The 55,507-nt window shown below is 59.2% G+C and carries 52 protein-coding genes, 4 tRNA genes and 3 pseudogenes (1 of these 59 only partly in view); 34 read left to right on the forward strand and 25 right to left on the reverse strand.

Going from position 1 to position 55,507, the window contains the following annotated elements; all coding sequences use genetic code 11:
* Positions 1-236 precede the first annotated feature (236 nt).
* Entirely contained in the window at positions 237-1,322 is a 1,086-nt protein-coding gene (locus tag ACIPL2_RS29745) for a DUF1615 domain-containing protein (protein ID WP_401362819.1), read from the forward strand.
* Positions 1,323-1,404: 82 nt separating this feature from the next.
* Here the strand turns inward: ACIPL2_RS29745 and ACIPL2_RS29750 are convergent.
* A pseudogene (locus tag ACIPL2_RS29750) lies at positions 1,405-1,723 on the reverse strand (phage infection protein); the annotation flags it as partial.
* Between ACIPL2_RS29750 and ACIPL2_RS29755 the strand changes: the two are divergent.
* Together ACIPL2_RS29755 and ACIPL2_RS29760 are read left to right on the forward strand one after the other, a co-directional pair.
* Positions 1,712-1,915 carry a hypothetical protein gene (locus tag ACIPL2_RS29755; protein ID WP_401362821.1) on the forward strand — a complete coding sequence of 68 codons (204 nt, stop codon included), beginning with the start codon at positions 1,712-1,714 and terminating at the stop codon, positions 1,913-1,915. The pseudogene ACIPL2_RS29750 and the gene ACIPL2_RS29755 overlap by 12 nt on opposite strands.
* Positions 1,916-1,982: 67 nt before the next feature.
* Positions 1,983-2,606: a glutathione S-transferase gene (locus ACIPL2_RS29760; protein WP_401362824.1), complete on the forward strand. Its 624-nt coding sequence runs from the start codon at positions 1,983-1,985 to the stop codon at positions 2,604-2,606.
* Between the two features lie 40 nt (positions 2,607-2,646).
* Here ACIPL2_RS29760 and ACIPL2_RS29765 read toward each other — a convergent pair whose 3' ends face one another.
* Positions 2,647-3,087 (reverse strand): CBS domain-containing protein, encoded by a 441-nt coding sequence (locus ACIPL2_RS29765; protein WP_401362827.1) that lies wholly within the window; start codon positions 3,085-3,087, stop codon positions 2,647-2,649.
* Positions 3,088-3,442: 355 nt separating this feature from the next.
* Here ACIPL2_RS29765 and ACIPL2_RS29770 point away from each other — a divergent pair, with 355 nt between their 5' ends.
* Positions 3,443-5,803, forward strand: a complete 2,361-nt coding sequence (locus ACIPL2_RS29770) for a DNA polymerase II (RefSeq protein ID WP_401362830.1) — start codon at positions 3,443-3,445, stop codon at positions 5,801-5,803.
* Here the strand turns inward: ACIPL2_RS29770 and ACIPL2_RS29775 are convergent.
* Positions 5,768-6,238 carry a DUF1810 domain-containing protein gene (locus ACIPL2_RS29775; protein WP_401362833.1) on the reverse strand — a complete coding sequence of 157 codons (471 nt, stop codon included), beginning with the start codon at positions 6,236-6,238 and terminating at the stop codon, positions 5,768-5,770. The two genes, ACIPL2_RS29770 and ACIPL2_RS29775, sit on opposite strands and share 36 nt — an antisense overlap.
* A 28-nt stretch (positions 6,239-6,266) precedes the next feature.
* Positions 6,267-7,088 carry an aldo/keto reductase gene (locus ACIPL2_RS29780; RefSeq protein WP_401362836.1) on the reverse strand — a complete coding sequence of 274 codons (822 nt, stop codon included), beginning with the start codon at positions 7,086-7,088 and terminating at the stop codon, positions 6,267-6,269.
* A gap of 345 nt (positions 7,089-7,433) precedes the next feature.
* Between ACIPL2_RS29780 and ACIPL2_RS29785 the strand changes: the two genes are divergently transcribed.
* The 3 genes from ACIPL2_RS29785 (at position 7,434) to ACIPL2_RS29795 (ending at position 9,385) form a co-directional block, all read left to right on the forward strand.
* The gene (locus ACIPL2_RS29785) at positions 7,434-8,183 is read left to right on the forward strand and encodes a hypothetical protein (protein ID WP_401362839.1); all 750 of its coding nucleotides are present in this window, start codon (positions 7,434-7,436) and stop codon (positions 8,181-8,183) included.
* Positions 8,184-8,496: 313 nt separating this feature from the next.
* Entirely contained in the window at positions 8,497-9,282 is a 786-nt protein-coding gene (locus tag ACIPL2_RS29790; RefSeq protein WP_401362842.1) for a sulfite exporter TauE/SafE family protein, read from the forward strand.
* Between the two features lie 4 nt (positions 9,283-9,286).
* Complete coding sequence (locus ACIPL2_RS29795) at positions 9,287-9,385, forward strand: ATP-binding protein (RefSeq protein WP_401362845.1); 99 nt, start codon at positions 9,287-9,289, stop codon at positions 9,383-9,385.
* Here ACIPL2_RS29795 and ACIPL2_RS29800 read toward each other — a convergent pair.
* The gene (locus ACIPL2_RS29800) at positions 9,382-9,750 is read right to left on the reverse strand and encodes a VOC family protein (RefSeq protein ID WP_401362848.1); all 369 of its coding nucleotides are present in this window, start codon (positions 9,748-9,750) and stop codon (positions 9,382-9,384) included. The genes ACIPL2_RS29795 and ACIPL2_RS29800 overlap by 4 nt on opposite strands.
* A gap of 195 nt (positions 9,751-9,945) precedes the next feature.
* Here ACIPL2_RS29800 and ACIPL2_RS29805 point away from each other — a divergent pair, with 195 nt between their 5' ends.
* Positions 9,946-10,494 (forward strand): DUF4174 domain-containing protein, encoded by a 549-nt coding sequence (locus tag ACIPL2_RS29805; protein WP_401362851.1) that lies wholly within the window; start codon positions 9,946-9,948, stop codon positions 10,492-10,494.
* A gap of 49 nt (positions 10,495-10,543) precedes the next feature.
* Here the strand turns inward: ACIPL2_RS29805 and ampC are convergent, their stop codons facing one another.
* The 3 genes from ampC to ACIPL2_RS29820 all read right to left on the reverse strand — a co-directional run bounded on the left by ampC (position 10,544) and on the right by ACIPL2_RS29820 (position 14,779).
* Entirely contained in the window at positions 10,544-11,701 is a 1,158-nt protein-coding gene (ampC, locus tag ACIPL2_RS29810) for a class C beta-lactamase (RefSeq protein ID WP_401362969.1), read from the reverse strand.
* 384 nt (positions 11,702-12,085) lie between these two features.
* Complete coding sequence (gudD, locus tag ACIPL2_RS29815; RefSeq protein WP_401362854.1) at positions 12,086-13,429, reverse strand: glucarate dehydratase; 1,344 nt, start codon at positions 13,427-13,429, stop codon at positions 12,086-12,088.
* A 24-nt stretch (positions 13,430-13,453) separates the two neighbouring features.
* Positions 13,454-14,779, reverse strand: coding sequence for an MFS transporter (locus ACIPL2_RS29820; RefSeq protein ID WP_401362972.1), 1,326 nt, complete (start codon positions 14,777-14,779; stop codon positions 13,454-13,456).
* A 302-nt stretch (positions 14,780-15,081) separates the two neighbouring features.
* Here ACIPL2_RS29820 and ACIPL2_RS29825 point away from each other — a divergent pair, with 302 nt between their 5' ends.
* A complete protein-coding gene (locus tag ACIPL2_RS29825) occupies positions 15,082-15,795 on the forward strand; it encodes a FadR/GntR family transcriptional regulator (protein WP_401362856.1) in 714 nt (237 codons plus the stop codon).
* Positions 15,796-16,282: 487 nt separating this feature from the next.
* On the opposite strand, the gene ACIPL2_RS29830 is transcribed toward ACIPL2_RS29825, so the two are convergent.
* Entirely contained in the window at positions 16,283-17,191 is a 909-nt protein-coding gene (locus tag ACIPL2_RS29830) for a DMT family transporter (RefSeq protein WP_401362859.1), read from the reverse strand.
* Positions 17,192-17,288: 97 nt separating this feature from the next.
* Here ACIPL2_RS29830 and ACIPL2_RS29835 point away from each other — a divergent pair, with 97 nt between their 5' ends.
* Both ACIPL2_RS29835 and ACIPL2_RS29840 read left to right on the forward strand, forming a co-directional pair.
* On the forward strand, positions 17,289-18,152 hold the full coding sequence (locus ACIPL2_RS29835; protein WP_401362862.1) for a LysR family transcriptional regulator: 864 nt from the start codon (positions 17,289-17,291) through the stop codon (positions 18,150-18,152).
* 340 nt (positions 18,153-18,492) lie between these two features.
* Positions 18,493-19,563, forward strand: coding sequence for an AI-2E family transporter (locus ACIPL2_RS29840; protein WP_401362865.1), 1,071 nt, complete (start codon positions 18,493-18,495; stop codon positions 19,561-19,563).
* Here the strand turns inward: ACIPL2_RS29840 and ACIPL2_RS29845 are convergent.
* From ACIPL2_RS29845 to ACIPL2_RS29855, 3 genes are all read right to left on the reverse strand, one after another.
* On the reverse strand, positions 19,560-19,742 hold the full coding sequence (locus ACIPL2_RS29845) for a hypothetical protein (RefSeq protein WP_401362868.1): 183 nt from the start codon (positions 19,740-19,742) through the stop codon (positions 19,560-19,562). The two genes, ACIPL2_RS29840 and ACIPL2_RS29845, sit on opposite strands and share 4 nt — an antisense overlap.
* 111 nt (positions 19,743-19,853) lie before the next feature.
* On the reverse strand, positions 19,854-20,048 hold the full coding sequence (locus tag ACIPL2_RS29850; RefSeq protein WP_003179723.1) for a hypothetical protein: 195 nt from the start codon (positions 20,046-20,048) through the stop codon (positions 19,854-19,856).
* Positions 20,049-20,284: 236 nt separating this feature from the next.
* Positions 20,285-20,665, reverse strand: a complete 381-nt coding sequence (locus tag ACIPL2_RS29855; RefSeq protein ID WP_401362872.1) for a hypothetical protein — start codon at positions 20,663-20,665, stop codon at positions 20,285-20,287.
* Positions 20,666-20,910: 245 nt separating this feature from the next.
* Between ACIPL2_RS29855 and ACIPL2_RS29860 the strand changes: the two genes are divergently transcribed.
* A complete protein-coding gene (locus ACIPL2_RS29860; protein ID WP_401362875.1) occupies positions 20,911-21,729 on the forward strand; it encodes a shikimate 5-dehydrogenase in 819 nt (272 codons plus the stop codon).
* A 190-nt stretch (positions 21,730-21,919) separates the two neighbouring features.
* A complete protein-coding gene (locus ACIPL2_RS29865; protein WP_401362878.1) occupies positions 21,920-22,438 on the forward strand; it encodes a cupin domain-containing protein in 519 nt (172 codons plus the stop codon).
* 172 nt (positions 22,439-22,610) lie between these two features.
* On the opposite strand, the gene ACIPL2_RS29870 is transcribed toward ACIPL2_RS29865, so the two are convergent.
* The 3 genes from ACIPL2_RS29870 to moaA form a co-directional block, all read right to left on the reverse strand.
* The gene (locus ACIPL2_RS29870) at positions 22,611-23,258 is read right to left on the reverse strand and encodes a YceH family protein (protein ID WP_401362881.1); all 648 of its coding nucleotides are present in this window, start codon (positions 23,256-23,258) and stop codon (positions 22,611-22,613) included.
* Between the two features lie 315 nt (positions 23,259-23,573).
* Positions 23,574-24,473 carry a bestrophin family protein gene (locus ACIPL2_RS29875; RefSeq protein ID WP_401362884.1) on the reverse strand — a complete coding sequence of 300 codons (900 nt, stop codon included), beginning with the start codon at positions 24,471-24,473 and terminating at the stop codon, positions 23,574-23,576.
* A 4-nt stretch (positions 24,474-24,477) separates the two neighbouring features.
* Positions 24,478-25,476 carry a GTP 3',8-cyclase MoaA gene (moaA, locus tag ACIPL2_RS29880; protein WP_401362886.1) on the reverse strand — a complete coding sequence of 333 codons (999 nt, stop codon included), beginning with the start codon at positions 25,474-25,476 and terminating at the stop codon, positions 24,478-24,480.
* Positions 25,477-25,703: 227 nt separating this feature from the next.
* Between moaA and ACIPL2_RS29885 the strand changes: the two genes are divergently transcribed.
* A complete protein-coding gene (locus ACIPL2_RS29885; protein WP_401362975.1) occupies positions 25,704-26,213 on the forward strand; it encodes a DUF1993 family protein in 510 nt (169 codons plus the stop codon).
* A gap of 142 nt (positions 26,214-26,355) precedes the next feature.
* Here ACIPL2_RS29885 and sstT read toward each other — a convergent pair whose 3' ends face one another.
* Complete coding sequence (sstT, locus tag ACIPL2_RS29890; protein ID WP_401362889.1) at positions 26,356-27,588, reverse strand: serine/threonine transporter SstT; 1,233 nt, start codon at positions 27,586-27,588, stop codon at positions 26,356-26,358.
* Between the two features lie 282 nt (positions 27,589-27,870).
* On the opposite strand from sstT, the gene ACIPL2_RS29895 reads away from it, so the two are divergent.
* The gene (locus ACIPL2_RS29895; protein WP_401362892.1) at positions 27,871-29,025 is read left to right on the forward strand and encodes an MFS transporter; all 1,155 of its coding nucleotides are present in this window, start codon (positions 27,871-27,873) and stop codon (positions 29,023-29,025) included.
* Positions 29,026-29,029: 4 nt separating this feature from the next.
* Here the strand turns inward: ACIPL2_RS29895 and nhaR are convergent, their stop codons facing one another.
* On the reverse strand, positions 29,030-29,929 hold the full coding sequence (nhaR, locus tag ACIPL2_RS29900) for a transcriptional activator NhaR (RefSeq protein WP_401362895.1): 900 nt from the start codon (positions 29,927-29,929) through the stop codon (positions 29,030-29,032).
* Between the two features lie 136 nt (positions 29,930-30,065).
* On the opposite strand from nhaR, the gene ACIPL2_RS29905 reads away from it, so the two are divergent.
* Positions 30,066-30,308, forward strand: coding sequence for a hypothetical protein (locus ACIPL2_RS29905; protein ID WP_059406525.1), 243 nt, complete (start codon positions 30,066-30,068; stop codon positions 30,306-30,308).
* 30 nt (positions 30,309-30,338) lie between these two features.
* A complete protein-coding gene (locus ACIPL2_RS29910; protein ID WP_401362899.1) occupies positions 30,339-31,088 on the forward strand; it encodes a TerC family protein in 750 nt (249 codons plus the stop codon).
* A 76-nt stretch (positions 31,089-31,164) separates the two neighbouring features.
* Here the strand turns inward: ACIPL2_RS29910 and ACIPL2_RS29915 are convergent, their stop codons facing one another.
* The gene (locus ACIPL2_RS29915) at positions 31,165-31,335 is read right to left on the reverse strand and encodes a hypothetical protein (protein ID WP_401362901.1); all 171 of its coding nucleotides are present in this window, start codon (positions 31,333-31,335) and stop codon (positions 31,165-31,167) included.
* A 167-nt stretch (positions 31,336-31,502) separates the two neighbouring features.
* Here ACIPL2_RS29915 and ACIPL2_RS29920 point away from each other — a divergent pair, with 167 nt between their 5' ends.
* From ACIPL2_RS29920 to ACIPL2_RS29930, 3 genes are all read left to right on the forward strand, one after another.
* Positions 31,503-32,231, forward strand: coding sequence for a peptidase C39 family protein (locus ACIPL2_RS29920; RefSeq protein WP_401362904.1), 729 nt, complete (start codon positions 31,503-31,505; stop codon positions 32,229-32,231).
* Positions 32,232-32,323: 92 nt separating this feature from the next.
* Positions 32,324-32,530, forward strand: a complete 207-nt coding sequence (locus ACIPL2_RS29925; protein WP_059406528.1) for a DUF6021 family protein — start codon at positions 32,324-32,326, stop codon at positions 32,528-32,530.
* Between the two features lie 16 nt (positions 32,531-32,546).
* Entirely contained in the window at positions 32,547-32,762 is a 216-nt protein-coding gene (locus tag ACIPL2_RS29930; protein ID WP_082377952.1) for a hypothetical protein, read from the forward strand.
* Between the two features lie 836 nt (positions 32,763-33,598).
* Here the strand turns inward: ACIPL2_RS29930 and pbpG are convergent.
* Together pbpG and folD are read right to left on the reverse strand one after the other, a co-directional pair.
* A complete protein-coding gene (gene pbpG, locus ACIPL2_RS29935; RefSeq protein WP_401362909.1) occupies positions 33,599-34,537 on the reverse strand; it encodes a D-alanyl-D-alanine endopeptidase in 939 nt (312 codons plus the stop codon).
* 238 nt (positions 34,538-34,775) lie between these two features.
* A complete protein-coding gene (gene folD / locus ACIPL2_RS29940; protein WP_401362912.1) occupies positions 34,776-35,630 on the reverse strand; it encodes a bifunctional methylenetetrahydrofolate dehydrogenase/methenyltetrahydrofolate cyclohydrolase FolD in 855 nt (284 codons plus the stop codon).
* A 274-nt stretch (positions 35,631-35,904) separates the two neighbouring features.
* Between folD and ACIPL2_RS29945 the strand changes: the two genes are divergently transcribed.
* From ACIPL2_RS29945 to ACIPL2_RS29995, 11 genes and pseudogenes are all read left to right on the forward strand, one after another.
* Positions 35,905-35,981 (forward strand) — tRNA-Arg (locus ACIPL2_RS29945).
* A 32-nt stretch (positions 35,982-36,013) separates the two neighbouring features.
* Positions 36,014-36,089: transfer RNA gene (locus ACIPL2_RS29950), tRNA-His, on the forward strand.
* A gap of 58 nt (positions 36,090-36,147) precedes the next feature.
* Positions 36,148-36,232: transfer RNA gene (locus ACIPL2_RS29955), tRNA-Leu, on the forward strand.
* A gap of 77 nt (positions 36,233-36,309) precedes the next feature.
* Positions 36,310-36,385: transfer RNA gene (locus ACIPL2_RS29960), tRNA-His, on the forward strand.
* Positions 36,386-36,786: 401 nt separating this feature from the next.
* Positions 36,787-38,097 (forward strand): trigger factor, encoded by a 1,311-nt coding sequence (gene tig / locus ACIPL2_RS29965; protein ID WP_401362914.1) that lies wholly within the window; start codon positions 36,787-36,789, stop codon positions 38,095-38,097.
* 92 nt (positions 38,098-38,189) lie between these two features.
* The gene (gene clpP / locus ACIPL2_RS29970) at positions 38,190-38,825 is read left to right on the forward strand and encodes an ATP-dependent Clp endopeptidase proteolytic subunit ClpP (RefSeq protein ID WP_010458706.1); all 636 of its coding nucleotides are present in this window, start codon (positions 38,190-38,192) and stop codon (positions 38,823-38,825) included.
* Positions 38,826-38,936: 111 nt separating this feature from the next.
* A pseudogene (gene clpX, locus ACIPL2_RS29975) lies at positions 38,937-40,220 on the forward strand (ATP-dependent Clp protease ATP-binding subunit ClpX).
* A 251-nt stretch (positions 40,221-40,471) separates the two neighbouring features.
* Positions 40,472-42,868, forward strand: a complete 2,397-nt coding sequence (lon, locus tag ACIPL2_RS29980; RefSeq protein ID WP_401362918.1) for an endopeptidase La — start codon at positions 40,472-40,474, stop codon at positions 42,866-42,868.
* Between the two features lie 192 nt (positions 42,869-43,060).
* A pseudogene (locus tag ACIPL2_RS29985) lies at positions 43,061-43,284 on the forward strand (HU family DNA-binding protein).
* Between the two features lie 233 nt (positions 43,285-43,517).
* Positions 43,518-45,389: a SurA N-terminal domain-containing protein gene (locus ACIPL2_RS29990; RefSeq protein WP_401362921.1), complete on the forward strand. Its 1,872-nt coding sequence runs from the start codon at positions 43,518-43,520 to the stop codon at positions 45,387-45,389.
* A 204-nt stretch (positions 45,390-45,593) separates the two neighbouring features.
* Entirely contained in the window at positions 45,594-46,430 is an 837-nt protein-coding gene (locus ACIPL2_RS29995; protein ID WP_401362924.1) for a DUF2242 domain-containing protein, read from the forward strand.
* Between the two features lie 349 nt (positions 46,431-46,779).
* Here ACIPL2_RS29995 and ACIPL2_RS30000 read toward each other — a convergent pair whose 3' ends face one another.
* Complete coding sequence (locus tag ACIPL2_RS30000) at positions 46,780-47,820, reverse strand: AraC family transcriptional regulator (RefSeq protein WP_401362927.1); 1,041 nt, start codon at positions 47,818-47,820, stop codon at positions 46,780-46,782.
* 3 nt (positions 47,821-47,823) lie between these two features.
* Positions 47,824-48,954, reverse strand: a complete 1,131-nt coding sequence (locus ACIPL2_RS30005) for a nitrilase-related carbon-nitrogen hydrolase (protein WP_401362930.1) — start codon at positions 48,952-48,954, stop codon at positions 47,824-47,826.
* A 204-nt stretch (positions 48,955-49,158) separates the two neighbouring features.
* Here ACIPL2_RS30005 and ACIPL2_RS30010 point away from each other — a divergent pair, with 204 nt between their 5' ends.
* Together ACIPL2_RS30010 and ACIPL2_RS30015 are read left to right on the forward strand one after the other, a co-directional pair.
* Positions 49,159-51,198: an FAD-dependent oxidoreductase gene (locus tag ACIPL2_RS30010; RefSeq protein WP_401362933.1), complete on the forward strand. Its 2,040-nt coding sequence runs from the start codon at positions 49,159-49,161 to the stop codon at positions 51,196-51,198.
* A 157-nt stretch (positions 51,199-51,355) separates the two neighbouring features.
* A complete protein-coding gene (locus tag ACIPL2_RS30015; protein WP_401362936.1) occupies positions 51,356-52,282 on the forward strand; it encodes a 1-aminocyclopropane-1-carboxylate deaminase/D-cysteine desulfhydrase in 927 nt (308 codons plus the stop codon).
* Between the two features lie 119 nt (positions 52,283-52,401).
* Here ACIPL2_RS30015 and ACIPL2_RS30020 read toward each other — a convergent pair whose 3' ends face one another.
* The 3 genes from ACIPL2_RS30020 to ACIPL2_RS30030 form a co-directional block, all read right to left on the reverse strand.
* The gene (locus tag ACIPL2_RS30020; protein WP_401362938.1) at positions 52,402-52,962 is read right to left on the reverse strand and encodes a cytochrome b; all 561 of its coding nucleotides are present in this window, start codon (positions 52,960-52,962) and stop codon (positions 52,402-52,404) included.
* 242 nt (positions 52,963-53,204) lie between these two features.
* On the reverse strand, positions 53,205-54,032 hold the full coding sequence (phnX, locus tag ACIPL2_RS30025; RefSeq protein ID WP_401362941.1) for a phosphonoacetaldehyde hydrolase: 828 nt from the start codon (positions 54,030-54,032) through the stop codon (positions 53,205-53,207).
* A gap of 141 nt (positions 54,033-54,173) precedes the next feature.
* On the reverse strand, positions 54,174-55,283 hold the full coding sequence (locus tag ACIPL2_RS30030; protein ID WP_401362944.1) for a 2-aminoethylphosphonate--pyruvate transaminase: 1,110 nt from the start codon (positions 55,281-55,283) through the stop codon (positions 54,174-54,176).
* A 109-nt stretch (positions 55,284-55,392) separates the two neighbouring features.
* Between ACIPL2_RS30030 and ACIPL2_RS30035 the strand changes: the two genes are divergently transcribed.
* Positions 55,393-55,507: the beginning of a LysR substrate-binding domain-containing protein gene (locus ACIPL2_RS30035; RefSeq protein ID WP_401362947.1), read on the forward strand. The gene runs 749 nt beyond the window's last position; only the first 115 of its 864 coding nucleotides appear in the window; its start codon is at positions 55,393-55,395; its stop codon lies beyond the right edge, outside the window.

The following is a 55,507-nucleotide window of genomic DNA, read 5'->3' on the forward strand; positions in this document are numbered from 1 at the left end:
CGTTCGGCTGCGCAGCAGTCGTAAAACCTGAATGCGCGGTCTGTCTGAAACACCGCATCGCCTGATTTCACGACTGCTGCGCAGCCGAACGCAGCCTCGCAAGCTCGACAGCTGCTACGGAGCCGAACGCAGGCCGATCGGGAGTGTGTGGAACAGTCGACGACGGCCGCAGTCATAGCCTGCGCCATGCCATTGGTCGTATGGTTAACCTGGCTCAACGGAATTGATGGAGCACCATGCAAGCCAATCGATTGATCATGAGTATCGCGGCGCTGCTGATTCTGGCGGGTTGCGGGACTCAGCGCACGCAACAACCTCCGGCGCGCAAGCCCGCCGAGGTCAAGGCCGAAATCGTGCGCCTGCTGCCGGCCAAAACTGTCGACCGCCAAGGCTGGGCCACGGACATCTACGCAGCTTTTGCCGCCCAAAATATTTACCCTTCTACGCAAAACCTGTGCTCGGTACTGGCAGTCGCCGAGCAGGAATCGACCTTCCAGGTGGACCCGCCAGTGCCGGGCCTGGGCAAGATCGCCCGTGAGGAGATCGACCGCCGCGCCGCCAAGGCGCATATTCCCGGCCTGCTGGTGAGCGGCGCGTTGCAAGTGAGTTCATCCAACGGCAAAAGCTACAGCGACCGCTTGAATGCCGCGCGCAGCGAAAAAGAGCTGAGCGCGATTTTCGATGACTTCATCGGCATGGTGCCCATGGGCCGGACCCTGTTCGGTGGTTTCAACCCGGTTCATACCGGTGGCCCGATGCAGGTCAGCATCGATTTCGCCGAGGAACAGGCAAAGCAGTATCCGTACCCGGTGCAGGGCTCGATCCGGCATGAGGTGTTCACGCGCCGTGGCGGGATGTATTTCGGCATTGCCCACTTGCTCGGTTACCCCGTGAGCTACCAGCAACCGCTTTACCGCTTCGCCGATTTCAATGCCGGTTGGTACGCCAGTCGCAACGCGGCGTTTCAGAACGCCGTGAGTCGTGCTTCCGGAATACCGCTGGCGCTGGACGGTGATTTGGTTCGCTACGATTCCATCATGCCCGGCACCACGGAACTGGCAGTGCGCACCCTCGGCAAGCAACTGGGCATGCGCAATCCGACCATCCGGGACCAACTGGAGGAGGGCAAAAGCCTCGCGTTCGAGGACACCCAACTGTATGAGCGGGTTTTCGCCCTGGCGGAAAAGGCCGAAGGCCGGTCACTGCCGCGTGCGGTGTTGCCGGGGATCGTGTTGGAGAGTCCGAAAATCACCCGAAAACTCACCACAGCATGGTTCGCCAAACGGGTTGATGAACGTTACAAGCGATGCATGGCGCGCTGAGTGAGCCGAAAAAAAACCACAAAAAAACCCGGCTGATCAGGCCGGGTTTTTCGTTATGTGCGGAGGCGAAGCCATTGACTCATGCGGCGCGGCTTTCGATCAGACGATCCGAGCCACCTTCGGCAACGCGGTTTTCGATCAGGCGGTCGGAACCACCTTCAGCGACGCGGCTTTCGATCAGACGATCCGAACCACCTTCAGCCACGCGTTTTTCGATCAGACGATCCGAACCACCTTCCGCCACGCGGTTCTCGATCAGACGATCCGAACCACCTTCAGCCACGACTTTCAATCAGTCGATCCGAGCCGCCTTCAGCGACAACCGGGTGAGTCGAGGTCGCGGCGAACGCGTTAACTGCAAAAACCGAGAAAGCGATGCTGAGGAGGGTTTGGCGTTTCATGATCGTGTGCTCCGGGGTGTAGTTGTTTGGTATGGAGCTGATGTTACGCCGTGGATTTTTTATGAGAACTTCATTGACGTGATGGTGAACATCGACAGCATTGATGAGGTGAGCGACATGCCTATCGCGGGCGTGATGGTGCGGTCGACGGGTGGCAGCGGTGCGGTCGATGGTGGCTTCTACACTCAATAGCCTGATGTCGCAGGTTGAGATCTGTTGATCGACCGCTCAAACAACACCGAATCTCGAGGACGAGTTTATGTACCAGCTCTACGGACACAAAAACTCCGGCGCCGCGGCCATTGAAGCGGCACTGGAGCTTTGCGAGATTCCTTATCGCTTCATTGATGTCGAGACCTCCCCGGAGGCGGCCAAGGCCCTGGAAAAGCTCAATCCACTCAAGCAGATTCCAACGCTGCAAAAGCCCGACGGAGGCGTTCTCACCGAAAGTGCGGCGATCCTGATTCACCTGGGACTGATGTTCCCCAAGTCGAACTTGCTGCCGGAAGACGTCGCCGAGCGCGATCAAGTCATCCGGGGAATGGTGTACATCGTCAGCAATTGCTATGCGGCCATCGGCATCATCGATTACCCCGAACGCTGGTTGGCCAAGGCGGATCAGTCGTCCAGGGAAAACCTCATGGCCGGTACCCGCCAGCGACTGCATTGGAGCTGGGAGGTGTTTGCCGATCAGTTTTCCGGGGATTTATACCTGGGCGATGAAACCCCGGGTGCGCTGGATGTGCTGGCGGCGGTGGTGACGCGCTGGGAAGGCAGTCGGGAGTACCTGCGCCATGCCCGACCCGGTTTTTTCGCCTGGCTGACACGAATCGACCGCCACCCGACATTGGCCCCGGTCTTCGCCCGGCATTGGCCCTCCTGAGCACCGCCGCTCCCACATTTTAATTTGTGGTGTTTCGCAATCACTCGCCGCGGATGTACTGCTCCAACTGCCGGATCAGCTCAGCCTGTTCGGCGATGGCTTCCTTGACCAGGTCGCCAATCGACAGCAAACCGATCAACTGGCCGTTTTCCACCACCGGCAGGTGGCGCAGGCGCTTGTCGGACATGATGCCCATGCAGGTTTCGACGGTTTGATGGGTGTCCACGGTAATCACCGGCGAGACCATGATGTCTTCCACCGGTGTGCCGACGGAAGAGCGGCCCTTGAGCACCAGTTTGCGCGCATAGTCACGCTCGCTGATGATGCCGACGACTTCGCCATTTTTCACGACCGGCAATGCTCCGACGTTTTTCGCGGCCATGACCATCAACGCTTCCAGCACCATTTGATGAGGCGCAATGATGTGGACTGCATGATTTTGTTCAGCCTTGAGCTTCAGCAATTGGGCGACGGTTTTCATGGTGGCTTCTCGGGTGTTGTCGTTATCCTTGAAGAATCGTAGACCTGAGCCCGAAGGGCAAGGTAGAAAGCGGCAGATAACGCGCAAAAAACGTCATTCGGCGGTTTTTCTTCGGAAACCTCGCCCATCCAGTCAACAAACACCTGCCCTCCGACGGGGGTACCGAACCCCTGTGGGAGCGAGCCTGCTCGCGATAGCTGTGTGTCATTCAATACAGGAGTCGACTGAGCCACCGCCTTCGCGAGCAGGCTCGCTTCCACAGGTTCTACCTCTGCCTGACATGCCTGAGCCAGGCGGGCTATCCCCCGCAATGACGGGTAGAATTGCAGCCAGAATCAAATTTGAGGTTGCAGTGGTGGATTTACAGCAGGGCTTCGTCCTGACCCGGCATTGGCGCGATACCCCGGCCGGTACGGAAGTCGAGTTTTGGCTGGCGACCGATAGCGGTCCCCGACGAATCCGCCTGCCTTATCAACCCTCGGTGGCGTTCATCCCGGCAGCGCAGCGCGAGCAGGCCGAGGTGCTGTTGCGGGGCGAGAAAAACGTCGAACTGAAACCGTTGGCCCTTGAGGATTTCGAGCACCGCCCGGTGCTCGGCCTGTATTGCCAGCAACACGGTCAGTTGATGCGCCTGGAAACCGCACTGCGCAGGGCCGGCGTCGATATGTTCGAAGCCGACGTGCGCCCGCCGGAACGCTACATGATGGAACGCTTCATCACCGCGCCGGTGATCTTTGGCGGCACGCTGAATGCCGAAGGCCTGCTGCTCGACGCGCAAATGAAACCCGATCCCGCCTACCGTCCCAAGCTCAGGCTGGTGTCGCTGGACATCGAAACCACCGCGCAGGGCGAGTTGTATTCCATCGCCCTGGAAGGCTGCGGCGAGCGTCAGGTCTACATGCTCGGCCCGCCCAATGGCGATGACCGCGAGGTGGATTTCCAGCTTGAATACTGCGACTCCCGAACCCTGCTGCTGAAAAAGCTCAACGAATGGTTCGCCCGGCACGACCCTGACGCGATCATTGGCTGGAACGTTGTGCAGTTCGACCTGCGCGTCCTTCACGAACACGCCCGGCGCCTCGGGGTGCCGCTGAAACTGGGGCGCGGCGGCGAAGAAATGCAGTGGCGCGAACACGGCAGCCGCAACCATTACTTTGCCGCCGCCGCGGGCCGGCTGATCATCGACGGCATCGAATCCCTGCGTTCGGCCACCTGGAGCTTCCCGTCATTCAGCCTGGAAAACGTCGCGCAAACCCTGCTCGGCGAAGGCAAGTCGATCGACAACCCGTACCAGCGCATGGACGAAATCAATCGCATGTTTGCCGAGGACAAACCGGCGCTGGCCAAATACAACCTCAAGGACTGCGAACTGGTCACGCGGATTTTCGCCAAGACCGAACTGCTGACCTTCCTGCTGGAGCGGGCCAGCGTTACCGGTTTGCCCGCGGACCGCAGCGGCGGCTCGGTGGCGGCGTTCACGCACCTCTACATGCCACTGATGCACCGCCAGGGTTTCGTCGCGCCCAATCTCGGCGGCAAGCCCGCTCAAGCCAGCCCCGGCGGGTTTGTCATGGACTCGCAACCGGGGCTGTACGAATCGGTGCTGGTGCTTGACTACAAAAGCCTTTATCCATCGATTATCCGCACCTTCCTCATCGACCCGGTGGGTCTGATCGAGGGACTCAAGCATCCCGATGACAGCGAATCGGTGCCCGGTTTTCGCGGCGCACGTTTTTCCAGAACCCGGCATTGCCTGCCGGCCATCGTCGCCCGAGTCGCCGAAGGCCGGGAAACCGCCAAACGCGAACATAACGCACCGCTGTCCCAGGCGCTGAAGATCATCATGAACGCCTTCTACGGCGTGCTCGGTTCCAGCGGTTGCCGCTTCTTCGATACGCGCCTGGCGTCGTCGATTACCTTGCGCGGCCACGAGATCATGCTGCGCACCCGACAGTTGATTGAAGCCCAGGGCCACACGGTGATTTACGGCGACACCGACTCGACCTTCGTCTGGCTGCGCCGTGCCCACGGTCAGGAAGAGGCGGCGAAGATCGGTCACGCGCTGGTGGATCACGTCAACCAGTGGTGGCGTGAGCATGTGCAGGAGGAATATGGCCTGGTGAGTGCGCTGGAGTTGCAGTTCGAAACCCACTACAAACGTTTCCTGATGCCGACCATTCGCGGCGCCGAGGAGGGCAGCAAGAAGCGTTATGCCGGGCTGGTCACCCGCGCCGATGGCAGCGACGAGATGGTCTACAAAGGTCTGGAAACCGTGCGCACCGACTGGTCGCCGCTGGCCCGGCAATTCCAGCAGGAGCTGTACCTGCGCATCTTCAATCGCCAGCCGTATCAGGATTACGTGCGTGACTACGTACGCAAAACCCTGGCCGGTGAGTTCGACGACCGGCTGATCTACCGCAAGCGCCTGCGCCGCACCCTCAATGACTATGAACGCAACGTGCCGCCTCATGTGCGGGCGGCGCGGATTGCTGACGAGTACAACGACCAGCAGGGCCGGCCGCGGCAATACCAGAACGGTGGCTGGATCAGTTACGTGATCACCGTCGCCGGGCCCGAGCCGCTGGAGATCCGCAGCGCGCCCATCGATTACGACCACTACGTGACACGGCAACTGCAACCAGTGGCGGACGCGATCCTGCCGTTCGTGGACGACGACTTTTCAACCTTGATTGGTGGGCAACTGGGCCTGTTTTGAGTCCAGCAGCGACAGCGTCCAGTCATCCAGAATGCCGTGGAAGTACTTGTTCAAGGCTTGATGAAAGAGACTGTCATCGCCCGCGACCTGGGCGAACAACGTCATCGAGGAATGAAATTTGAGGTTGTCGGGGTGGCCGAATATGGCGGCAATCGAGCTCTTTTCAATGTTCAGCACCAGCTGCGTGCAGGTGCGCAGTCGTGAGCCCAGGAGCGGATGATTCAGATACGCCGTGGCTTCCTCGGCGGAACGAATGGCAAAGTGGCGCGACATTTCGCTGCCCCCCAACCCTGCAAGCTGCGGAAAGATGAACCACATCCAGTGACTGCGCTTGTGACCTGCACCCAGTTCGTCCTGAACCCGTTTGAACACCGGGTCCTGCGCCTGGATAAAGCGTTGCAGATTGAATGAATCAAGCGGATCGGTGCTTCTCATGCCGAAGCCTCTGACAGACCGCGATGGCTCAGACCATGGCCAACCGCTGCTTTCGATGTGGCGCGTGAAAAGCCTGGTCCAGCGCCTCCAGATCCCCAGCGTCCAGATGCAACTGCGCCGCTTGCGCATTGAGCCTCACATGCTCGGGTCCGACCGCTTTGGGGATGGCGATCACTCCTTCCTGACGAAGAATCCATGCCAGCGATACCTGGGCAGGCGTCACGCCGTGACGGTTGGCCACCTGCTTAAGTGTTGAATTGACCAGCATATTCCCACCCTGGCCGATCGGACAGTAGGCCATCAAGGGCAACCGATGCTGTTGGCACCAGGGCAGCAGATCGAATTCGATGCCGCGCTCTTCCAGGTTGTAGAGCACCTGGTTGGTAGCGCAGGCTGGTGAGTCCAGTTCGTGCAAGTCGTCGAGGTCGAAATTGGACACGCCCCAACGGCCGATCTTGCCTTGTTCCCGCAGGCGCTCAAAGGCTTCGACCGTTTCCGCCAAGGGATACTGGCCGCGCCAATGCAACAGGTATAAATCAATGAAATCGCTGCCGAGCCGCCGCAGGCTGCGCTCGCAGGCCTGGGGGATGCCTTGGCGGCTGGCGTTATGCGGGTAGACCTTGCTGACCAGAAAGACCTGGTCGCGCAGGCCGGCGATGGCTTCACCCACCACTTCCTCGGCGCCGCCTTCGCCGTACATTTCGGCGGTGTCGATCAGGGTCATGCCCAACTCGATGCCCTGGCGCAGCGCTGCGACTTCCCGGGTTCGCAGGGAGGCATCCTCACCCATGCGCCAAGTGCCTTGTCCGATGACCGGTACGTCGACGCCGGCTAATTGAAGCGTGCGCATGCAAACCTCCTTTTTTGACATTCAATTAATACATCAGTTGGCAGCAAAATCGCCCAGTGGTTCCGTGGACCTGTAGCAGCTGTCGAGCCTGCGAGGCTGCGTTCGAGGACGATGTCCTCGCAAAACCTGCGTACCGGGTTTGCCTGACACACCGCGTTGCCTGAATTTACGACTGCTGCGCAGCCGAACGCAGCCTCGTACCTCGACAGCTGCTACGAGGATTGTGCGAAGCCAGGTTTTTGTTGAACGGACCGTCGGCACTGCACTTTTTCGGGATTGGCGGTTCTATCCTTGGCCAGCCTGCGGCGATCCCCACCGCAAGCCCATGCCCAAGTTCAAGAACCCATGGCTCGAGTTTTACCCTTTGTTACACTGAAAATCCGCCGCAACAGCCTGCTGTTGGCCTGCTTGTCGATGTGCTTCGCCACGGGGTGCAGCCAGCAGCAGGGCAGCGACATCGTCAATCAGTTTCGCGAGGGCAAACCCCAGGAATTCCTCCAGACCAGCGTCGACCGCATGGCGACCCTGACGATGCGCGATAACCTCGACAGCCTGTATTTGCTGATGAGCAAGCTCTACCTGCGCAACCCCGACGAGTTGAAAAAATCCGGGTTCCTCGACGCCCGCACTGCTGAAAAACAAGTGCGCATGACCATCGAACAGCAACAACCGCTGCCGACGCTCGGAGGCAAAAAAGACCTGGCGGCGCTCAGTTATGCCATGAGTCCGCAGTTCCTCGGCGACCGGGTCGGGGCCTTCATCTATGCCATCGGGAGCATGCTGGTCACCGCTCACGGCAACCGTCTGGAGTTCTACATGACGGATGCGATCAACCCAACCTTCGTCAGCAACGCCGCGCGCAACATCGAGAAAGCCACCTGGATCCTCAGCCAACGGCAAAGCAAAAGCGGCGAGCCGTTGTTGTTCTCCAACGAAATCTCGGAGGAGGGCAGCAACCTGAGTTTTGCCGTGGAGTTCGGCAAAATTGTGGCGCGCCTGGATTTGCTGACGCAGATGCTCGATGAGCGCTACCGCCGGATCGGCCTGAACTACGCGCAAAGCCTGCTGTTCCTGAATTTCCTGCCCGTGCAGTAATCCCCTGTACAACCGGTCCCGTAGCGCCTGTCGAGCCTGCGAGGCTGCATTCGGCTCTGTAGCAGCTGTCGAGCTTGCGAGGCTGCGTTCGGCTGCGCAGCAGTCGTAAAACCTGAGGACACGGTCTATCTGATGCACCACATCGCCTGATTTCGCGACTGCTGCGCAGCCGAACGCAGCCTCGCAGGCTCGACAGCTGCTACATGAGATAAGCGTTTACGGAATAACGATAGTTCGCATTGATATAAGTGGTTATAAGAAAAATCGCTATGCTGCGGGCCAGTTTTTTCATGCGTTTTTTGTGGGCGTGTTAATGGATTTCGTTAACTTCGGTTTGGTGGTTGCAGGTTTGGTGGTGGGTTTCATCGTCGGCATGACCGGCGTGGGCGGCGGCTCGCTGATGACGCCGATCCTCCTGTGGTTCGGCATCAACCCCGCGACGGCGGTGGGTACGGACTTGCTGTACGCGGCGATTACCAAATCCAGCGGCGTGCTGGTTCACAGAAAGAACAAGAACATCGATTGGGCGATTACCGGTTGGCTGACCCTCGGCAGCGTGCCGGCGGTTGCCATGACGCTGTGGTTCCTCAGCACATTGCACACGTCCCCTGATGCCATGAACGCCGTGATCAAACAGGCCCTGGGCTTCGTGCTGTTTGCCACGGCACTGGCGATTTTCTTCAAGAGACGCCTGCTCGATTTCGCCCACAAACGGGCCGGTGGCAGCTACAACCCCAGCGGCTCGCGACTCAATGCGCTCACGGTCATCACCGGCCTGGTGCTTGGCACGATGGTCGCGCTGACCTCCATCGGCGCTGGCGCCCTCGGCACCGTGGCGTTGTTCATCCTCTATCCGCTGCTGCCGACCCGGCGCCTGGTCGGCACGGAAATCGCCCACGCCGTACCGCTGACCCTGGTCGCCGGTCTCGGCCACGCCAGCATGGGCAACATGGACTGGCAGGTGCTGGGCTACTTGCTGGTCGGTTCGCTGCCGGGAATTTACCTGGGCAGTCATTTGACCGGCCGGATCTCCGATGAAGTACTGCGTCCTTGCCTGGCCACGATGCTGGTGCTGATCGGGTACAAACTGGCGTTCTGATTCCGTGGGCCTGGGGTTGTACATTTGCCGCAGCATCGTCCAGGCCCATGGCGGTGAACTCTGGGCCGAGAGCGAACCGGCGTTGGCCGTGGTCGCTGCTTAGGCTCGGGTCAGAATCTCCAGCAGGTGGCCGTCCGGGTCATCGAAGTAGACCCGTCGGCCACCGCCATAATCGTTGATCTCATTCGGTCGCTGCTTGCCGGGGTCGGCCCACCAGGGCTGCTGTCGCGCTTGCAGGCGGGCGAAGGCGGCATCGAAATCCTCGTCACCGATCAAAAACGCATAGTGTTGCGAGGCAATCGGCGGGTCGTTGTCGTAGAAATCCAGCGACACACCGTTGTCGAACTTGACGACCAGCATCGGGCCGAAGGGTTCGGGGCGGGGCAGGCCGAGGATGTCGGCCAGATAGTTGGCCGACGTCTGCTTGTCGCGGCACCAGACGATGGTGTGGTTCAGCTGAGCGCTCATGGCATGATCCTCATAGCGCGATCCTCACGGTGGATCAGGTGTCTCGTTTTCAGTGATGAGATTAGCCCAGCCTGTTGCGCAATGACCGCCCTGACCTAAGCTTGGGGCAAGGCGAGAGACAATTTGCGGTGCGTCACCCGGAACGAACGCCGCGATGCGCAATCATTAGAGCGTGGATATCAAAAGGAGATGCGCATGCTCATCAGGTCATTGACCCTGGCTACCCTGCTGACTGTCGCCGGCCCCTTGTTCGCCGCCGATGGCGACTCACCGCTGGACATGGACAAGGGCAGGGCCCGGCCGCTGATCGTCATCGCGCCGAGCACAGTCGATCCGACGTGGGTCAGCCTGAAAAAATCGCTGGATGAGCCGGCCAACCGCAAGGGTTTCACTGATCGCAACATGGTGCTGTACACGGTGCTCAATCTGATGGGGCAGCGCGAAGGCAAAGACCTCGGGCCACAAGACACGGCGGCGTTGATCCGCTCGCTCAAGTTGGGAGCCGGGGCGAAGAGCAAGGTGATTCTGGTTGGCAAGGACGGGGAGAAAAAGCTTGAAGAGTCGGGGGCGGTCGAGCTGAAGGCGATTTTCGATGCCGTCGACCAACTGCCGGCGTCCGAGAAAGAAGCTGCGGTGCCGACGCCGCCACCGGTTGAGGAAGCTGCACCGGCCAAGGGTGTCAAAGGCACAAAGCCGGGCAAACCCGCCAAGCCTGCCAAACCTCCAGAAATGCCGGATGATTGAACCCCCGCAGCTGCCGATGCCGTACGTTCGCCCGTAGCAGTTGTTTTGGCTATTGGGCCAGGGCGTTCAGTATTGTATGAGCGATTTTGACTCGGTCCGGGATTGGGTAGTTTTTGTTGGCCAGGATCACGATGCCGATGTCTTTCGAGGGCACGTACGCGATATACGCACCGAAGCCACCCGTCGAGCCGGTTTTGTTGATCAGCGCGTTTTCCGGTTGCGCTCGAGGCGGGTTCAGCCACTGGACGGTGTGCGCTTCCATGGCCATTGGCGTCGAGTTGCCAGCGAGTAATTTTTCGAGGGTGATCGGATAGTTGTAAAGCTCCCAACCCAGGCCCTGAGTCATGTCGCCGACCGTGTAATAGCCGGTGTGAGTCGTGGCGATGGCTTGCTGCAGAGGTTTTTCCAGTCCCTCGGGTTTCATGTTCGCCTCAACATACCGGATCAGGTCCGCCGCGCTGGTTTTCACCCCATATGCCTCTGAGTCCAGTGCTCCCGGCGTGACACGCACCGGTTGGTCTTGCTTGTTGTAGCCCTGCGCGTACAGCTCCATCTGGTCCTGCGGCACTTTGAGGTAGGTGTGCTTCAACCCGAGTTTCGGCAGCAGGGTGTTTGCCATCACGTCATCAAACGGAGCGCCCAGGGTGTGCGCCGCGAGGTATCCGAACAATCCAATGCTTGGGTTCGAATACAGCCGATGGCTGCCAGCGGCGTAGGTCGGTTTCCACTGTTTGAAATAGCCGAGCATCTTGTCCGGCGCGTCGGCTTCGCTGGGGAATTGCAGCGGCAGGCCGCCGGCGCTGTAGGTACCGAGTTGCAGCACGCTGATGGTGTCGAACGCGCTGCCACGAAATTCAGGAAGAATATGGCTGGCCTTGTCTGACAGGGAAATTTTGCCGCTGGCCTGGGCATAGGCGGCGAGGGTGGCAGTGAAGGTTTTGCTCACCGAGCCGATCTCGAACAGGGTGTTTTCGGTGACGGCGTTGCCGTATTCTTTCGAGGCCACGCCGTAGTTGAAGTAATGCGGCTTTCCGTCGACGGTCACGGCCACGGCGATACCGGGAACGGCCTGGGCTTGCATGACCGGTCGTACGGCGGCATTCACCACCGTCTCGATGTTATCCAGCGCAAAACAAGGGGCTGTGGCGAACAATGCCAAACCCATCGCCAGGATTTTTGGTCTGGCAACGCCGGGAAGGGTTTTCATCGATTTGTGAGAGTTCATTGCGTTGGCCGCTGATTTCAGAGCGGTTATTAAAACCCGTCCCTGGTGATCAGGCCAAATTTCTGTGGGAGCTAGCCTGCTAGCGATGGCTGTCTGTCAGTCACGAAGATGTTGACTGACACGACGCCATCGCCAGCAGGCTGGCTCCCACAGGGGACATGCGGTGTGGCTGGGTTATTCGATGAACATCAAATCACCTTCTGCTCACGGGCCTCAAAGCCACCACGCAGTAACGGCCCACCCCAAAACCCACTGTGGGAGCGGGCTTGCTCGCGAACGCGGCCTCTCAGTCACGTTGATGCAAGATGTGCCGCCGTCTTCGCGAGCAAGCTCTGCTCCTACAGGGTTGTGGTGTTTTTCGGAGTGTTAGCGCACCAGGCATGGCCGCTTGTTATCGAACGTCCACCCGGGAATCAAAAACTGCATCGCCACGCTGTCATCCCGTGCGCCCAATCCCATGCCTTTGTACAGCTCATGGGCCTTGGCCAGTTGATCCATGTCCAGTTCGACCCCCAGCCCGGGTTTCTTCGGCACCTGCACGCAGCCGCCGACGATTTGCAGTGGCGCCTTGGTCAGGCGCTGGCCGTCCTGCCAGATCCAGTGGGTGTCGATGGCGGTGATTTCACCCGGCGCGGCGGCCGCGACGTGGGTGAACATCGCCAGGGAAATATCGAAGTGGTTGTTGGAATGCGAGCCCCAGGTCAGGCCCCACTCGTGGCACATCTGCGCCACGCGGACCGAGCCCTGCATCGTCCAGAAATGCGGGTCGGCCAGCGGAATGTCGACTGATTGCAACTGGATTGCGTGGCCCATTTCCCGCCAGTCGGTGGCGATCATATTGGTCGCGGTTTTCAGGCCCGTGGCGCGGCGAAACTCGGCCATGACTTCGCGGCCCGAGTAACCGTTTTCTGCGCCACACGGGTCCTCGGCATAGGCCAGCACACGGTGTTGATCGCGGCACAAACGGATGGCTTCTTTCAGCGACCACGCGCCATTCGGATCAAGGGTGATGCGCGCATCAGGGAAGCGTTCGGCCAGGGCGGTGACGGCTTCGATTTCTTCGTCGCCACTGAGCACGCCGCCCTTGAGTTTGAAGTCCTTGAAGCCGTAACGGGCGTGCGCGGCCTCGGCCAGGCGCACCACCGCGTCGGCGGTCATGGCTTTCTCGTGACGCACGCGAAACCAGTCGTTGTCGGCGTCGTGTTCGCTGCGGTAAGCCAGGTCGGTTTCGTTGCGATCGCCGACGTAAAACAGGTAGCCCAGCATCTTCACTTCATCGCGCTGCTGGCCTTCGCCGAGCAGTGCCGCCACGGGCACGTCCAGGTGCTGGCCGAGCAGATCAAGCAGCGCCGCTTCCAGGCCGGTGACCGCGTGAATGGTGATGCGCAGGTCGAACGTCTGCAGGCCACGGCCGCCAGCATCACGGTCGGCGAAGGTCTGGCGCACCTGATTGAGGATCTTCTGATAGGTGCCAATCGGGCTGCCGACCACCAGGCTGCGCGCGTCTTCCAGCGTCTGGCGAATGCGCTCGCCACCCGGTACTTCGCCGACACCGGTGTGCCCGGCGTTGTCCTTGAGGATCACGATATTGCGGGTGAAAAACGGCCCGTGGGCGCCGCTCAGGTTGAGCAACATGCCATCGTGCCCGGCCACCGGAACGACTTGCATGCTGGTGATGATCGGGGCTTTAGCGGCTTCTTGTGGGTTCATGTTCTTGTCCTTTTAAAGCAATGTTCAGGCGTGATTAGGCGCTGGTTGATCCAGTGCAACGGCAGGTGCGGATTTTGGTGTGTTGCGAGCGGCGAAGACGATGATCGCGGCAATGATCGACGTCGCGGCCAAGCCGTACAGCCCGCCCTGAATCGAACCAGTGTGTTCTTCCAGCAGGCCGAAGGTGGTCGGCGCGACGAAGCCGCCGAGGTTGCCCACCGAGTTGATCAAGGCGATCACTCCAGCGGCGATGCGCGCATCCAGGTAAGCCTGGGGAATCGGCCAGAACAGCGACGACGCCGATTTGAAACCCAGCGCCGCGAAGCAGATCGCCACGAACGCGAAGATCGGCCCGCCGGTGGTGGACATGAACATCCCGGCCGCCGCGATCAATAGGGCAGCGGCGACCCAGGCTTGCTGGTGCTTCCATTTGGCCGACAGCGAGGCGAAGGCGTACATGCCGACGATCGACAGCAACCACGGGATCGAGTTGAACAGCCCGACCTGAATGTCACTGAGGTCGCCCATCTTCTTGATGATGCTCGGCAGCCAGAAGGTCGCGGCATAGATGGTCAGTTGGATGAAGAAGTAGATCAGGCAGAACAGGATGATCTGGCGGTCCTTGAGCAGCTTGCTTAAGGACGGTTTGACCGGCGTCGCGGCTTCGCGGGCCAGTTGTTCATCGTCGATGGCCTTGACCAATGCGTCCTGCTCTTCGCGGCTCAGCCACTTGGCGTCGTGGGGTTTGGAGTCAAGCCAGAACCACACAAATACGCACAACCCCACCGAAAACATGCCCTCGATAAAGTACATCCATTGCCAGCCATGCAGGCCAAAGCCGCTGATTTGCAGGAGCAAGCCGGACAACGGGCCGGAAATCAGTGACGCAATCGCCGAGCCGCTGAGGAAGATCGCAATCGCCTTGCCGCGTTCTACGCCGGGCAACCAGCGGGTGAAGTAATAAATCACTCCGGGAAAGAACCCGGCTTCCGCCACGCCCAGCAGAAATCGCAGGATGTAGAAGTGGGTTTCGTTCTGGATGAAGGCCATGCCGGCGGCCACCAGGCCCCAGGTCAGCATGATGCGGGTCAGCCAGATTCGTGCGCCGACTTTTTGCAGGAGGATGTTGGAGGGGACTTCGAACAGCGCGTAACCGATGAAGAACAGGCCGGCGCCGAGGCCGTAGGCGGCAGCGCCAATGCCCAAGTCATGTTCCATGTGGGCGCGGACGAAGCCGATGTTCACGCGGTCAATGTAGTTGACGATGAACATGATGACGAACAGGGGCAGGACGTGCCGTTTCACTTTTGAGATGGCGGACGTCAGGACCGAATTGGCGCCGTCGTGCATCCCGGATAGGGGTGTATTCACTGCGTTATCTCCCACTGATTATTTTTATGCGGGGTGTATCTGGGTGTTACTTGTTGATAGACATCATACAACTAGGTTTTTTCGTCCTGCAAGGGTTGTTGTTCAATAAAATAGAGCTTCTGTGGCGTGTAGTTATTCATTTTGCGGTTGGCTGTTGCAGTTATTGTGGTTTCCATTGCCTCAAATGTTGAGTGTTGTCATACAAGTGGCGGCGGGTTTTCAAGAGATTCCAACCGATCGCAGTGCTACGATCCCGTTAGCCCTGCTTTTGGATGATCGCCATGCAAGAAGACCTCGACGCGCCTGCGCGCAAGCGCACCCACAACCTGGCCCATGACCTGGTCGCCAAACTGACCCAGAGCATCCTGCTCGGGCAGATGTTGCCGGGCGACAAACTGCCGTCGGAGAACTCGATCGTTCAGGAGCACGGAGTCAGTCGCACCGTGGTGCGCGAGGCGATCTCGAAGTTGCAGGCCTCCGGGTTGGTGGAAACCCACCACGGCATCGGCACGTTTGTGATCGAGCGAGCACCGGAGCAGGGCCTGCGACTGAACGTCGATACCGCGCTGGGGGTGCGCAGCATTCTGGAGTTGCGCATGGGCCTCGAAACCCAGGCTGCGGCGCTGGCGGCCATCCGCCGCACGGACCAGCAATTGGCGCAGATGCGCGAAGCGCTCGACGATTATCAAAGCCTGCTGGCCAACAACGACAGCTGCGTCGAGGCCGACAAACGCTTCCACCTGCTGATCGCCGAAGCCACCGGCAATGTGTGCTTCACCGAGATCATGCAGCAACTGGGCAACGCCATGATCCCGCGTACCCGGGTCAACGCGGCGGAGCGAGGATCGGCGGATTTGAGCAAGCTCGGGCAGCTTGCCAACCTTGAGCACGAGGCGATTCTCAACGCCATCAAACGCCAGGATGCCGATGCGGCGCGGGCGGCCATGTGGCTGCACCTGAGTAACAGTCGCGACCGTTTTTCGGCGGATCGCTGACAACCGTTGGTCTTCTCGATAGCACCCCGGTTGCGGGGCCGTTTCCAACGAGTACGGCCCAGATTTGCTGGACCTCATCAGTGAGGTGCGTCATGGCTAACGATTCAATGTTCCAGGGTGGAACGTCCGACATCGATCCCACCAGACCGATCCCCGGTACGGAGGAGGTGCCTCCGGACAACGATACGCCGCCCGGCCGGGATCCTTCGCTGGACCCGGCCAGCGCAGACTCGGACCCACCTGAAGACTGGATGGACCCGGGAGCGAAAGAGGACGTGCCTCCGGCGGATGAACCAACACCGCTGTCCGATGACAGGCGATAAACAGAACCCGGCCTACGTGCCGGGTTTTTTGTACACGACGGTGTACCGCGTCATCGTTCTTCGCGAGCAAGCCCGCTCCCACATTCGATCTCCAGTGTTCACAAAACCAATGTGGGAGCGGGCTTGCTCGCGAAGACGCCAGACGCCACACCACAAATCAATGATCAGACCCTGGCAATCCCAACCACCCCACGCCGCTCCAGATTCAACGCCAACACACTCACCAACACCACCAGCCCACCCACGACAATCATCAACGTCGGCCGCTCACCCAGCGCAAAAGACGCAATCGCCATCGCCGTCGGTGGCACCAGATACAAGGTCATCGTCGCGCGGCTCAGGTCCACATGAGCCAACACATAGGCCCAGGCCAGATACGCCAGGGCGCTGGGAAACACGCCTAACGAAACCACCGCCAACTGCACATGAACCGGCGCACGGAGCACCTGATCCACCAGGCCAGGCAGGTAAATCAACAGCAGCGCCGTCCCGGCCCACACGGTGTAGCAGACCAGCGTCAGCCCGTCGTAGCGCCGGGCATGATGCTTTTGCAGTGCAAAGTAAAAACTCCAGGACAACGCCGCCAACAGAATCAACAAGCCGTGCGCGTCAATGCTCCCCAGTCCGTGATCGCCGGCCACCACGATGACCACGCCGATCAACCCGAGCAACACACAACCCCAGCGCCATAGGCTCACCCGGTCCTTGAACACGAAGCGCGCCAGCAGCGTGCTGAACAGCGGGGTGGTTTGTGCCAACACACTGGAGGCTCCGGCGCTGACACCTTGCTGGCCGAAATTGATCGCCACGTGGTGCAGGCTCACCGCAAAAAAACCGAGGGCGAACATCAGCGGCAGGTCACGAAGCGTTGGCAGGTGGATACCTCGGAACAGGGCGACCACGGCCATGAACACCGAGGCCAGCAGAAACCGCAGCAGCGCCAGGTGAACAGGGTCGTAGGCCTGCAAGCCGATGTGGATGCCGGTCGGGGAATAACCCCAGCAGGCGACGACAAACGCCATGGCCAGGATGATTTTGACCGGAGAGTGGGAGGCGGTTGTGAGCGCTTGCATGGTCGGGCACCTGTGGGGGATAGGCACCGAGTATCAGAATTCAGACTGTTCGCTACAACTGACTTATACTGCGCTAACTGTTCACTTTAGGTGATGTATGGAGCTGGCTCAGTTACGCATGTTCAAGACCGTCGCCGACGTCGGCAGCATCGCCCGGGCGGCCGAGCTGTTGCATTGCGTGCCGTCGAACATCACGGCACGGATCAAGTCCCTGGAGGCGGAGCTGGGTGTCGCGCTGTTTCTGCGCGAAGGTCGCGGGTTGCGCATCAGCCCGTCGGGGCAGACCTTTCTGGTGTACGCCTCAAGGATTCTCGCCCTGACGGCTGAAGCGAAACGCGCGGTGGATCCGTCGGCCGAGCCGTCCGGGCCGTTGCGCATTGGCGCCATCGAATCGTCCGCGACCGGTCGCTTGCCGCGCTTGCTGGCGAAATTCCACAAACGCTTCCCGGCGGTTGCGCTGGAGCTGACCACCGGCACCTGGGGGCAATTGCTCGATGACACGGTCAATCACCGGCTCGACGGCGCGATCGTCGCGGTAGATGTCGAGCGCTCGCAGCTCAAGCGCACGCCGATGTACCGCGAGGAGTTGCTGCTGATTGCCTCGACATCGATGGGGCCGGTGCGTGATATCGCCGATTTGCAGGACAAGACCGTGTTCATGTGGCCCCAAGGTTGTCCTTATCGGGCGGCGCTGGAGCATTGGCTGTTGCGCCAGGGGCAGGCGCTGCCGATTGTCAGCCTGGCCAGTTACGGGGCGATTGTCGGGTGTGTCAGCGCTGGCGCCGGCGTCGCGTTGGTGCCCAAAGGCGTCTTCGATCAATACGCCAAGGGCGCCGGTTGCGTGGGGTATGAATTCCCCGAGCTGACGGCCATCGACAACCTGTTTTACTGGCATGAAAACGCCGGGGTGCACCCGGCGCGAGAAGCGTTTGTGGCGATGTTGCGCGAGGAATTTGCGTGACCCTGTAGGAGCTGGCTTGCCAGCGAAGGCGGACTCAGCGGCAATGTAAACCTCAGGGGCCTCTTCGCTGGCAAGCCAGCTCCTACAGATTCGCGGTGTTTTAGAGATAGCGGTGTTCGTCGACTACACCGGCGGGGGCGAGCAGCTCAGGAGTGGAGAGGGGTGTGGCAAAGGTCATGGCGGTGTCGATCGCAAAAGCCGCCGAGAGTAAGCGGCTTGCCGCCGGGGTTCATTGATCTGGATCTATGCTTGATGAACAAACGGATGGCACTCGCGCGAACCGTGGCGGACTAAGCATCAGGACGCGCGATAGCGTCTGGCGGACTGACATGGATCGGACATGAACGAAGAGACAGAAAAGACAGTACAAAACAAATCGCTGGTGATTTTGCTGGGGCTGGTCACCGCCGCGTTCATCTGGATTTTGCTGCCGTTCTACGGTGCGGTGTTCTGGGCGGTGATCCTCGGCATCCTCTTCGCGCCCCTGCAGCGTCGGGTGCAATTGAGGTTTGGCTGGCAACGCAACCTGACGTCACTGCTGACCCTGAGCATCTGCCTGGTCATCGCCATTTTACCGGTGATCATCCTCAGTATCCTGCTGGTTCAAGAGGGGGCCACAGTGTACAAGAGCATCGAAAGCGGCGAACTGGATATCGCGGGGTATGTCACGCATTTCAAGCACAGCCTGCCTCCGTACTTTCAGCACATGCTCGACCGGGCCGGGGTCGGCGAGCTGGACGGGCTGCGCGAGAAAATCATCAAGAGTGCGGTGACGGGCAATGAGTTCATCGCCACTCAGGCCTTCAGTTTCGGCCAGGGCACGTTCGATTTCGTGGTGGGGTTCTTCATCATGCTCTACCTGCTGTTCTTCTTTTTGCGCGACGGTGCCGAGCTGGCGCGCAAGGTCCGCGCTGCCGTGCCGCTGGAGGAGCACCAGAAACGCCGTTTGCAACTCAAGTTCAATCGGGTGGTGCGGGCCACGGTGAAGGGCAACCTGCTGGTGGCGATCACCCAAGGCGCCTTGGGCGGTTTGATTTTCTGGTTTCTGGACATCCCCAGCGCGTTGCTCTGGGCGGTGTTGATGGCGTTTCTGTCGCTGTTGCCAGCGGTGGGGGCGGGGATTGTCTGGGCGCCGGTGGCGGCGTTTTTTCTGTTCACCGGGGCGATCTGGCAGGGCGTGGTGCTGGGGTTGTTCGGGGTGTTCGTGATCGGCCTGGTGGATAACGTGCTGCGCCCGATTCTGGTGGGCAAGGATACGAAGATGCCGGACTACCTGATCCTCATCTCGACCCTGGGCGGCCTGGCGATCTTCGGCCTCAATGGCTTTGTGATCGGGCCGCTGATCGCCGCGCTGTTCATGTCGAGCTGGGCGATCTTCATCGAAACCAAGCCACGGGTTCAGCTGCCTTAGGCGCTGAGCTGGCCCTGGCCGACCTTTTGCGACAGCGCCTGGGCGGCCGGCAACGAGGTGAGCGGGCCGCTGATCGGTTCGCCGTCCTGCACCAGGTACCAACAGGCGAGCAATCCTAGCTCTCTGAGCGGTGCGGGAACGGCGCTGCCGATAACGGACATGATCTGAACCTGGGACATAAGTACCTCCATCAATCTATGGAGCTACCTTACGGACCCGGCGCTGGAACGGACAATCAACGCTTTCGATAGTGGTCATTGACGCCAGCGGTACAAACGACCGGCTGTCGGTCAGTCGACCACCAGATCCAGCATATGGACCACTTCCTGCTCGTTGAGCAAGCCTTTGCGCACCAGGTTTTCCGCCAGCAGCGAGAGAAACTTGGCGCTGCGATGGCCTTCCAGGTGCTTGAGTTCGGTCAGGGCGTTGTACACCTTGCTGGAAGTGCACAAGCCGACAATGCGGTGCGGGTTTTGCGTGGGCATAAGGTCGTCCTTGTTATTATCAACCTGTTGTTTACGGACAGATCCAAGCTTGCGGACCTGTCATGACATAAATATGACCGTTTTCCCCAAAGCGGGGGAAGAGTGCTCGAACCCATCTTGCCAACTTACGCCGCCAAGACTGTCCCGACAGCGACCTTGACGCGATTTTTTCAGACCCGCGCCGACGAACGGCCATAAAAAAGGCCCCGCTATTAAGGCGGGGCCTGATGAAACTGTTACCAGCGGCCATAACCATGGGGAGGGCCGTAATAGCCGCGCGGTGGACCGTAGTAACCACGTGGCGGACCGTAATAAACCGGTGGCGGCGCGTAGTAGACCGGTTGTTGCACGTAGACCGGGGCCGGCTGGTAGTAAACCGGTGGCGGTTGTTGCACGTAAACCGGTTGCGGCTGGACGTAAACCGGTTGCGGTTGCTGTACATACACCGGCCGGTTGCTGTTAATCAGGGCCGATCCGACGATGGCCGTGCCGACAATCGCGCCAAATACCGCCGGTCCTTCCCAACCGTGACCGCCGTGGCCACCGCCAGCTTCTGCCTGGCCAGCGACAGCGAGCACACCGATCAGCAAGGCTACTGTGGGGATTTTACGGATCATGATAATTCCTCGGTTCTTCGACCCGGCGCTTGCGTCTGCAATAGACCCAAGGATTGTCGCGGGGATACATCTAAGACAGCGTTTTTTGGAAAATCAGCACAGCCGTTGGGTAAATTTTGTGTAAGGTCTGTACCGGCTTCCTTACCGGCCTGCGATGCAGCGCGCAGGCAGGCTTTTATGATCGATCAGAACACGATGGCCTGGCTAATCCCGTCCATCCGAAAGTGCAATTGAAGGAGATCCACATGCAGATGAACCCCAACAAAGACACCCAGTTGTGCATGTCCCTCTCGGGGCGCCCCGGGAACTTTGGCCTGCGTTTTCACAATCATCTGTACGAGCAACTGGGCCTGAACTTCTATTACAAAGCCTTCAGTAGCCAGGACCTGCCGGGCGCCGTCGGTGGCATTCGCGCACTGGGGATTCGGGGTTGCGGCGTGTCGATGCCGTTCAAGGAGGCCTGCATTGCGCTGGTCGATGAGTTGGATGCATCAGCGGCGGCCATTCAATCGATCAACACTATCGTCAATACCCAAGGCCATTTGAAGGCGTACAACACCGATTACATCGCCATTGCCCAGTTGCTTGCCAGGCATCAGGTGCCCAGGGAATCGACCTTCGCCCTGCGCGGCAGCGGCGGCATGGCCAAGGCTGTGGCCAGTGCGTTGCGCGACGGTGGTTACAAAAACGGCGTGATCGTCGCCCGCAATGAACAAGCCGGTCGTGCGTTGGCAGAATCGCTGGGCTATGAATGGCAAGCCGAATTGGGCGCCCAGCGCCCGCAAATGCTGATCAACGTCACACCGATCGGCATGACCGGCGGGCCGGAAGCCGATCAACTGGCGTTCGAGGCTGAAACCATTGCCGCGGCGGAGACGGTGTTCGATGTGGTGGCGATCCCCTCGGAAACGCCGCTGATCGTGCGCGGGCGGGCTGAAGGCAAGCGAGTGATCACCGGGCTGGAAGTGATCGCGATTCAGGCGCTGGAGCAATTTGTGCTTTACACCGGCGTACGGCCGACGGATGAGCAGTTTCAGCAAGCGGTGGCGTTCGCCCGGAGCTGATCCCTTCCATTTATTGTTGGCAGTACTGGCCTCTTCGCGAGCAAGCCCGCTCCCACATTAGATCTCCAGTGTTCACAGAATCAATGTGGGAGCGGGCTTGCTCGCGAAGGCGGCGACTCGGTTTCTCAGAGGAATCACCACCTCGGCCTATACTGCTCGCCAGTTCGTCAAACCGTGACCGAGGTTTCCCATGCATCCCGCCATCCTCAACCTGAACCAGGTCGAACTTGAGCCACTGCCCGAAGCGCTTGCCCCCACCGGTGACACCGCTGGCCGCTATCAACAGCGCCTGGCCCGCATCGGCCAACAACTGGGGGCGCAGAAGCTCGGTTATCGCTTGTATGTGCTGGAGCCGGGCATGCGCGGCAGTCCGTTCCATAGCCATCGGGTCAACGAGGAGATGTTCTACATCGTGGCCGGGGAAGGGCAGATTCGCCTGGGGGGCGAGTGTTTTCCAATCCGTGCGGGGGATGTGATTGCCTGCCCACCGGGCGGACCGGAAGCCGCGCACCAGATCATCAATACCAGCAACGGCGAGTTGCGCTACCTGGCGGTCAGCACCCAGCAATCGCCGGAGATTTGTGAGTACCCGGATTCCGGCAAGTACGCGGTGATGGACAATTTCCAGGTCGACGCCGAGGGCAATGCCACGGGCTTCGTCGCCGTCGCCCGACAGGCCGATGGCGTTGATTACTGGGACGGCGAGTAATCAAACTTCTCATGTAGCAGCTGTCGAGCTTGCGAGGCTGCGTTCGGCTGCGAAGCAGTCGTAAACACAGAGCACACGGTTTTGTTGATACACCGCGTTGTCTGATTTCACGACTGCTTCGCAGCCGAACGCAGCCTCGCAAGCTTGACAGCTGCTACAGAGCCCGTGGTGGTTATTCGAGGCGTGCCAGGCGTTCTTCCAGCGCTGCGATTCGCGCTTCCAGCTCTTCGATCCGTTCAATCGACACGCCGCTGCCCGAGCCACGTTCCGCCGGATTCTGCCGTGCCGCGAGGATCACCTCGATGTCCGCCGGATCCCCCAGCGCATGCATATAACGGTCTTCACGCTGGCCGGCCTGGCGCGGGATCAGCAGCGCCAGGCCGCGCGCAATCAGCCGTTCCAGTTGATGCACCACCTGTTCGGCATCTTCGAAGTCATGCATGCGGCCGCTGCGGGTCAGCAGTTCATTGACCGTTTGCGGACCACGCAAGAACAGCAGCCCCGCCAGAATGACCTGCGCCGGCACCAGCTCCAGTGCCTTGTCGAGCTTGTGCTCCCAGCGGTCGGCGCGGCTGCCCATCACCAGTTTGGTAAAGCCGCGTCCTTCAAGGGCCCGCAGACTCTGGCCGACTTGTCCCTGGGTAAGGTTCATCACCGGTTCGCGGCTGGTCTTCTGGTTGCAGGCCAGCACCAGCGCATTCAGCGTCAACGGATAGGTTTCCGGGCTGGTGGCCTGTTTCTCGATCAGCGAACCGAGGATGCGGATTTCCGTGCTGTTGAGTCGCGGCTCATCGAAGGTCGTCTCTTGCTCGGTACTCATAGGTTCTGGACCCTTACCAACAGTAGGTTCATGGGCGCTGTGTCCAGCGCTGTCAAAAATGCTCGCACCCCATGAGTTTGCCTGTACTGCCTGTCAACCACAAAGGGCGGTGTGCGGGTTCTGGGCAGAGATTAGCTGAAGCGCCACCATCGCGAGCATGGGATGTTCAGTGAACCCGATTTCGTGCACGACAAAAACCAAATGTGGGAGCGGGCTTGCCCGCGAAGAGGCCGGCACATCCAACATTGATGTTAACTGTCACGCCGCCTTCGCGAGCAAGCCCGCTCCCACAGGGGATGTTCAGCCGGTCCGGCATCAACTCAACACATAATCCACCGGCTCCAGTTGCGGTGGCAGTTGCGTCACGCCCAGCGCGGCGAGGATGTCCCGTTCGATGGTACGCACCAGTGCATCGGTGGGCAGGTCGTTTTCGTCGCGGCCGAACGGGTCTTCCAGTTCATCGCCAATCGCATCCAGACCAAAAAACGTGTAGCCGACAATCGCCGTGAAAATCGGTGTCAGCCAGCCTAGCGGTTCGGCCATCGCGAAGGGCAGCAAGATGCAGAACAAGTAGGTGGTCCGGTGCAGCAACAAGGTGTAGGGGAAGGGCAGCGGCGTGTGTTTGATTCGCTCGCACACAGCCTGCGCCTGGGTCAGACGGGTCAGATGATTGGCCATCAGCGTGTAGCGCCATTCACTGATGGCCCCGGCTTCGCTGAGCGCCGAACACTGTTGACCGACCTGCAGCAAAATGCGCCCACTGATGTCGGTCGTGGTGCCCGTGGGCACCGGATTGAGCCAGTCACCACTGGCCGTCAGTTCACTCTCCGTGCGCAGCTTGGCATTCAGCGCATGGGCGAAGCCGCAGAGATTACTGAGGATTTTGTGCCGCTCGCTGGCGTCCTTGATCACCTGGGTTTCGCGAATCATCGAACGGATCTCCACGATCATGTCGCCCCACGTCTTGCGCGCTTCATACCAGCGGTCATAACAGGCGTTGTTGCGAAAGCTCATGAAGATCGACAACGACAAGCCCAGCAGGGTGAACGGCGTGGCGCTGACCTTGGAGAAATAACTGGGGTGCAATGTCTCGACCAACACGATGGCCGAAGCCAGCAACGTCACCATCAGGGCGCGCATGGCAATGCGTTTGGCGATCGAGCCCTTGAGCGAAGTCAGCACGCCGATCAGATTGGGTTTGGGTCTCACGATCATGGTTTCAGCCGCCCGTCATGTTCATGAAGCGAACCACCTGAACGTCATCGTTCACTTCGAAATTGTGCCGATAAGGCTTGAGCTTCATCGCCTCGATGATGGCTTCTTCCAGGCGTTCGGGCTGGCCGGGATGGCCGCGCAATACCGCCTTCAGGTCGACGGAATGCTCGTTGCCCAGGCACAGCAGCAGACGACCTTCGACGGTCAGCCGCACCCGATTGCAGGTGCCGCAAAAGTTGTGGCTGTGCGGCGAAATGAACCCCAGGCGAATCTGCGGCGCCTCGGCCAGACGCCAGTAGCGCGAAGGGCCCTGTGTCGACTCGGCGGAGTCAATCAGAGTGTAGCGCTCGGCAATCCGTTCACGGACTTGGGCGCTGGAATAAAACGACTCCGCGCGGCTGTGTTCATGGATAGTGCCCAGGGGCATTTCTTCGATGAATGAAATGTCGAGCTGGCGGTCGATGGCAAAGCTCACCAGGTCGTTGATCTCATGATCGTTGCGGCCCTTCATCACCACACAGTTGAGCTTGGTGTTGCGAAAGCCGGCCTTGAGGGCCGCATCGATGCCTTTGATCACCTGCGCCAGATCGCCGGTGCGGGTCAGTTCGCGAAAGCGATGCGGGTCCAGGCAATCGAGGCTGATGTTGAGGCGCTTGACCCCGGCCTCGAACAGCGGCTCTGCCAGTTTGGCCAACTGCGAACCGTTGGTGGTCATGCACAGTTCGCGCAGGCCGGGCAGGGCGGCGATCTTTTCGCAGAGCTGCACCACCCCCGGACGAATCAGCGGCTCGCCCCCGGTCAGGCGGATCTTGCGGGTGCCCAGCGCGACGAAGCGTTCGGCCAGTTGATAGATTTCTTCCAGTGAAAGGACCCGCTGGCGCGGCAGAAACTGCATGTCTTCAGCCATGCAATACACGCAACGGAAATCACAGCGATCGGTGACTGACATTCGCAGATAGTCCACACGCCGGGCGAACCCATCGATCAAGATTCGCTCAGACATCATTACCTCGCTTGAATCATTAATCCGCTGTTAACGGAATTGTTGAGCGCAGGCTAAGTACAACGTGATAGACCGTCCAATCACTATTAATGACTGGGTGATCGACGGGCTCTATGAGGGATCGAACCGGCGAAGGCCGGCGGCTGGATAAAAGACCGGTCGCAGGAGGGACGCGCATGGCTATAATCGACGCCGACGTTTTCCTCCTGTCACCACACGAGACTGCCATGACCATTTCCCTGTACGCCGCTTCCGTTCCGGTTTTCCAACAAATGCTCAACGCCCTGAGCGATGTGCTGAACAAGGCCGAAGCCCACGCCACCGCCAAGAACATCGACCCGAACGCCTTCCTGCAAGCCCGTCTGTACCCGGACATGTTCCCGCTGGTGCGTCAGGTGCAGATCGCCGTTGATTTCGCCAAGGGCGTTTCTTCGCGTCTGGCCGAGATCGAAGTGCCGAAGTACGACGACACCGAAACCACCTTCGCCGAGCTGCAAGCGTTGATCACCAAGGTGCTGGCCTACATCGGCGAGATCAAACCTGAACAGATCGACGGCAAGGAAGGCATCGAGATCGTTACGCGCCCAGGCACGCCGAAAGAGAAGCGCTTCAGCGGCCAGGCTTACCTGCTGAGCTACGGTCTGCCGCAATTCTTCTTCCACGTCACCACCACCTACGCACTGCTGCGTCACAACGGTGTGGAAGTGGGCAAGCGCGATTACATGGGCGCGTTCTAAACCGTCCAGTGACAAAAAAGCCCGCCAAGGTGCAAGCCTTGGCGGGCTTTTTCGTTTTGTTTTTGTAGGAGCCAGGCTTGCCGGCGAAGGCGATCTCAAATACGCCTTCGCCGGCAAGCCTGGCTCCTACAGGGACGGTGTTTTAAGTCAGACGTTGGGCTTTCTCTTCTTCACCCAGGCACGCCGCTGCGGTAAATAACACGTCAGTAGACGAGTTCAACGCCGTCTCCGCCGAATCCTGCAACACCCCAATAATGAAACCCACCGCCACCACCTGCATGGCGATTTCGCTCGGGATGCCGAACAGGCTGCACGCCAGCGGAATCAGCAACAACGAGCCACCGGCCACGCCCGAGGCGCCACAGGCGCAGATCGCCGCCACAACGCTGAGCAGAATGGCCGTCGGAATGTCCACCGCGATGCCAAGCGTATGCACAGCCGCCAACGTCAGCACGGTAATGGTGATCGCCGCGCCGGCCATGTTGATGGTCGCGCCCAGCGGAATCGACACTGAGTAAGTGTCCTCGTGCAGGCCCAGACGTTTGCTCAGTTCCAGGTTGACCGGAATATTCGCCGCCGAGCTGCGGGTGAAAAACGCCGTGATGCCGCTTTCCCGCAGGCACATGATCACCAGCGGGTACGGGTTGCGACGCAGCTTCCAGAACACAATCACCGGGTTCATCACCAACGCCACGAACAGCATGCAGCCCAGCAGCACGGCCAGCAGATGCATGTAGCCGAGCAACGCACCGAAACCGGAGGTGGCGAGGGTCGACGCCACCAGGCCGAAAATCCCCAGCGGCGCAAACCGGATCACCAGGCGCACGATCAAGGTCACACCGTTGGACAGGTCACCGAGCACTTCGCGGGTGGTGTCACCGGCGTGGCGAATCGCAACGCCCATGCCGATGGCCCAGGCCAGGATGCCGATGAAGTTGGCGTTCATCAGCGCACTGACCGGGTTGTCGACCACACTGAGCAGCAGGCTTTGCAGCACTTCGCCGATACCGCCGGGCGCCGTGACGGCAACGTCGTGAGTGGCCAGCACCAGGCTCGACGGGAACAGCATGCTGGCCACCACCGCGACCACTGCGGCGGCAAACGTCCCCAGCAGGTACAAAAACAGAATCGGCCGGATGTGGGTTTCCTGGCCGTGCTTATGGTTGGCGATCGACGCCATGACCAACACAAACACCAGGATCGGCGCGACCGCTTTAAGCGCGGCGACGAAGACCTTGCCGATAAAGGCAGTGGATTTCGCCACTTCAGGCGCGAACAAGGCCAAGGCAATCCCGGCGATCAGGCCGATGATGATTTGCGAGACCAGGCTCAAGCGTTTCAGGCGGAGCAATAGAGAAGGGGATGAAGCGGTCATAAAAACGGCATCTCTGATTTTTTTTGGGTGCGGGGTATCGCGACATCAATGCCAATGACTGGCCGATGATTAGGGTGTACGAATCGCAGGGCGCGGACTTTATCACAGCCTCGTCTGGATCCTTCAGCCCTGTGACGATCTGCCACCCAAGTGTTCAACGAGATCGGCAGGTTCGTGCAACCGCGTTTGGAAACACTCTGTTAAGCTTGCGCCTCCTCATTTTCATGTTCTGCCAGTGGGCCTTCCGGCTATCGCTGGTGTCGTCGTTTTCTGGAGTTCTGCATGCTGTTGCCCATTCTTCTGTTGTCCGCCGCCGGTTTCACGGTGCTGACCACGGAATTCGTCATCGTCGGCCTGTTGCCGGCCATCGCTCGGGACCTGGACGTCAGCATCCCGCAAGCGGGCTTGCTGGTGACCTTGTTCGCCTTCACCGTCGCCGCGTTCGGTCCGTTCCTGACGGCGTACTTCGCCCGGTTTGAACGGCGCAAGCTGTTCATCTCGGTGCTGATCATGTTCGGCCTGGCCAACACCCTCGCCGCATTTGCGCCGAACATTTGGGTGATGGCCATCGCCCGGTTGATTCCGGCGCTCGGGCTCCCGGTGTTCTGGGCGCTGGCCAGCGAAACGGCGGTGGACATCGTCGGGCCGGACTACGCCGGCCGCGCCATCGCCAAGATCGGTTTCGGGATTGTCTGCGCCACGGTGTTCGGCATCCCCGTGGGCACGCTGATTTCCGATGCGTTCGGCTGGCGCAGTGCCTTCGGCATTCTGGCGGTGATCGCGTTTGCCAAGGCGTTGCTGCTGTTTATCTACCTGCCGAAAACCAACCTGCACCAGCATCAGGTGAGCTTCCGTTCGCAGTTCAAGATCCTGCGCAGCCCGCTGATGGTGGGGCATGTGGTGCTGTCGATCCTGGTGTTCAGCGGCATGTTCACCGCTTACACCTACCTGGCGGACATTCTTGAACGCCTGGCCGGGTTCAACGGCACCGTGGTCGGCTGGTGCCTGATGGGCTTCGGCGCGGTCGGCTTGATCGGCAACTCGCTGGGCGGCCGCGCGGTAGATCGTCATCCGCTGATCGCTTCGATGATGTTCTGCGCGTTCATGATCGCCGGCCTGGTGGCGTTGGTGCCGAACATTCATTCGCCGCTTGGTCTGGCGGCGGCGATGGGCATTTGGGGCGTGACTCAGGCGGCGTTGTTCCTGGTCAGCCATGTGCGCTTGATGAAGGCTGCGCCCGAGGCGCCGGCGTTCGCGGCGTCGTTGAACATTGCCGGGGCCAACCTCGGCATCGGCCTGGGCGCCATGATCGGCGGCCGGGTCATCAACGGCGTCGGGCTGCAAGGTCTGGGTTTCGCGGCAGCGGCTTTTATCCTGGCCTCGATCCTTCTGGCCATGGCGCTGATGACCATGAAGCCGCGTGAAGTCTGCGCCTGAGGCTTCACATCTCGGTGAACAGCTCGCGTCGGGCACCTTCGGTAATCGCAACAATGCCGGGGTGCTTGACCTTGCGTTCGACTGAAATGGCATAGAACGACTCGGTCACCGCATCAGTCTGGCCGATCAACTCAACGCCGTATTGCCGTTTCACCTCATCGGCAATCACACTCGGGCCGATGAAAATCCCGCTGCCGGATTGACCGAAAGCCTGCATCAGCGCGCTATCGTCGAACTCTCCAACAATTTTTGGCTGAATCTGCTGCTCGGCGAACCAGCGCTGCAAACGACTGCGCACCACGGTTTCCGGCCCGGGAATCAGCAGCGGAGCGCCGTGCAGGCTGCGCGGGAAATCCTGACCATACAGCGACGCCAGTTCGGCGGTGGCGAAAAAACTGATGCCGCACTCACCGAGCTTTTGGCTGTAGCCCTTGATGTCCAGGTGTGACGGCATCGGGCTGTCCGAGATCACCAGGTCGAGGCGTTGGATCGCCAGGTCGGCAAGCAAGCGTTCGAGTTTGTCTTCGCGACAAGTGATACGCAGCGGCTCGCTCAATTCCATGGTCGGCGCGATCAGCCGATAGACGATGGATTTCGGCACCACGTCGGCTACGCCTACGCGAAACAGGATCTGCTGCTCGTTGGGTTGCGCCCGCAGCATCAACTCCAGTTCGCCACCGAGCTGAAACATCTGCTCGGCGTAGGGCAGCGTCTGACGCCCGGCCTCGGTGAGCTCCAGTTGCCGGCCGACCCGGCGGAACAACTCGATGCCATAAGTGTGTTCGAGCAAGGAAATCTGCCCACTGATGGTCTGCGGTGTCAGGTTCAGCTGCTCGCAGGCGCGCACGATACTGCCGGTTTTGGCCACGACCCAGAAGTAATGCAGCTGTCGGTAATTCAGCATGGCGGACCTACAGTTCGTAAAAGCCGAAGTATAACCGCTAAAAATACGAATTTTCCTGAAGTGTTTGCCTCCCTAGAATGCCCCGCTATCGACGGATCGCCTTTTCGGTCCCGTCTGTTCTATCGAGGAAAGCATCATGAAGCTTAAAACCACGGCGCTGCTGTTTACGTCTTTACTGGTATTGGCCGGTTGCGACCAGGCCGAAAAGAGCGCTCAGCAATTGATGGGCAAGGCTGCCGAAACCGCCAAACAAGCGATCGACGACACCCACAAGGCCGCTGAACAAGCGATCAGCGATGCCACGGGCGGTCTGATCAGCAAAAAAGAATCAACGGAAAAAGACGCGGATAAAACCAACTCTTCTTCCCAGGAAATCTAAACCGTCTTAACAGCGAGTCAGGACTGACCCATGGAATACCTTTTACAACTTGCCGCCAGCCCCACCGCCTGGGTCGCCCTGGCCACCTTGATCGTCATGGAAATCGTGCTCGGCATCGATAACCTGATCTTCATCTCGATCCTGACCAACAAACTGCCGGAGCAGCATCGGCAGAAGGCGCGACGCATCGGTATCGGCATGGCGCTGATTCTGCGCTTGGGGCTGTTGAGCACCATCGCCTTCATCGTTCAGTTGACCGAGCCGGTGATCGATATTTTCGGCCATGCGTTCTCCTGGAAGGACATGATCCTGATTGCCGGTGGCCTGTTCCTGTTGTGGAAGGCGACCACCGAGATCCATCACAGCATGGACCCGGCGCCGGAAGATCCGAAGTCCGCTACATCGACCGTGACCCTGGGCTTCGCCGCTGCGATCGGTCAGATCCTGATGCTGGACATGGTGTTCTCCATCGACAGCATCATTACCGCTGTCGGCATGACTGAACACTTGCCGATCATGATCATCGCGGTGGTGGTGTCGGTACTGGTGATGTTGCTGGCGGCTGATCCGCTGGCCAAGTTCATCAACGACAACCCGACGGTGGTGATGCTGGCGCTGGGCTTCTTGATCATGATCGGCATGACGCTGATCGCCGAAGGCTTTGGCGCTCACGTACCGAAAGGCTACGTTTATGCCGCCATGGCGTTCTCGGCAACGATCGAGGGCTTGAACATGATGTCGCGACGGGCCAAGCAGAAGCGTGTCGCCACTGAGGCGTAACCTTCGCTAAAAGAAACGGCCGCCAGTGCTCGAAAGAGCCCAGGCGGCCGTTTTTGTTTGAGGGCGAAAACCTTAGTCAGTGTGCGGCTGCATGGCGTGCAGCGGCTTCATCGGGTTTCACCACGGGCGCCGATTGCGCAGGGTGGTGATGGTGCCGACGGGTAATTCGCAGGACTCCCCACAACATTGCGGCGGCCACAGCCAGCCAGCCGCCAATCAACATCACAATGGTCATTGTCAGGCTCATCAGCGCCTCCTCTTTGCCCTGCATCGGGCACACGCTCTTTGCAAATGACAGTCTAGTCGCTGCCATGTTTCAGGCTATTGACCAAAGGTCGGCTGTCACCAATCAGTTCGCTCTATCGAATGCAATCAACTGCCGGTTAAGGCTATACCGCTGCCGCGCGGCGTCCTATGATCGACGGCCAAGCCGGGAGCGCATATGCCTGGCGTCTGAACAAGAGAGTGATGATGGTGCGGGTATTTTCTCGAATTCTATCGGCAGCGCTGCTGGTCGGTTGCGTTGCAGGTCTGGCGGGTTGCGCGGGGAGCGTTGCGCCTGAGATCAAGCGTCTGCCGGAGAGGGTCGAACTCAGTGGCCGGTTCTACCGCGGTGTGGCCAATCAAAGCGGTCCGCAAGTGCTGGCCAGCATGTTGTCGCAGCAAGGCGTGGTGATCACACCAGGCTTGCTCGACAAGCCTTTGCATTTGCCGGGCGCCGAAGCCCAGTTGCAGCAGAACATGCAGAACCTCGCCCGCGAGTACGGGATGGTCGTTTATCCACTCGACAGCAATCTGCCTGCGTTACTGACCCAGGTCGCGGCCGGTTATTCGGTGATGGTGCGTTTCACTGAGGGTTCGGCGTTCTGGGCTGAACCGCGTTACGCCATTCTCGCCGGCTACAACCGTCAGAAGCAGACGGTTCTGCTGCGTTCGGGGATGGATCGCCGGACGCTGATGAGCTTCAGTTCATTTGAATCGGCGTTCAAGGATGCGGGCGGTTGGGCGGTACTGATTCAGCGGCCGACACAGATTCCGGCGCAGGTCGATCAGCAACGCTGGCTCAAGGCTGCGAACGATCTTGCTCAGGCGGGTCAGGAGCAGGCCGCCGCCAGGGCGAAAAAAGCCCTCAGCGAGCAGTAACTCCGTTCGTCATCTGCCGGGCACCTCCGCCCGTTGCGAGCCTCCATATGCATAGCGCCCGGATTCTTCCGGGCCTTGATCAGGAGGCGCCCATGGCACATTCCAATACTCCCTCCGGCCCGCACTCGTCCGAACATTCGTCCGGCGATGACTTGGGGTTCGATCCCGATTCGCCCGACCTCGCCGATCCTCAGGTCGATCCCATCGGACCTGCCAAGGCGCCCAGGGATGTGAAGCCGGGCGACAACAGCAAGGCGCCGGCGAAGCCTTACGATCCACTTGCCGATCTGAAACCTTGAGCTTAGTGAGGTGCGTATGTCGACTGATTCGAGTTTCAATGACAAACGTCCGGACAGTGTCCCTACAACCCCTGAAAAGGATATGGATCCGGTGATGGATCCGAATGATCCGTTAAGGGATCCATTGGCCAGGCCGGCGGTGGTGACGACGGAGCATCCGCAGGGGAGGAGAGACCCGAGTGCTGGAGATGGCATTCCGGATGATGATCAGATGCCGTTGCCTAATGACTGATTCTTGGGGGCATATCCGTTTTTTTGGGTGTCGCTGATATTGGTTTCGCTCTTACAGCGAGTCACTTTCGAAAAGCGCGAAAGTAACCAAAGCGCTTCTGCCCCTTTCGTTCGGTGCCTCGCTGTGGCTCGGCATGCCCTCGCTCCGGTCCTGCTCCGTGGGCCCGCCGCCATCGGCCATCCATGGCCGGGGGCGGCTAACCCGGCATCCCTGCCGGGTTACCCACTGCGCAGAACCTCCACTCGGCCTCTCGATGGGACGGTGCATCAAGATCAAAAGCACGGCGGCCTACAGGCCGGCCTGATTGGGGAGTACGCATTCCCCTGTAGGAGCGAGCTCGCTCGCGAAGAACGTCAATGACGGCGCGTGTTAACAGGATAAACGCGGTGCCTGTGAGTCCATCGCGAGCAAGCTAGCTCCTACAGGGGATCGGTGCGATACAAATAGATGGGCACACACGGTCAATGTAGGAGCTGCCGAAGGCTGCGATCTTTTGATCTTGCCGTTGCTTTGCTTTGCTTTGGCTTCAGATCTGCCGCCCCTTTCCCAGAGGCCGAACGCAGGCGTTGCGCAGGGGGCAACCCGGCATGGATGCCGGGTTAGCCGCCCCCGGCCATGGATGGCCGATGGCGGCGGGCCCCCGGAGCAATGCCGGAGTGAGGGCATGCCGAGCCTAAGCGAGGCACCGAATGGAGGGGCAAAGCGTTTTGGTTCCTTTTTGGCGTTTGAAAAAGGGACTCGCTGTAAGAGCGAAACCGCCAGCAGCCGTTACCGCAGGAACGGATATGTACTCCATCCCACCCCAAATTTTTCTTAAGTTAACTGCCCCCGCCCATTTACTTCGAAGCTTCCACCACACCACTCTGACGGTGCTTGAGGTTCTTTTCCGATTTGTACTGCAAGGCAACGGATGGCACATTCGTGCCCTTGCCGGTTTCAACCCAGTTACGAATACGGCTCGCATCAGCAAAATGAGTGTACTTGCCGAAAGCGTCCAGGATGACCAGGGCCACCGGGCGATTCCCCATACTGGTCACCAGCACCAGGCAATGACCGGCCTCGTTGGTAAAGCCGGTCTTCGTCAGCTTGATGTCCCAATTCGGCTTGCCGACCAAATGGTCGGTGTTGCGAAAGCCCAGGCTGTAGTTGGGCTTGCGGAACGAGACGGTTTTTTCCTTGGTGGTACTCAGCTCAGTCAATATCGGGTACTTGTGCGCCGCGACCAGCAATTTGCTCAAGTCACGTGCCGTCGACACGTTACGAGGCGAAAGGCCGGTCGGCTCGACGTAGTGAGTACTGGTCATGCCCAGCGCCCTGGCCTTGGCGTTCATGGCGGCAATAAACGCGACATAACCGCCTGGATAGTGATGCGCCAGGCTGGCGGCAGCACGGTTTTCCGAGGACATCAGAGCGATCAGCAGCATTTCCCTGCGCGGCATTTCGCTGTTGAGCTTGACCCGGGAAAACACACCTTTCATTTCCGGCGTGTCACTGATGTTGATCGAGATGTACTCGTCCATGTTCTGTTTGGCTTCTACCACGACCAGCGCCGTCATCAGTTTGCTGACCGAGGCGATGGGCACAACCACGTCAGGGTTGCTGGCATAAATGACTTTGTTGGTCTGCAGATCCATCAGCAAAGCGCTGCCGGAAGCGATCTTCAACTGTGACGTGTCGCGTGGTGCAGCGGTGGTGTCCGCGGCGTTGGCTGTTGGCGTGATGAACGTCCCTGTAAATGCAAAAAATAGGCTCAGGATGGAAAGACGGATTTTCACGCTGGCAGACTCATAAAGTGTTGATAAGCCGTTTTGTCACGGGCTGTTTCTTAAAAAGCGCCACATTCTGGAGTATGGCTGAATAACTGTCGATGGTTGTTCAACGTTCAGGTGAAACGCCTTGAAAGCCCCTTAAAAACAGCGGGTTTCCGGCGAGCGGTAGAACTTTTTATCCGGGCAAAAAGAACCCCGCCATTGGCGGGGTTCTTGGGGTCGTCGCTCAGGCTCAAGCGGGAACTCAGCTGTGCAGTGTTTCAGCTGCGTACAGCGTGTTTTCCAGCAGGCAAGCGCGGGTCATCGGGCCAACGCCGCCCGGGACCGGCGTGATCCAGCCGGCGCGGGGCAGGGCGGTTTCGTAGATCACGTCACCGACCAGTTTGCCGTCTTCCTGGCGGTTGATGCCGACGTCGATCACGATCGCGCCTTCCTTGATCCACTCACCCTTGACCAGGCCCGGCTTGCCGGCGGCAACGACCACCAGGTCGGCGCGGCCGACGTGGCCTGCCAGATCCTTGGTGAAACGGTGGGTGACAGTCACGGTGCAACCGGCCAGCAGCAATTCCATCGCCATCGGACGGCCAACAATATTGGAGGCCCCGACAATCACCGCGTCCATCCCGTAAAGATCGGCACCGGTGCTTTCCAGCAAGGTCATGATGCCTTTCGGGGTGCACGGGCGCAGCAGCGGAATGCGCTGGGCCAGGCGGCCGACGTTATAAGGGTGGAAACCGTCGACGTCTTTGTCCGGACGAATGCGCTCCAGCAATTTGGAGGCGTCCAGGTGTTCAGGTAAAGGAAGCTGAAGCAGAACGCCGTCGATCGTCGGGTCGTCGTTCAGGCGATCGATCAGATCGGTCAGCGCTTCTTGAGTGGTTTCGGCAGGCAGGTCGTAGGCTTGGGAAATGAAGCCGACCTCTTCACAGTCTTTACGCTTGTGCGAGACATAAACCTGAGAGGCAGGATCGCTGCCGACCAGGATCACCGCGAGGCCGGGCGTGCGCAGGCCTTGCTGGCGACGCTCGGTGACGCGTTTGGCGATCTGCTGGCGCAGGCTGGCGGCGATCGATTTGCCGTCGATTAGTTGTGCAGTCATTGCGCGTGATTAACCATCGAGAGGGGAAAAAAAGAGAACGCATTCTCGCATGTCATGAGGTGAGGGCAAAGGCGCTTGGTCTGCAAATTCCCCTAACCCCTTTAATTAAATGAATTTTTTTTAAAAAGGATTTGACGGCCTTTAGGGTGCTCTATACTATTCGTCGCACTTGTCGGGCACAGCCTAGCACTGGATGAGAAGGTCAAGCGGGATTACGGTTCCGTGAGGCTGGAAGCACTTAGTTTGTAGTCCTCCAAGAGTACAGATTAATAAGGCGCCCGTAGCTCAGCTGGATAGAGCATCCGCCTTCTAAGCGGATGGTCGCAGGTTCGAGTCCTGCCGGGTGCGCCATTAGGCAGCTTTGGCACAAGTAGCGCAATATGGTGGGCGTAGCTCAGTTGGTAGAGCACGGGATTGTGACTCCCGTTGTCGAGGGTTCGATCCCCTTCGTCCACCCCATATTTCGAAAGGCGCCAGATTTAACGGTCTGGCGCCTTTGCTTTAACAGCTTCAAACCGCGGATGTGGTGGAATTGGTAGACACACTGGATTTAGGTTCCAGCGCCGCGAGGCGTAAGAGTTCGAGTCTCTTCATCCGCACCAAATAAGCTTCACTCAGGCCAGCTGGCTTGGCTGGAGCGCAGCAAGGAAGTTGTTTGGCTTCTTTGTAAAGCAATATGGTGGGCGTAGCTCAGTTGGTAGAGCACGGGATTGTGACTCCCGTTGTCGAGGGTTCGATCCCCTTCGTCCACCCCATATTTCGAGAGGCGCCAGATTTAACAGTCTGGCGCCTTTTTTGTTTTAGCGGTTCGAGTATTCAGCGACTGCAGGTTCTGGGTCGCAGGGGTGGGGTTTCATCGTATTTATGTTTCTCGATGATGCACCGCCGCCCGCCGGCCTTGCTCGCAAGATCGGCAGTCGGGGAGATCATTGGCAGCTTCTTCTATATATAGAAGGATTGATGCAGAGCCCTGGCATGATTGGCTGTATTTGCTAACAGGGCGAGGCATAACCGTTTGTCCCCGCCTAATAAATTGCCTGCTGCTTTTTTACCCGTTTTCAGTAGGGTGACTTCTTGAGTTTGACCCACTAGAATGCATGCCCTTGATTCTGGGGTCGGAAACGGCCGGCTAACGTCTGTGCAACGAGGAATATCCATGCAAGTTTCTGTTGAAAATACTTCTGCTCTTGAGCGCCGCATGAGCATCACCGTGCCGGCTGAGCGCATTGAGACTCAGGTCAACAAGCGTCTGCAGCAGACTGCCCAAAAGGCCAAGATTGCTGGCTTCCGTCCAGGCAAAGTGCCAATGAGCGAAATCAAGCGCCGTTTCGGTGCCGATGCGCGTCAGGAAGCGGTAGGCGACGTGATCCAGTCTTCTTTCTACGAAGCTGTTGTCGAGCAAAAGCTGAACCCGGCTGGCGCACCTTCGATCGAGCCTAAGTCGATCGAAGCTGGCAAGGACCTGGAATACGTCGCAGTTTTCGAAGTGTTCCCGGAGTTCACCGTTGCCGGCTTCGACGGCATCACCGTAGAGCGCCTGAGCGCTGACGTGGCTGACGCCGATCTGGACAAAATGCTGGACGTGCTGCGCAAGCAGAACACCCGTTTCGAAGTGGCCGATCGCGCTGCCCAGAACGAAGACCAGCTGAACATCGATTTCGTCGGCAAGGTTGACGGTGAAGTGTTCGCTGGCGGTTCCGCCAAAGGTACTCAGCTGGTTCTGGGTTCCGGCCGCATGATCCCTGGCTTCGAAGACGGTCTGGTTGGCGCTAAGGCCGGCGAAGAGCGCGTTCTGAACCTGACCTTCCCAGAGGACTATCAGAACCTCGACCTGGCTGGCAAAACCGCCGAGTTCACCGTGACCGTGAACACTGTTTCCGAGCCAAAACTGCCAGAGCTGAATGAAGAATTCTTCACTCAATTCGGCATCAAGGAAACCGGTCTGGAAGGCTTCCGCACCGAAGTTCGCAAGAACATGGAGCGCGAACTGCGTCAGGCGATCAAATCCAAGGTCAAGAATCAGGTCATGGACGGTCTGCTGGCCACCAACCCGATCGAAGTGCCTAAGGCGCTGCTGTCCAACGAAGTTGACCGTCTGCGCGTGCAGGCTGTTCAACAGTTCGGCGGCAATATCAAGCCTGACCAACTGCCGGCCGAGCTGTTCGAAGAACAAGCCAAGCGCCGCGTTGTGCTGGGCCTGATCGTGGCTGAAGTGGTCAAGCAATTCGACCTCAAGCCTGACGAAGCCCGCGTTCGCGAAATGATTCAGGAAATGGCTTCGGCCTACCAGGAGCCTGAGCAGGTTGTGTCCTGGTACTACAAGAACGACCAGCAGCTGAACGAAGTTCGTTCTGTTGTGCTGGAAGAACAAGTTGTGGATACTGTTCTGCAGAAAGCTAGCGTGACCGACAAATCGGTCTCTTACGAAGAAGCGGTCAAGCCGGTAGAAGCTCCACAAGCCGACTGATTGTTTTTGCGTTAGAAGCACACACCATAAGCCAGCTCTCGAGCTGGCTTATGCGTATTCAAGACATAACTATTTGGGAGTGACTGCAGAGCATGTTCCGTAATTCGTATATTCAGCAGAACTCTGATATCCAGGCCGCAGGCGGCTTGGTCCCGATGGTTGTCGAGCAGTCCGCTCGTGGCGAGCGCGCCTACGACATTTACTCGCGCCTTCTCAAGGAGCGAGTGATCTTTCTGGTAGGTCCTGTAGAAGACTACATGGCCAACCTGATCTGTGCGCAACTGCTGTTCCTTGAAGCGGAAAACCCGGACAAGGACATCCATCTCTATATCAACTCCCCGGGCGGTTCGGTGACAGCAGGCATGTCGATCTACGACACCATGCAGTTCATCAAACCCAACGTGTCGACTACCTGTATCGGCCAGGCGTGCAGCATGGGCGCTTTCCTGTTGACGGCCGGTGCCGCAGGCAAGCGTTACTGCCTGCCGAACTCGCGCGTGATGATTCACCAGCCATTGGGCGGTTTCCAGGGCCAGGCGTCGGATATCGAAATCCATGCCAAGGAAATCCTCTTCATTCGTGAGCGTCTCAACACGCTGATGGCCAAGCACAGCGGGCACACGCTTGAAGAAATCGAGCGCGACACCAACCGCGATAACTTCATGAGCGCAGAAGCCGCGCGTGAATACGGGTTGATCGATGAAGTGATCAATCAGCGCCCCGCTTAAATAAGCAGCTCAAAATAGGCGTGGTCGGCCGCTCCGATCACTAGCGGGCTTGAAAAAGCCCGCAATAGCCTTCATCTTGTGTTGCAAGCCTATCGGATTTGGATCGAACGAATGACTGACACCCGCAACGGCGAGGACAACGGCAAGCTGCTCTATTGCTCCTTCTGTGGCTAAATCCTGCTTGATGTTCGCAATTTGATTGCCGGCCCCTCGGTCTTTATCTGCGACGAGTGCGTCGACCTGTGCAATGACATCATCCGAGAGGAGGTGCAGGAAGCCCAGGCCGAGAGCAGCGCGCATAAATTGCCTTCGCCTAAAGAAATCAGCGGCATCCTTGATCAGTACGTGATTGGTCAAGAGCGTGCAAAAAAGGTTCTGGCCGTAGCGGTGTACAACCACTACAAACGTCTGAATCAGCGTGACAAAAAGAATGACGACGTCGAGCTCGGCAAAAGCAACATCTTGCTGATCGGCCCGACAGGCTCGGGTAAAACCCTGCTTGCCGAAACACTGGCCCGCTTGCTGAACGTTCCGTTCACCATCGCCGACGCAACCACCCTCACCGAGGCGGGTTACGTGGGTGAAGATGTCGAGAACATCATTCAGAAGCTGCTACAGAAGTGCGATTACGACGTAGAAAAAGCCCAGATGGGCATTGTCTATATCGATGAAATCGACAAGATTTCGCGCAAGTCTGACAACCCGTCGATCACCCGGGACGTTTCCGGTGAAGGCGTGCAGCAGGCCCTGCTCAAGTTGATCGAAGGCACGGTCGCTTCCGTTCCACCTCAAGGTGGTCGCAAGCACCCGCAGCAGGAATTCCTTCAGGTCGACACCCGTAACATCCTGTTCATCTGCGGTGGTGCGTTCTCTGGTCTGGAAAAGGTTATCCAAAACCGTTCCACCAAGGGCGGCATCGGCTTCAACGCAGAAGTGCGCAGCAAGGAAGAAGGCAAGAAAGTCGGTGAATCCCTGCGTGAAGTCGAGCCTGACGATCTGGTCAAGTTCGGTCTGATCCCGGAATTCGTCGGTCGTCTGCCGGTACTTGCCACGCTGGACGAGCTTGATGAGGCTGCGTTGATGCAGATTCTCACCGAGCCGAAAAATGCTCTGACCAAACAGTATGCCAAGCTGTTCGAGATGGAAGGCGTAGACCTGGAATTTCGCGCCGACGCGCTGAAATCGGTGGCCAAACGTGCCCTGGAACGCAAGACCGGTGCCCGTGGACTGCGTTCGATTCTCGAAGGTGTATTGCTCGACACTATGTACGAAATCCCCTCGCAGTCCGAGGTGAGTAAAGTAGTGATCGATGAAAGCGTTATCGAAGGCAAGTCCAAGCCACTGTATATCTACGAAAACAGTGAGCCGGCTGCCAAGGCTGCGCCAGACGCTTAAGCGTCACGCTGCTGGAACATAGAAGGGGCCTTCGGGCCCCTTTGCTATTGTGGGCGCGGGCTCGCCGGCGATGACAGCCGACAGTCAACCTGATTTTTTGGATGTATCCGGACCTATGCAATCGTCGCCTTAGGTTGCAATCTTTTAAGTGGTTCTTTTATCCGCTTGTTTTTTTCCAAACCAGCCCCCATCTTGGTTTCAAGCTTACTTCCATCTGTTTACGGCCTTATGGCCGCCGTAGAGGCGAAATCATGAAGACAACCATCGAATTGCCTCTCCTGCCATTGCGTGATGTTGTGGTTTATCCGCACATGGTTATCCCGCTGTTCGTGGGGCGCGAGAAATCCATCGAAGCCCTCGAGGCTGCGATGACGGGCGACAAGCAGATCCTTCTGCTGGCTCAGAGAAACCCTGCTGACGACGATCCCGGTGAAGATGCACTTTATCGCGTAGGTACCATCGCGACCGTTCTGCAGCTGCTCAAGCTGCCTGACGGCACGGTCAAGGTTTTGGTCGAAGGTGAGCAGCGGGGCGCCGTGGAGTGCTTCAGCGAAGTGGACGGCCACTGCCGTGCCGAAGTCTCATTGATCGACGAAGTCGACGCGCCTGAGCGTGAGTCGGAAGTGTTTGTTCGCAGCCTGCTGGCTCAGTTCGAACAATATGTGCAGCTGGGCAAGAAAGTCCCCGCTGAAGTCCTGTCGTCGCTTAACAGCATCGACGAGCCAGGCCGCCTGGTCGACACCATGGCCGCGCACATGGCCCTGAAGATCGAGCAGAAGCAGGAAATCCTCGAAATCATCGATTTGTCGGCCCGTGTCGAACACGTGCTGGCGTTGCTGGATGCCGAGATCGACCTGCTGCAAGTCGAAAAACGCATTCGCGGTCGCGTTAAAAAACAAATGGAGCGCAGCCAGCGCGAGTACTACCTGAATGAGCAGATGAAGGCCATTCAGAAAGAGCTCGGCGACAGCGACGAAGGCCACAACGAAATCGAAGAGCTGAAAAAGCGCATCGATGCCGCCGGTCTGCCAAAAGATGCCTTGGCCAAGGCCCAGGGAGAACTGAACAAACTCAAGCAAATGTCGCCAATGTCCGCGGAAGCGACCGTGGTGCGTTCGTACATCGACTGGCTGGTTCAGGTGCCGTGGAAGGCTCAGAGCAAAGTCCGTCTGGACCTTGCACGTGCCGAAGATATTCTCGACGCCGACCATTACGGTCTGGAAGAAGTCAAAGAGCGGATCCTCGAATACCTCGCCGTGCAAAAGCGCGTGAAGAAGATTCGCGGTCCGGTGTTGTGCCTGGTCGGTCCTCCTGGGGTGGGTAAAACCTCTCTGGCGGAGTCGATTGCTCACGCCACCAACCGTAAATTCGTGCGCATGGCCCTCGGCGGTGTACGCGATGAAGCGGAAATCCGTGGCCATCGCCGTACTTATATCGGTTCGATGCCAGGAAGATTGATTCAAAAGATGACAAAGGTGGGCGTTCGCAACCCGCTGTTCCTGCTCGATGAAATCGACAAAATGGGCAGCGACATGCGTGGCGATCCGGCGTCGGCGTTGCTGGAAGTGCTCGACCCTGAGCAGAACCACAACTTCAACGATCACTATCTGGAAGTCGATTACGACCTGTCCGATGTGATGTTCCTGTGCACCTCCAATTCCATGAACATTCCACCGGCGCTGCTGGACCGGATGGAAGTGATTCGTCTGCCGGGCTACACCGAAGACGAGAAGATCAACATCGCTGTGAAATACCTTTCGCCGAAGCAGATTACGGCCAACGGTTTGAAGAAAGGCGAGTTGGAATTCGAGGCCGAAGCGATCCGCGACATTATCCGCTACTACACCCGCGAAGCCGGTGTACGTGGACTGGAGCGCCAGATTGCCAAGGTTTGCCGCAAGGCGGTCAAAGAGCATGCAATGGAAAAACGCTTCTCGGTGAAGGTCACGGCAGACATGCTGGAACACTTCCTGGGCGTGCGTAAATTCCGCTACGGCCTGGCCGAATCGCAGGATCAGATCGGTCAGGTGACCGGCCTGGCGTGGACTCAGGTCGGCGGTGAATTGCTGACCATTGAAGCCGCTGTCGTACCGGGTAAAGGCCAGCTGATCAAGACCGGTTCCCTGGGTGACGTGATGGTCGAATCGATCACCGCAGCCCTGACCGTTGTCCGCAGCCGTGCGAAAAGCCTGGGGATCCCTCTGGACTTCCATGAGAAGCGTGACACGCACATCCACATGCCGGAAGGGGCAACCCCGAAGGACGGCCCTAGCGCCGGTGTAGGCATGTGCACGGCTCTGGTGTCGGCATTGACCGGGATTCCGGTGCGTGCGGACGTTGCCATGACCGGCGAAATCACCCTGCGTGGTCAGGTGCTGGCGATTGGTGGCTTGAAAGAAAAACTGCTCGCGGCTCACCGTGGCGGAATCAAGACAGTGATCATTCCTGAAGAGAACGTACGCGATCTGAAGGAAATTCCTGACAATATCAAGCAAGATCTGCAGATTAAACCAGTTAAATGGATTGACGAGGTCCTGCAAATTGCGCTGCAATACGCGCCGGAGCCCCTGCCTGATGTGGTTCCCGAGATAGTTGCAAAGGATGAAAAACGCGAGTCTGACTCTAAGGAAAGAATTAGCACGCATTAGTACGCATTTGCCTGGGGGGCTTGTTGACAGCTTTTTAGAGCCCTTGTTATAAAGCGGCTCTTAAGTGTCTGTAGGCCATTCAGCACTCGTTTTTGCTTTCACCAAAAAACTTAGAATCATACTCAAATAGATATAAGGGGACTTAGAGTGAACAAGTCGGTACTGCTTTCTGGTGGGGGTGCGTCGGCTGTTATGGCGAAGGGGGGGGCGGTGCGCTGGACGCTGTAATCGAATCCGTCACTGGCGCTCTCAAGGCTGGCGACTCTGTTGTTCTGGTTGGTTTCGGTACTTTCTCCGTCACTGATCGTCCAGCTCGCATTGGTCGTAACCCACAGACCGGTAAGTCGCTGGAAATTGCAGCCGCTAAAAAACCAGGTTTCAAAGCCGGTAAAGCACTGAAAGAAGCTGTCAACTAAGTTCGATTCAGGTTTTTGCCTATCCGGGTCGGGGTCATGCCTGACCTGGCAGCGGAGCGGTAGTCCAGTCGGCAAATCGCCGGTCCGAGACACCGAGGCTCGCAAGTTCGAGTCATCGGTCCGCTCCGCCAGTTACGAGAAGGCGCATCCTCGGATGCGCCTTTCTTCTATCCGGATTCTACCCACGCTCCACGGTTGCCTAATTTTGAAGTTCAACCGTTTCTGGGGGACGCATGCTGCAGAATATCAGGGACAATTCACAAGGCTGGATTGCCAAGACCATCATCGGAGTCATCGTTGCACTGATGGCTTTGACCGGTTTCGACGCCATTTTCAAGGCCACCACGCACAGCAATGATGCGGCCAAGGTCAATGGTGAAGAAATCAGCCAGAACGAGCTGAGCCAGGCGGTCGATATGCAACGCCGTCAGCTCATGCAACAGCTGGGCAAGGATTTCGATGCTTCCTTGCTCGACGAAAAAATGCTCCGCGAATCGGCCCTCAAAGGCCTGATCGATCGCAAGTTGCTGCTGCAAGGCGCAGAAAACTCGAAATTCGCTTTCTCCGAAGCTGCTTTGGACCAGGTGATCCTGCAAACGCCTGAATTCCAGGTGGACGGCAAGTTCAGTCCTGAGCGTTTCGACCAGGTTATTCGCCAACTGGGCTACAGCCGCATGCAATTCCGCCAGATGCTGGCTCAGGAAATGCTGATCGGTCAGTTGCGTGCTGGCCTGGCAGGTAGCGGTTTCGTCACCGATGCACAGGTTCTGGCGTTTGCCCGTCTGGAAAAACAGACCCGCGATTTCGCTTCCCTGAACGTCAAGGCTGACCCGGCGGCTGTGAAGCTGACCGACGAAGAGGTCAAGGCCTACTACGACGAACACGCCAAGGAATTCATGACGCCGGATCAGGTGGTCATCGACTACCTCGAGTTGAAGAAGGCTTCCTTCTTCGATCAGGTCAGCGTCAAGGACGAAGACCTGCAGGCGGCGTATCAGAAAGAAACCGCGAACCTGTCCGAACAACGTCGGGCTGCGCACATTCTGATCGAAGTGAATGACAAGATGACCGAGGCGCAAGCCAAGGCCAAGATCGAAGAGATCCAGGCGCGTCTGGCCAAAGGCGAGAAATTCGAGGCGCTGGCCAAGGAATTCTCCCAGGATCCAGGTTCGGCGAGCAACGGCGGTGACCTCGGCTACGCAGGTCCTGGCGTTTACGATCCAGCCTTCGAAAAAGTCCTGTATTCGTTGGCCAAGGATCAAGTCTCGGAGCCGGTTCGCACGGACTTCGGTTTCCACCTGATCAAGCTGCTGGGCGTAGAGGCACCTGAGGTGCCAACGTTTGCCAGCCTCAAAGGCAAGCTGACCCGTGAGCTGAAAACCCAGCAGGTCGAGCAACGTTTCGTCGAAGCGACCAAGCAATTGGAAGACTCGTCGTTCGAAAGCTCTGATCTGGCTCAGCCGGCACAGGACCTGAAACTGACCGTTCACACGTCCGCGCCGTTCGGCCGGGAGGGTGGCGAAGGTGTTGCGGCCAACCGTGCCGTGGTCACTGCTGCGTTCAGTCCTGAAGTGCTGGATGAGGGTGCCAACAGCACCGCCATCGAGCTCGATCCGGAAACCGTGATCGTGCTGCGTGCCAAGGAACACCTGAAGCCTGCGCAACTGCCGCTCGAAAGCGTTGCTGCCAGCATTCGCGTGCAATTGGCCAAGGAGCACGCCAGTGCTGATGCCAAGACCAAGGCTGAACAGCTGATCGTCAGCCTGCGTGAAGGCAAGACGCCGCTGGACAAGGCTATCGACGGCCAGAACTGGAAAGTGACCCAGGCGGCCACGCGTGCTCAGGAAGGGGTTGACCCAACTGTGCTGCAAGCCCTGTTCCGCATGCCGAAGCCGGCCGCCAAGGACAAGCCGACTTTCAGCAGCGTGACCCTGGCCGATGGTAGCCTGGTGATCGTGCGTCTGAACGGCGTCAACGAAGCTGCCGCGCCGACCGAAGAAGAGAAGGCTCAATATCGCCGCTTCCTCGCCTCGCGCATTGGCCAGCAGGACTTTGCGGCTTACCGCAAGCAGCTGGAAAGCCAGGCTGAAATCAAGCGTTACTGATGCCTGATTGAGTGGTGCGATACACAAAAACCCCGGCCGAAAGGCTGGGGTTTTTTACTTTTTGGTGGTCTCTTTCCGCTTTTTGCGACTTTTGCTTAATATCGGAGTCAACACCTCTGTAACCGTTTTAAGACACAATCGATGCTCCGCTAAGTATCGATCTGTTGCACAATACGCCCCGAACCGTTTTCCTCAGGATGTTCAATGATCAAATCATTTCCCATGCAGGTTGTCGGGCTGGCGCTGGTGCTGGCCGCTACGGCCGGTTGCTCGTCGAAGAAAGCCGCCATCTATGAGCATGAGAACTTCGATGACTCTGGAACGTTTTCGCGTAATTATCCGGTGACGGATGCACAGACCTGTGAAGCCGCCCGTCGGGCGTTGCTCAGCCAGGGCTACATCATCACCAGCAGTGATCCAAAACTGGTCAGTGGCCACAAGAGCTTCCAGCAGACCGGCGATACCCACATGGAGATCAGCTTCAGTGTGGTCTGTGCCGATGATGGCACCGAGGGCCATCACGCGACCATGTTCGCCAACGCCCTGCAGGACCGCTATGCGCTGAAGAAGACCAACAACTCCGCCAGCCTCGGTGTAGGTGTGTTGGGCTCGGTGTCGATGCCGATCGGCTCGTCTGACGACTCGATGGTCAAGGTCGCCAGCGAAACCGTATCGTCGGCCAAGTTCTACGAACGTTTCTTCACCCTGGTCGAGTTGTTCTTGCCGCCGGAAGCGAAGAAAGCCGCTCACATCGTCGAAAAACCGAAAACCGACCTGGGTATACCTGAAGCCAAGGTCGCACCGGCTTCGTTGGCGCCGACTCCGGCACCGGCGGCTGAACCTGCACCGGCCCCAGCAGCCGAGCCTTCACTTGCACCTGCCGCCTCGGAACCGGTTGCACCGCCGCCTGAAGCCGCGCCCATCGCGCCGACCGAGAACAGCGAGCCTTCGTCGTCCACGGAAACGGTCACTCCACCCGCGGAGTCGAACTTGCCTCCACCGACCGAGCCGATTCCGGCGATGCCTGTTTCCAGTCAGTAATCGGCTTCTGACTTTACGGGGTCGTGTCGGACGACACCGATCCCGTGAAGGCTATTTAATTGATCCGCGTCAACCATGGCTCTTGTCCTACAGCCTGTATCGAAAAAATCCTGTGATAAATTCCTGACTGCCTGCTACGTTTTATTAAGTAGCCGCTGAGTGTCGTGCCCGCGTCATTTTTCTTTCACGTGGGCACTTTATGCTCGGGGCGCTGGTCATTTATTCAGGCATTTTTTAAAACGAGCGTGGGGGATTTGAAATGGACGACTATCAAGAAGAGTTGCTTGAGTATCAGGCGTTTGAATTGGACCCGCTGGAACCGGCCGAAGACGCTACCGAGCTGTAAGCGTCAGGCGGTTTGGCGATGACTGCGGCGAAACTCGCCGGGTGTCTGGCCGTTCCAGCGTTTGAAGGCCCGTTGAAACGCTTCGGCTGAGGCAAAGCCCAGCAGGTAGGCGATTTCTCCGAACGCCAGTTCAGTGTCACGTATGTAGGTCATGGCCAGGTCGCGACGCGTGTCGTTGAGAATCGCGCGATATTGCGTGCCTTCTTCGGCGAGTTTGCGACGCAAGGTCCAGGTGGGCAGCTTCAGGCGTGCCGCCACTTCTTCCAGGTCGGGCTCCCGACCACCGTTGAGCAACGGCCCCAGCAGCGCAATGATCCGTTCGCGCAGGCTGCGGGTGCGTGTCAGTTGCTCCAGTTCCCGTTCACACAGTTGCAGCAAATGTCGCCAGGTACTCGGGCAATGCTCCGGGTTGCGTTGGGCGAGGCTGGCCAGGCTCAAGCGCAGTTGATTGTGCTCGGCGCCGAACTGAATCGGGCAATCCCCCAGCACGGCATAAGCCTCACGGTAATCCGGTGCCTGGAACTCGATCTCGATCCGTTCGGCGCGCAACGGGGTAGGGCTCAGGCTGGACAATTGCTGCAACCAGCCGGAAATGATCGAATCCACTACGAAGCGGTTGTAGGCGTTGTAAGGGCTGATGGAATAGAACCGCAGCCACGCGCCTTGAGCGTCTTCGTGAAAGCTCGATTGACCGCGATAATTGGAGCCGTACAAGGCTTCGAAGCGAATCAGGCAACGCGCCGCTTCGCGCACCGTCGGCGCCTGCGCGGCGGTGACCCCGGCCAGGCCGGCCTGACTCAGGCGACTGACCTGGCCCATGCGCAAACCCAGCGCCGGGTCGTTGGTCAGCGCAATGGCGCCGTGGCCCAGGCGCATGTAGCGCGGGATCGACAGGCGTGCGCTCGCTTCGCCAAGGCGCGCCGCATCCAGGCCGTATTGTTCAAGTAATGGTTGCGGGTCTACACCCTGGCTGCGCACGGCGTCCGCCAGGCTGTGAACAAAGCCCACTGACAGATCGCCGAGCCGCATCGGCTGCGGTTTCATCGCTTACAACCAGAGGTTCAGCAAACGCGCGCCACGGGCATTGCCGTCGGCGAACTGCTGCCCGTTGCTGCTGAGAAAGCTTTGACCGGCGCTGCCCTGGTCCCAGAATTGACCGCGCAAAAATACGCTCATGCCGGCAATGGCCTGGCTGCTGGGCGGTTGCGCGGTCAGTGTCAGACGGTGCCAGGCCTGGCCTTCGCTGAGTTCGCCGGCCTTGAGACTGACCGAGCCTGGCGTCAACAGGCCTTTGTAGCCGCGCCACGGTTTGTCCCATGTGCCACGCCCGATCACAAAGGCCGGGACCGCGATGAACTGCGCACCCTGACCGTCGAGCTTGCGGTAGTTGTCCGGGTACCAGCTGTCGCTGCCGATCAGGATGCCCAGGCGTCCGGCCGGGGTGTCGACCACGCTGAGGGTATGCTCGCCATTAGCGGCGATGACCTCGTGTTCAGCGAAAATCGGGTGCATCTGGCGCTGAGGCTGGCCGATCGGCAGCCCGTCGCGGCCGAACACCACGCTGCTGTTGTACAGCGCGCCACGGCCGATTTTCAGGGCTCCGTCAATGATGCTGGGCTCTGGCAGGACGATGGAGCCGGCCACCAGCGTCACGTTGAATTCCTTCGCCAGGCCACCGAACAGCGCCTGGTACTCCTTGGCCATGCCCTTGGCTTTCATGCGCAGGTGGGCGTCGTCCAGGCGACTGTCACCTTTGGCGCTGATCAGCGCCCGGAGGAATTTCAACGGGTTGCTCACCGCCAGCCAGTTCATCGCTTCCTTGAGCGTGGTGGCCTGGTACAGCTCGTCTTTCTCGCCGCTGACCATCAGCCACGTGCCGATATGTTCGGGCAGCACGACGATGGTTTTTTCATTCAGCAGGCCCTGGTCCCGGGCTTTCTGCAAATAGGCCGCGAGTTTGCGATGCAGGCGTTCGGGGCTTTGATAGTCGGTGGGAAACAACTCGGGCTGGATGCCCAGCAGATTGCCGCGATCGGCGGGCGTGCCTTGATCGACCGCGAGATTGATCCGCAGGTCCGACAGGTAATGACCCACCGGACGATCCGCCGCCCACATGGCGTAGGTCGTGAGGGCGGCGATCAACGCCATGGAGAATGTCAGGTACAGAAGTTTGCGCATGGGAAAACAGTCAACAGCCGTGTGCAGGGTTCGTCGACTAGGGTAGGGCCCATGCCCTCGCTTGCCAAGGGCTGCTGCGCATTTGGATCAATAAGTTGTCAGTTACGGTCATTGAGCGACGTCGGGAGTGCTCATAGTCTGTTGCACATGAGAGGGGCGCCAAAGAGCGCCCACATTTTTCCGTGATCGCTCGTGGAGTTACCGATGACCGCCGCTCATTACCCGCACCTGTTGGCCCCGCTGGACTTGGGTTTTACCACGTTGCGCAACCGCACCTTGATGGGCTCGATGCACACCGGTCTTGAGGAAAAACCCGGTGGATTCGAGCGCATGGCGGCGTACTTCGCCGAACGTGCTCGCGGCGGCGTTGGCCTGATGGTCACGGGTGGTATCGGCCCGAACGACGAGGGCGGCGTGTATTCCGGCGCGGCCAAGCTGACCACTGAAGAAGAAGCGCTCAAGCACCAGATCGTGACCCGCGCGGTGCACGAGGCGGGCGGCAAGATCTGCATGCAGATCCTCCACGCCGGCCGTTATGCCTACAGCCCGAAACAGGTCGCGCCGAGCGCCATCCAGGCGCCGATCAACCCGTTCAAGCCTAAAGAGCTGGACGAGGAAGGCATCGAGAAGCAGATCAGCGATTTCGTCACCTGTTCGTCCCTGGCGCTACTGGCCGAGTACGACGGCGTTGAGATCATGGGTTCCGAGGGTTATTTCATTAACCAGTTCCTCGCGGCCCATACCAACCACCGTACCGACCGCTGGGGTGGCAGCTACGAAAACCGCATGCGCCTGCCGGTGGAGATCGTGCGCCGGGTGCGTGAAGCGGTCGGCCCGAACTTCATCATCATTTTCCGCCTGTCGATGCTCGATCTGGTGGAAGGTGGCAGCACCTGGGAAGAAATCGTGCAGTTGGCCAAGGCCATCGAGCAGGCGGGTGCAACCATCATCAATACCGGCATCGGCTGGCACGAAGCGCGGATCCCGACCATCGCCACCAAGGTCCCGCGCGGTGCGTTCAGCAAAGTGACCGCGAAGCTGCGCGGTTCGGTGAGCATTCCGTTGATCACCACCAACCGCATTAACACCCCGGACGTCGCCGAGCAGATCCTGGCCGAAGGCGATGCCGACATGGTCTCCATGGCGCGGCCCTTCCTCGCCGACCCGGACTTCGTCAACAAGGCCGCCGCCGGCCGCGCCGATGAAATCAACACCTGCATTGGTTGCAACCAGGCGTGCCTCGATCACACCTTCGGCGGCAAGTTGACCAGCTGCCTGGTGAACCCGCGCGCCTGCCATGAAACCGAACTCAATTACCTGCCGGTGCAGCAGATCAAAAAAATCGCCGTGGTCGGTGCCGGTCCTGCGGGGCTGTCTGCAGCGACCGTGGCTGCCGAGCGTGGGCATCAGGTGACGCTGTTTGATTCGGCCAGTGAAATCGGTGGTCAGTTCAACATCGCCAAGCGTGTACCGGGCAAGGAAGAGTTCTTCGAAACCCTGCGCTATTTCAACCGCAAACTGCAGACCACCAACGTCGAGGTCTGCCTGAACACCCGCGTCGATGTGGCCCAGTTGGTCGAGGGCGGTTACGACGAGATCATTCTGGCCACCGGCATTGCGCCGCGTACGCCGGCCATTGAAGGCGTCGAAAACGCCAAGGTGCTGAGCTATCTGGATGTGATCCTCGAGCGCAAACCGGTGGGCAAGCGCGTCGCGGTGATTGGCGCCGGCGGGATCGGTTTCGACGTGTCGGAGTTTTTGGTTCACGAAGGCGTTGCCACCAGCCTCGACCGTGCCGCGTTCTGGAAAGAGTGGGGCATTGATACGCACCTTGAGGCGCGCGGCGGCGTGGCCGGGATCAAGGCCCAGCCGCATGCACCGGCCCGTGAGGTGTTCCTGCTGCAACGCAAGAAATCCAAGGTCGGCGACGGCCTGGGCAAAACCACCGGCTGGATTCACCGCACCGGTCTGAAGAACAAGCAGGTGCAGATGCTCAACAGCGTCGAATACCTGAAAATCGACGACGAAGGTTTGCACATCCGCATCGGCGAAACCGGCGAGCCGCACGTGCTGCCGGTGGACAACATCGTGATCTGCGCCGGGCAGGATCCGCTGCGTGAATTGCACGACGGTCTGGTCGCGGCGGGGCAGAACGTGCATTTGATTGGTGGCGCGGATGTTGCGGCGGAGCTGGATGCCAAGCGCGCGATCAATCAGGGTTCGCGGTTGGCTGCTGGGTTATAAGTAGGCAGGGTTAACGTACCAATGGCTTTCGCGAGCAAGCCCGCTCCCACACTGGATCTATGTCACGGCGAAGATCAAATGTGGGAGCGGGCTTGCTCGCGAAGGCATCCTTTGAGCGACTAGAATGCGGGCTCTTTCCGAGCACATTCAGGCGCCAATGCTTTTCCCTTCCGAACACTGGCTACCCCAAGCCCCGCTCCAACCCCTGCATCTCGACTGGCTCACCGCCGCCGGCATCGAAGTCGCGATCCTGCGCCTGGACCAGATCGACCCGCTGATCAGCGGCAACAAGTGGTTCAAACTCATCGAACACCTGAAAGCCGCTGACCTTGCCGGTGCCGAAGGCATCATCAGCCTGGGCGGTGCGCACTCCAACCATCTGCATGCACTGGCGGCCGCGGGCAAACGTTTCGGCTTCCCCACCGTCGGCCTGCTGCGCGGTCATCCGCAAGACACCCCGACGGTGAAAGACTTGCAGGCCTGCGGCATGCAAGTGCATTGGCTCGGTTATGGCGGCTATCGCGCGCGGCATGAAGCGGGCTTCTGGTTGCCGTGGCAAACCCGATACCCGACCTTGCAGCCGGTGCCGGAAGGGGGCGGCGGTTTGCCTGGCGCGCGCGGTTGCACGCAACTGAAGGCGCAGGTGGCCCAGCAACTGAACAGTTTGGGCTGGAGCGATTACGACGGCTGGTGGCTGGCCTGCGGAACCGGCACGACCCTGGCCGGCCTGGTGCTGGCCGAAGCGGGTCAGCATCCGGTTTACGGTGCGTTGGCGGTGCCCGACGACCATGGCGTGGCGCAGCAGGTCGAATCGATAGTGCGAGAGGCGGCTTTGGAACATCCGGCCTACGAGCTGTTCGACGCCAGCCGTGGCGGCTTTGCCAAAGTCGATCCGCTGTTGCTCGACTTCATTGAACAGACCGAGCAGGCCAGCGGCATTCCCCTGGAACCGCTGTACACCGGCAAAGCATTGTTGGCGCTCAAGCAACACGTTGAAACCGCAAGATTTGCACAGGGCACGCGCCTGATCTTCATCCACACCGGCGGCTTGCAAGGCCGCCGGGGTTTCAATCCCCAAACCTGAAAATCACCGCCAACCCTGTGGGAGCGGGCTTGCTCGCGAAGGGGCCGTGTCAGGCAACATTGATGTCTCTGACACGGCCCCTTCGCGAGCAAGCCCGCTCCCACAGGTTTTTGGGGGTGTCAGGTGTTACGGGGTTCACGCTTGGGCATCATCCGCAGCAAGGTGTTATCGCCCACCACGTAGTGATGATAAATCCCCGCCACGGCATGCAGGCCGATCAGCCAGTAACCAATCGTGCCGCCGAGTTCATGCCAGCCCTGGATCTGCTTGGCCAATGCTTTGTCTTCCGCAACCAGCAACGGCAGGTCGAAGCCGTAGAACATCACTTGATGACCTTTGGCGCTGGTCACCAGCCAGCCCAGAATCGGCATGGCGATCATGAAAATGTACAGCGCCCAGTGCATCAGTCTGGCCAGCACGGTCTGCCAGTGCGGTGATGCCGGGAAGATTTGCGGCGCCGGCCCCAGGCTGCGAGCGAACAGTCGCAGCCATACCAGCACGAACACCGTCAGACCCAGCATGAAGTGCGATTCAGTGATCAGCGCCCGACCGCCACTGCCTTTGGGGAAGACTCCACGAAATTCGATACAGGCGTAAACCAGCACCAGCAGGACCAGCATCAACCAATGCAGCGCGATCGACACGGTGCTGTAGCGCGAATCGGAGTTTTTCCACGGCATACGGCGTTCCTCACAGGTCGGGTCGAGCCACCGTTCTTGTTCGACGGTGTGCTTTAACTGTAATCCGTTTCGGAGGGTTTGCCTGAGGCGATCAATCGTAGACAGAAAAACCGCACAACCCCCGTAGGAGCTGTCGAGTGAAACGAGGCTGCGATCTGTTGATTTTGCTTTTTATACACAAGATCAAAAGATCGCAGCCTCGTTTCACTCGACAGCTCCTACGGGGGGCGTGGGGTTTTGGATCAGTTGGTTTGCGGCATCTCGCCGTTGGCCAGGCGCTTGTTGATGTCGGCGATCACTTCCGGCAGGTCGGTGATGGTGTCGATCATGTAGTGCGGTCGCGAGCCGGCGAACAGGGCGTGGATGCGCTTGCGTTCGCTGGCCAGGGTGTCGCTGCTGAGCGCGCGATAACCTTCGTAGTCCAGGCCCAGCGCGTTGCCCGAGCAGATCAACGCCACGGTCCACATGCCGGCGCGACGACCTTCGAGAATGCCCGGCACTGTGTCGTCGATCTTCACGCACGCCGCGACATCATCAATGCCCAAAGCGATGACGTTGGCCAAGGCTTGAGCCGGCCATGGGCGGCCATTCGGCACTTCATCGGTGGCGACCACGTGATCGGCGATGTAACCGTTGGTGGCCGCCAGCTCCACGACCTTGTCCATGACCTGTTTCGGGTAGCCGGAGCAGGAGCCGATCTTGATCCCTTGCTGACGCAGGTTGGCGATGGTGTCCAGCGCGCCCGGAATCAGCGCCGAGTGCTCGGCGATTTTCTCGATCTGCAAGGGCATGAAGCGTTCGTAGATGGCGGTGACGTCGTCATCGGTCGGCGTACGGCCGAAGGCCTTGCGATAACGCTCGGCGACTTGCGGCTGATCGCACAGGGTGCGGATGTGATCCCACTTGCCCATGCCCATCGGCCCACGGGCTTCTTCGATGGAGACCTGGACGTCGAACTCGGCGAAGGCTTCGACAAAAATCTGCGTCGGGGCGAAGGAGCCGAAGTCGACCACGGTGCCGGCCCAGTCAAGGATGGCGGCTTGGAGTTTGGTTGGGTTTGTATAGTTCATGTCTCAAATTCCTTTGTAGGAGCGAGCGATGCGGCGTTCAGACTTGCCCGCGAAGAACGATAACTGGGTCTAATTGATATACCGCGTCGCCTGTGTTCGCGGGCAAGCCTCGCTCCTACAGGTACGGGGTCGTTTTTAAAATCAGATGTCGAGGACTTCCATTTCGCGCAGCACGTCGGCCACCGCGGCCACGGCCGCGTGCATCTCGGCCTGGTTGACGTGGCCGATGCAGCCGACGCGGAAGGTTTCGACCTGGGTCAATTTGCCGGGGTAAAGGATGAAACCCTTGGCCTTGACGCGTTCGTAGAACTCCTTGAACTGGTAGCGCGGGTCTTTCGGCGCGTGGAAGGTCACGATGATCGGTGCCTGGATTTCGGCTGGCAAAAAGCTGCGCAGTCCGAGTTTGGCCATGTCATCGAGCAATACTTTGCAGTTGTCGGCGTAACGCTGGTGCCGCGCCGGCAAGCCTCCTTCTTCGTTGTACTGCAGCAGCGCTTCGTGCAGCGCCGCGACCACATGGGTCGGCGGGGTGAAGCGCCATTGGCCGGTCTTGGCCATGTAGGTGTGCTGGTCAAACAAATCCATCGCCAATGAGTGCGAGTTGCCAGCGGCATTGGCCAGTGCTTCTTTGCGAGCGAAGACAAAACCCATGCCCGGCACGCCTTCCAGGCATTTGCCGGAGGCTGCGATCAGGGCGTCGAACGGCACCTGTTGCGCGTCGATCGGCAGGGCACCAAAAGAACTCATGGCGTCGATGATCAGGCGTTTGCCATGTTGCGCAATGACGTGGGCGATTTCCGGCAGCGGGTTGAGGATGCCGGTGCTGGTTTCGCAGTGAATCAGTGCCACGTGGGTGATGCTGGTATCGGCACGCAGCAGGCGGTCGACGTCGGCGGCGGTGGTCGGTTCGTCTTCAGCGGTTTCGAAGGTGCTGAACGGACGGCCGAGCACTTCGCAGATTTTCGCCAGGCGTTTGCCATAAGCGCCGTTGATCAGCACCAGGACCTTGCCATCGCGCGGCACCAGTGTGCCGATCGCCGCTTCGACGGCGAAGGTGCCGCTGCCTTGCAAGGGCACGCAGTGGTGACTGTCGCCGCCGTTGATGATCGCCAGCAGTTGCTCGCAGAGGCTGGCGGTCAGTTGGTTGAAGCGGTCATCCCATGAACCCCAGTCGACCATCATCGCCTGACGGGTGCGGGCCGATGTGGTCAGTGGGCCGGGGGTGAGCAGGATGGGTTCGGCAGTACTCATTCTCGTGTCCTCGCAATCGATGGGATGAAGCTACGGGGCTTAAATTGCAATTTGCCGAGCTATCAATCAAATTGTTTGTTGTTATGCCAGCCATCAGCGAGGGTTATTCATGAACCTGTTCCAGCTCCGTGCCTTTGATGCGGTGGCCCGCGAGGGCAGTTTTACCCGGGCTGCCGCGCGATTGTTCATCAGCCAGCCGGCGGTCACCGGGCACATCAAGGCAC

The organism is Pseudomonas sp. NPDC086251 (assembly GCF_044746405.1).
In the GTDB taxonomy this organism is placed as follows: Bacteria; Pseudomonadota; Gammaproteobacteria; order Pseudomonadales; family Pseudomonadaceae; genus Aquipseudomonas.

Coding starts and splice junctions, on each gene's coding strand:
- ACIPL2_RS29745 (WP_401362819.1), top strand. CDS start 237: ATGCAAGCCAATCGATTGATCATGAGTATCGCGGCGCTGCTGATTCTG.
- ACIPL2_RS29760 (WP_401362824.1), top strand. CDS start 1,983: ATGTACCAGCTCTACGGACACAAAAACTCCGGCGCCGCGGCCATTGAA.
- ACIPL2_RS29765 (WP_401362827.1), bottom strand. CDS start 3,087: ATGAAAACCGTCGCCCAATTGCTGAAGCTCAAGGCTGAACAAAATCAT.
- ACIPL2_RS29775 (WP_401362833.1), bottom strand. CDS start 6,238: ATGAGAAGCACCGATCCGCTTGATTCATTCAATCTGCAACGCTTTATC.
- ACIPL2_RS29780 (WP_401362836.1), bottom strand. CDS start 7,088: ATGCGCACGCTTCAATTAGCCGGCGTCGACGTACCGGTCATCGGACAA.
- ACIPL2_RS29785 (WP_401362839.1), top strand. CDS start 7,434: ATGGCTCGAGTTTTACCCTTTGTTACACTGAAAATCCGCCGCAACAGC.
- ACIPL2_RS29790 (WP_401362842.1), top strand. CDS start 8,497: ATGGATTTCGTTAACTTCGGTTTGGTGGTTGCAGGTTTGGTGGTGGGT.
- ACIPL2_RS29800 (WP_401362848.1), bottom strand. CDS start 9,750: ATGAGCGCTCAGCTGAACCACACCATCGTCTGGTGCCGCGACAAGCAG.
- ACIPL2_RS29805 (WP_401362851.1), top strand. CDS start 9,946: ATGCTCATCAGGTCATTGACCCTGGCTACCCTGCTGACTGTCGCCGGC.
- ampC (WP_401362969.1), bottom strand. CDS start 11,701: ATGAAAACCCTTCCCGGCGTTGCCAGACCAAAAATCCTGGCGATGGGT.
- gudD (WP_401362854.1), bottom strand. CDS start 13,429: ATGAACCCACAAGAAGCCGCTAAAGCCCCGATCATCACCAGCATGCAA.
- ACIPL2_RS29820 (WP_401362972.1), bottom strand. CDS start 14,779: ATGCACGACGGCGCCAATTCGGTCCTGACGTCCGCCATCTCAAAAGTG.
- ACIPL2_RS29825 (WP_401362856.1), top strand. CDS start 15,082: ATGCAAGAAGACCTCGACGCGCCTGCGCGCAAGCGCACCCACAACCTG.
- ACIPL2_RS29830 (WP_401362859.1), bottom strand. CDS start 17,191: ATGCAAGCGCTCACAACCGCCTCCCACTCTCCGGTCAAAATCATCCTG.
- ACIPL2_RS29835 (WP_401362862.1), top strand. CDS start 17,289: ATGGAGCTGGCTCAGTTACGCATGTTCAAGACCGTCGCCGACGTCGGC.
- ACIPL2_RS29840 (WP_401362865.1), top strand. CDS start 18,493: ATGAACGAAGAGACAGAAAAGACAGTACAAAACAAATCGCTGGTGATT.
- ACIPL2_RS29845 (WP_401362868.1), bottom strand. CDS start 19,742: ATGTCCCAGGTTCAGATCATGTCCGTTATCGGCAGCGCCGTTCCCGCA.
- ACIPL2_RS29850 (WP_003179723.1), bottom strand. CDS start 20,048: ATGCCCACGCAAAACCCGCACCGCATTGTCGGCTTGTGCACTTCCAGC.
- ACIPL2_RS29855 (WP_401362872.1), bottom strand. CDS start 20,665: ATGATCCGTAAAATCCCCACAGTAGCCTTGCTGATCGGTGTGCTCGCT.
- ACIPL2_RS29860 (WP_401362875.1), top strand. CDS start 20,911: ATGCAGATGAACCCCAACAAAGACACCCAGTTGTGCATGTCCCTCTCG.
- ACIPL2_RS29865 (WP_401362878.1), top strand. CDS start 21,920: ATGCATCCCGCCATCCTCAACCTGAACCAGGTCGAACTTGAGCCACTG.
- ACIPL2_RS29870 (WP_401362881.1), bottom strand. CDS start 23,258: ATGAGTACCGAGCAAGAGACGACCTTCGATGAGCCGCGACTCAACAGC.
- ACIPL2_RS29875 (WP_401362884.1), bottom strand. CDS start 24,473: ATGATCGTGAGACCCAAACCCAATCTGATCGGCGTGCTGACTTCGCTC.
- moaA (WP_401362886.1), bottom strand. CDS start 25,476: ATGTCTGAGCGAATCTTGATCGATGGGTTCGCCCGGCGTGTGGACTAT.
- ACIPL2_RS29885 (WP_401362975.1), top strand. CDS start 25,704: ATGACCATTTCCCTGTACGCCGCTTCCGTTCCGGTTTTCCAACAAATG.
- sstT (WP_401362889.1), bottom strand. CDS start 27,588: ATGACCGCTTCATCCCCTTCTCTATTGCTCCGCCTGAAACGCTTGAGC.
- ACIPL2_RS29895 (WP_401362892.1), top strand. CDS start 27,871: ATGCTGTTGCCCATTCTTCTGTTGTCCGCCGCCGGTTTCACGGTGCTG.
- nhaR (WP_401362895.1), bottom strand. CDS start 29,929: ATGCTGAATTACCGACAGCTGCATTACTTCTGGGTCGTGGCCAAAACC.
- ACIPL2_RS29905 (WP_059406525.1), top strand. CDS start 30,066: ATGAAGCTTAAAACCACGGCGCTGCTGTTTACGTCTTTACTGGTATTG.
- ACIPL2_RS29910 (WP_401362899.1), top strand. CDS start 30,339: ATGGAATACCTTTTACAACTTGCCGCCAGCCCCACCGCCTGGGTCGCC.
- ACIPL2_RS29915 (WP_401362901.1), bottom strand. CDS start 31,335: ATGAGCCTGACAATGACCATTGTGATGTTGATTGGCGGCTGGCTGGCT.
- ACIPL2_RS29920 (WP_401362904.1), top strand. CDS start 31,503: ATGATCGACGGCCAAGCCGGGAGCGCATATGCCTGGCGTCTGAACAAG.
- ACIPL2_RS29925 (WP_059406528.1), top strand. CDS start 32,324: ATGGCACATTCCAATACTCCCTCCGGCCCGCACTCGTCCGAACATTCG.
- ACIPL2_RS29930 (WP_082377952.1), top strand. CDS start 32,547: ATGTCGACTGATTCGAGTTTCAATGACAAACGTCCGGACAGTGTCCCT.
- folD (WP_401362912.1), bottom strand. CDS start 35,630: ATGACTGCACAACTAATCGACGGCAAATCGATCGCCGCCAGCCTGCGC.
- tig (WP_401362914.1), top strand. CDS start 36,787: ATGCAAGTTTCTGTTGAAAATACTTCTGCTCTTGAGCGCCGCATGAGC.
- clpP (WP_010458706.1), top strand. CDS start 38,190: ATGTTCCGTAATTCGTATATTCAGCAGAACTCTGATATCCAGGCCGCA.
- lon (WP_401362918.1), top strand. CDS start 40,472: ATGAAGACAACCATCGAATTGCCTCTCCTGCCATTGCGTGATGTTGTG.
- ACIPL2_RS29990 (WP_401362921.1), top strand. CDS start 43,518: ATGCTGCAGAATATCAGGGACAATTCACAAGGCTGGATTGCCAAGACC.
- ACIPL2_RS29995 (WP_401362924.1), top strand. CDS start 45,594: ATGATCAAATCATTTCCCATGCAGGTTGTCGGGCTGGCGCTGGTGCTG.
- ACIPL2_RS30000 (WP_401362927.1), bottom strand. CDS start 47,820: ATGAAACCGCAGCCGATGCGGCTCGGCGATCTGTCAGTGGGCTTTGTT.
- ACIPL2_RS30005 (WP_401362930.1), bottom strand. CDS start 48,954: ATGCGCAAACTTCTGTACCTGACATTCTCCATGGCGTTGATCGCCGCC.
- ACIPL2_RS30010 (WP_401362933.1), top strand. CDS start 49,159: ATGACCGCCGCTCATTACCCGCACCTGTTGGCCCCGCTGGACTTGGGT.
- ACIPL2_RS30015 (WP_401362936.1), top strand. CDS start 51,356: ATGCTTTTCCCTTCCGAACACTGGCTACCCCAAGCCCCGCTCCAACCC.
- ACIPL2_RS30020 (WP_401362938.1), bottom strand. CDS start 52,962: ATGCCGTGGAAAAACTCCGATTCGCGCTACAGCACCGTGTCGATCGCG.
- phnX (WP_401362941.1), bottom strand. CDS start 54,032: ATGAACTATACAAACCCAACCAAACTCCAAGCCGCCATCCTTGACTGG.
- ACIPL2_RS30030 (WP_401362944.1), bottom strand. CDS start 55,283: ATGAGTACTGCCGAACCCATCCTGCTCACCCCCGGCCCACTGACCACA.